Origin of the sequence: Micromonospora sp. NPDC005173, from assembly GCF_040608515.1 — a bacterium.
Taxonomy (GTDB): domain Bacteria; phylum Actinomycetota; class Actinomycetes; order Mycobacteriales; family Micromonosporaceae; genus Micromonospora.
Genome location: NZ_JBEXIK010000031.1, coordinates 1 through 54,585 on the forward strand (window position 1 = coordinate 1; position 54,585 = coordinate 54,585).

Consider the following 54,585-nt stretch of genomic DNA (forward strand, 5'->3'; position numbering starts at 1 on the left):
GCCCCTCTGGAGGCCAGCAGCGGGCAACGCACCCGCCACCGGCTCAGCCGCGGCGGGGACCGTGACCTCAACCGCGCCCTCCATACGATCGCGATAACGCGCCTACGCTGCCACCAAGAGTCACGCGACTACGAAGCCAGCCGCACCGTGCAGGGCAAAACCCACCGCGACGTCCGTCGCAGCCTCAAACGCATCCTTGCCCGCCGGCTCTACCGCCGCATCCAAGCCGCGACCCGCCAGCCGACACCCTCCATCAACCTCCCGCACGGAGCTTGACAAACATAGGAGCGTCCAACGGTCTCCTGCGCCAGTACTTCCCAAGGTCAAGCACCGACTTCCGCACCTGGAGCCAGGACGATCTCGACGCCGTCGCCCGGGAACTCAACGGACGACCACGCCAAACCCTCAACTGGCAAAATCCAGCCGAAGCACTCAACAAACACCTCGTTGCAACAGGCACCTGAAACCGCCGCGCCGGGAGGCCACTACATCCTGGATCGAGCGTGATCATGCCGCCGCTGGCGGCCGGGAACAGCGGGCACGGTGCGCGGCGGGGCGCGGTGTGCGGCGGGCGCGGCGGGCGCGGTGTGCGCCCGGCGGGCGCGGTGTGCGCCGGAGACGGGTCGGGCCCCGGAGCCGATGCTCCGGGGCCCGATCGTCACGGGGTCGTCCGTCAGGCGGCGGGGACCTCGGCGGTGGTGCGAATCCGGTTCAGCGTCGGCGCGGAGACCGGCGACTGCGCGGTCAGGTACGCCACGAACGCGTCCAGGTCGATCTGCCCGGTGACCAGGTTCGTCCCGCCGGTGAGGGCACTGAACCCGTCACCGCCGCCGGCCAGGAAGTTGTTCACCGTCACCCGGTAGGTGGCGGCGGTGTCGACCGCGGTGCCGCCGAGGGTGAGGCTGCCCCGGACCACCCGGGTGCCCGCGCACGGGTCAGCCACGGTGCCGGTGGTGCCGTTCGGGTCGACCACGTAACCGACGGTCGAGGACGGGTACAGCGTCCGGCCGGTGACGAACTGCTGCTCCAGGACGCAGTAGAGCTGCGCACCGGTCAGGTCCAGCGTCACCAGGTTGTTGGCGAACGGCTGCACCGTGAACGCCTCCTCGTAGGTGACCAGGCCGGCGTCGAGGTCGGCCCGTACCCCGCCCGGGTTCATGAAGGCGGCGACGGCGCCCTGCTCGTCGTCGGTGGCGGCGAACTGCGCGTCGGCGATCAGGTTGCCCAGCGGGGACTCGCCCAGACTCGTACCGAAGAGGGTTTCCTGGCTCCGGGTGATCGCCTGGGTGGTCTCGCCGACCTGGCGGCCGGCGACCGGGCCGAGCACGGTCTTGTACCGGTTGATCAGGGCGGTCTGCTTCGGGTCCTTGGCCACGTCCCGGCTGACCACGACGTTCTCCGCGGCGGCGGAGAGCACGTCCCCGGTCCGACGGTCGATCTTGAGGTCGATGTCGGTGACCAGGCGACCGAACGAGCTGGCGCTGGTGACCAGCTTGCCGTTGATGTCGCAGTTGTACGCCTGGTGGGTGTGCCCGCTGACCACCACGTCGATCGACGGGTCCATCCGGTTGGTGATGTCCACGATGGGCCCGGTCATGCCGACGCAGTCGTTGATGCCGCCGGTCGCGGCCTGGGTGCCGCCCTCGTGCAGCAGCACGACGATCGCCTCCACACCCTGGCGGCGCAGCTCGCGGGCGTACCGGTTGGCGGTGACCGCCTCGTCGGCGAAGGTTAGGCCGGCGACGCCCTGCTGGCTGACGATCTCCGGGGTGCCCTCCAGGGTCATCCCGATGAAGCCGACCTTGACGCCCTGCACCTTGTGGATCGCGTACGGCGCCATCAGCGGCTTGCCGGTCGCGGTCTTGAAGGCGTTCGCGGACAGGTACTGGAACCCGGCGCCCTGGTACGGGGTGCCGTCGGCGCAGCCGTCCACCGGGTGGCAGCCGCCGTTCTGGATCCGCAGCAGCTCGGCGGCGCCCTCGTCGAACTCGTGGTTGCCGACGCTGGCGTAGTCCAGCCCGGCCATGCTCAGCGCCTCGATGGTCGGCTCGTCGTGGAACGCGGCGGAGAGCAGCGGCGACGCGCCGATCAGGTCACCAGCGGCGACCGTGATGGTGTTCTTCTTCTTGGCGGCGGCGCGCAGCTCGGCCAGGTGGGTCGACAGGAACTCGACACCGCCCGCGGCCTGCCCGGCGATGGTGCCGCTGGACCCGCTCGGGGGTTCGAGGTTGCCGTGGAAGTCGTTGAGGGCCAGCAGGGTGACGTCGACCGGCTTCGGCCTCGCGTCGGCCTGCTCGGGGCTGGTGGCGACCGCGCCGAGCGCGGCCACCGCGAGCGCGGTCAGGCCGACGGCGGCCCGACGCATCCCGGGGATGGACATGAAACTCCTCATGAGAATCGGCGCGTGCGGTGCCCGGACTGTGGGTCGACCGGGCCGCCGACCGACGCCGTCGGAAGGATCGATCGCGGATGCCGGCGGTTGGGATCGCCGCCCGCCCGGACAGCCTCTCATCCGGACGCCGACCGGTCGAGCCGGCAGCACGTCAGTGCTGCGAATATGCCCGGACGGTCGGATGACGCCGACGTGACCGACGGTTGACCGCACGTCGCGGGACGTCGCTGTCGCCCGGGTCCAGACAGGACGGGGACAGCCGGCGTGACCCGGGGTGTCAGTCGACGGCGAGCGCCTCGGTGACCAGCGTCGTGACGGCGTCGGGCGGCCAGCCGTCCGCGACTCCGGGGCGCTGCGCCAGGTAGCTGGCGATCCGGCCGGCCGGCCATCCGTGCGACTCGCGCAACCCTCGGGCGATCATGCTGAGGTAGACCGGCGCCGGCGGCCGGCACCGCTTGGCGGGTGCGGGTTCCGGGGCGGTGAAGGTGAGCATCGGCAGCCCGGTGTGCTGGCCCGGGCAGACCAGCGTCTCGTAGCGTCCGGGGCCGAGCGTGGCCCGTCCCTCGGCGACGGCCGCATCGATCGCCGCGCCGGTCGCCGGGACCAGGTCGGCCGTGTCACCCGTTGGCCGGTACATCTCCTGCGCCGCGATGTCGGTGAACTGCTCGACGGTGACCAGGTAGGCGCGGGCCGCGGCCACGCCCGGTAGCTGCGGGTCGTAGAAGGCCATGCCGCCGGTCCAGGCACCGGACTCGCCGGCGAAGTAGATCCCGCCGGGCAGCGACACCGGCACCGAACGGCTCGGTGGGCGGGGGTCCCGGCAGCCCGGGTACGTCCGTCGCCCGCCGGGCGGGCAGCCGCCGCGGATGTACCACGCCAACCGGTCGGCGTGCATGTTCGAGCCGTACGCGACGTACCAGACCAGCCGCTCCTCGGTGTCGACCACGACGGGCGCCCTCAGAAGCCGCAGGTCTGGCCTGCGGAGTGGCTGACCTGGACCGTGTGCGTCACGCAACCGCCCGACTCGACCAGGTGCAGCAGGAAGGCGGTCGGTTCGGCGACCCAGCCGATCTGCTCATCGGCGCTCATGGTGAGCGTGCTCTGCCGCCAGGTGCTGGGTGCCACGGTGAGCACCGTGCCGGCGTACCCCGTGGTGACCGGGCGGTGCAGGTGCCCGGCGGCGACGCGTACGACGTGCCCGTGCCGGCCGATCACCTCGGCGAGCGCGTCGGAGTCGGCGAGCCGGATGGCGTCGGCCACCGCGATGCCGACCGCGACCGGCGGGTGGTGCAGGCAGACCACGGCGGGCACGTCGGGCCGTCCGGCCAGCACGCCGTCGAGCCAGCCGAGCTGCTCCTCGCCAAGTTGGCCGGCGTCGCTGCCGGGGATGAGCGAGTCGAGCACCACGACGGTCGCCGCCTCGTGGTCCACGTGGTAGTACGCGGAGAACCCGCCGCCGAGCCAGGGTGTGCCGCCGAAGGCGTCGAGCAGCGACTCCCGGTCGTCGTGGTTGCCAGTGACCAGGTGCACCGGCAGCGGGAACCGGCCGATCAGCTCGCGCAGCGCGGCGTACTCGTCGGGCCGGCCGTGGTCGACCAGGTCACCGGTGATCACCACGCAGTCCGGTCGGGGCCGCAGCGCCAGCACGCGGCCGAGCGCGCGGTGCAGCCCCGCGGCCGGTTCGGCGGCGAGCAGGCCGGTGGTCAGATGCGGGTCACTGAGCTGGGCGATGAGCACGTGCCGCCTCCTCGGTGCGGGAAGGTCCACGCTATCGGCGATGGATGCCTCCCGGGGTCCCGCGCCCACAGGCTGCGTCCACAGCCTGTGGATAGCACATGTGTACGAAGCCCGGCCGACGCCCGGATCACCCTGGGTACGCTTGATCTCACGGCTCGGCGCCGGCCGACCCCTCCCCTACCTGGAACGACGTGCGAGTGGATCATCAGCAAGTCATCCGTGACGTCTCCGTCCGCCTGCCGATGGCGTCGAGCACGCCGGAGGCCTGTCGGTGGACGGTCAACGCGCTGGCCCACCACACCCCGGCGACCATCTCCGTGCTGCTGGAGGTCCACGACCGGCTGCGCTGCGTCGCGGCGACCGGCGCCTGGCAGGTCTTCGCCACCGTGCCGACGCGGACCGGGATCGTCGGCCGGGTGTACGCCACCGCCACCACCGCCGTCGTCCCGGATGTCACCGCCGATCCGGACTATCTGCCGGTACGCCCGGACGTGACCGCGGAGCTGTGCGTGCCGGTGCTGGACCCGGCGGGCCGGGCGATCGGCGTCCTCGACCTGCAGTGGAGCGAGCCCGTCGACCTGGAGCCGTGGCGGCAGACCGCCCAGCGACTGGCCGCCCGGCTCGGGGCGAGGATCGTCGCGCTCGGCGGCCCGCCAGCGGAGAGTCCCAGCGAGAAGCTGCTCCGGCACGCCGCCGCACTCTCCTCGGCGCCAACCGAGGGGGCCGTGCTCGGTGCGGCGACCTGCGCCGCCCGCGAGGTCTCGACGCTCTCCACGGCGGTGCTGCTGATCGCCGGCCCGGAGGGCGCCGAGATCGGGCCGCCGCCGCTGGTCCCCGGCGAGCTGGAGACCCGGATCCGGGCCGAGCTGACCGAGGCGACTCCGGCCGCGCTCGACCGGATGGTCGACCGGGCGCACCGGTACGGCGCCGGATACACGCTGGGCGAGGCGGAGCACCCACCGACCGCGGACTACCGGCCGCTGACCAGGGCCGGGGTGCGCACACTGATCGCCGTACCGGTCGGACCGTCGGACGCTGGCGGGGTGTTGCTGGTCGCCGACGAGCGGTTGCTGCGCCCGGACCCGACCACGGTCAGCCTGATGGAACTGCTTGCCGGGCAGGCCTGGACCAACCTGGACCGGCTGCGCACGCTGGCGCGGCTGCGTGAGCAGGCCAGCTCCGACCCGCTGACCGGGCTGCGGCACACCGGCCCGTTCGGGCAGCGGATCGCGGCGGCGACCCCGGGGCGTACGGCCCTGCTGGCGATCGACGTGGACGGCTTCAAGATCGTCAACGACACGTACGGCCACCAGGCCGGCGACCGGGTGCTGGTCGGGCTGGCGCGGGCGTTGGAGGGGGCGCTGCGGCACGGTGACGAGCTGTACCGGATCGGCGGCGACGAGTTCGTCGCGGTGATCGAGGTGAGCCGCCCGGACGAGGCGGTCCGGATCGCCGAGCGGCTGACCGAGGCGGCCCGGCGCACCGGCCGCACGATCAGCGTGGGCGTCGCGCTGCCCCACCCCGGCGAGTCACCAGACCGCACCCTCCGCCGCGCCGACCAGGCCCTCTACGCCGTGAAACGCCAGGGCCGAGACGGCGTCCACCTATCCGCCGCCTAACCCCCACCCCCACCCCCACCAGCGTCGATCATGGAGTTGTGGTGCGTCCCAAAAGGGGCGTGATTGGATCTAACGCCCACCACGACTCCATGATCGACGCTGGGAGGTGGTGGGGTAGGGAGGGCGAGGGAGGTTACTGGGTCAGGTCCTTGGCCAGGAGTTCGCCGATCTGGGCCGTGTTGAGGGCGGCGCCCTTGCGGAGGTTGTCGCCGGTGATGAAGAGGTCCAGGGCGCGCGGATCGTCGAGGGCGCGGCGGATCCGGCCGACCCAGGACGGGTCCGTGCCGACCGCGTCGATCGGCATCGGGAACTCTCCCGCGGCCGGATCGTCGACCAGGATCACTCCGGGGGCGTTGCGCAGCGCCTCGCGGGCGCCCTCGGCGTCCACCTCGGTGGCGAAGACCGCGTGTACGGCCACCGAGTGGCCGGTCACCACCGGCACCCGCACGCAGGTCGCGGAGACCTTGAGGTCGGGCAGGCCGAGGATCTTCCGCGACTCGTTGCGGACCTTCATCTCCTCCGACGACCAGCCGCCGTCGGCCGGCAAGCCGGCCCAGGGCACCACGTTGAGCGCCAGCGGCGCCGGGAACGGGCCCAGGTCGTCGCCGACCGCCTGCCGGACGTCGCCGGTCCGCGAGCCGAGCAACCGGTCCCCGGCGACCTTGGTGAGCTGGTCGTGCAGGATGTCGACGCCGGCCTGGCCGGACCCGGAGACCGCCTGGTAGGAGGCGAGCACCAACTCCCGCAGGCCGTACTCACGGTGCAGCGGGGCGACCGCGATGATCATCGTGAGGGTGGTGCAGTTGGCGTTCGCGATGATGCCCCGGGGCCGGTTACGGACCTGCTCCGGGTTGATCTCCGGGACCACCAGCGGGACGTCCCGGTCCATCCGGAAGGCGCCGGAGTTGTCCACCGCGATCGCGCCGCGGGCGACGGCGATCGGCGCCCACTCGGCGGAGACCTCGTCGGGTACGTCGAACATCGCCACGTCGACGCCGTCGAACGCCTCCGGGGTCAGCGCCTGGACGACGAGATCCTCACCCCTGCAGCGCACCCGCCGCCCGACGGAGCGCTCGGAGGCGAGCAGGCGGATCTCACCCCAGACGTTGCGACGCCCGGTGAGCAGCTCACACATCACGGTGCCGACGGCACCGGTCGCTCCGACCACTGCGAGGGTGGGCAGCGCCGTCATCGGCGCTACCTACCCGTCCCCGCGTAGACCACGGCTTCGGTGTCGCCGCCCAACTCGAACGCGTCGTGGATGGCGCGGACGGCGGCGTCCAGGTCGGTGTCCCGGCAGACCACGGAGACCCGGATCTCGGAGGTGGAGATCATCTCGATGTTGACCCCGGCCGCGCCGAGCGCGGCGAAGAAGCCGGCGGCCACGCCGGGGTGCGAGCGCATGCCGGCACCGATCAGCGAGACCTTGCCGACGTGGTCGTCGTAGAGCAGGCCCTTGAACTTGACCGACTCCTGGATCTTGCTGAGCGCGGCCATCGCGGTCGGGCCGTCGGTCTTGGGCAGGGTGAACGAGATGTCGGTCCGGCCGGTGCCCTCGGTGGAGACGTTCTGCACGATCATGTCGATATTGATCTCGGCGCCGGCGACGGTGTCGAAGATCCGCGCAGCGGCGCCCGGCTCGTCGGGCACGCCGACGATCGTGATCTTGGCCTCGCTGCGGTCGTGCGCAACGCCGGTGATCAGTGCCTGCTCCACGGAAAGGTCCTCCATCGATCCGGTGACCATCGTGCCGGTGTTGGTCGAGTATGACGAACGGACGTGGATCGGCAACCCCGCCCGGCGGGCGTACTCCACGCTACGCAGGTGCAGCACCTTCGCGCCGCACGCGGCCAGCTCCAGCATCTCCTCGTAGGTGATCTGCCGGATGTGCCGGGCGTTGGGGACGATCCGCGGGTCCGCGGTGAAGATGCCGTCGACGTCGGTGTAGATCTCGCATACATCGGCGTGCAGCGCGGCGGCGAGCGCCACAGCCGTGGTGTCCGAACCGCCCCGGCCCAGCGTGGTGACGTCCTTGGTGTCCTGCGAGACGCCCTGGAAGCCGGCCACGATGACCACCGACCCCTCGTCGAGCGCACCCTTGAGCCGCCCGGGGGTGACGTCGATGATCCGCGCCCGGCCGTGCACCGAGGTGGTGATCACGCCGGCCTGCGAGCCGGTGAACGAGCGGGCCTCGTACCCCAGGTTGTGGATGGCCATGGCCAGCAGCGCCATGGAGATCCGCTCCCCGGCGGTGAGCAGCATGTCCAGCTCACGGCCCGGCGGCAGCGGGCTGACCTGGTTGGCCAGGTCGAGCAGCTCGTCGGTGCTGTCCCCCATCGCGGAGACCACCACCACCACGTCGTCGCCGGCCTTGCGGGCGGCGACGATGCGCTCGGCCACCCGCTTGATGCGCTCGGCGTTGGCGACGGAGGACCCGCCGTACTTCTGCACCACGAGTGCCACGACGGTGCACTCCCTCCCAGCGACCCTGAGCGTGCCGACGCCGCCGGAACCGGGGCCGGCGGCGCGTGTCAAACCACTTGAGGGTATCCGGCGGGTCGCGGCGGCGGGTCGGGTGATCCCATCATCCGGCCCGCGCGCGCCACGGGCGGGGCGGGCGCCCCGCCTCACCAGGTCGGGCGGTACGCCGACGCGGTCCCGCCCGACACGCCGGGGCGAGCCGCGTGCGCGCCGGCACCCGCCGCCCGCCCGCACACACCAGAATGGGCCGGTGCCCGTCCTCATCCGCTCGGCCGGCCGTGTGCTCGGGCCGCTCGCGCTCGCCCTGCCGGCGCTCCTGGTCGCCTGCACCAGCGAGCAGCCTCCAACCCCGCCACCGACCGATCCCGGGCCGGTCGAGGTGGCCGCCGCCCGCGACGAGTTGGCGGCACTGGCCGCGGCGGCCCAGGACCGCCATCTGGTGGCGCAGTACGCGTTCAGCCGGGCCGGTCAACCGGACCGCATGATCGTGTTCACCAGCGCGAACGATGGCAGCTGGCGGGTTGACGTGCCGGGTGGCGCGCTGGGCGGCACCGCTGATGTCTCGCTGGCCGCCACCGCCGACGGGCTGTTCCAGTGCGCCCTGCCGTCGGCCGGCCGGCCGAACCCGGCCCGCTGCGTACGCCTCGGCGAGCGCGACGACGCCCTGCCGCGCCGGCTGGATCCCCGGGTCCAGCACCCGCTCACCGACTGGCTGGACGTGCTCACCGACCGACGCGCGCCGCTCGCCGTCGCCCCGGCCGACCCGCCCAAGGGGCTCACCGGCACCTGCTACTCGGTGGACTCCACCTCCGCCTCGCTCAACGCCCCGCTGGACGTCGGCATCTACTGCTACGACCGGGACGGCACACCGACCGGCGTCCGGACGGAGACCGGCACGCTGAAGCTGGCCGCCCCGCCCGGCCCGGCACCGGCCACCGTGCAGCTGGCCGGCCCGGTGGTGGTGGACGAGGAACCGCTGGACACCGCGGCTCCGCCGACACCCGACCCGACCGGTAGCTCGGGCGCGGGAACGCCCTGATCTTCGTCCCGTTACGGGTGCTCTTGCCCACATTTGGCGAACCCTTCCTGAGGGGCGAATCACCCATAAAGGACGATGCTCGTATGGCCGACCTCACCCCGCTACTCGCCTACCGCTGGAGCCCGCTGGCGTTCGACCCGACCGAGGTACTGGGTCGGGCGGAGGCGGCCTCACTGCTGGAGGCGGCCCGCTGGGCACCCTCGCTGGGCAACCGTCAGCCCTGGCGGTTCACTCTCGGTCACCGCGATGACGAGACCTGGAAGCGGATCCTGGTCAACCTCCCCGAGCGCGACCAGCGCTGGGCCCACCGGGCCGCCGCGCTGCTCCTCGCCGCGCACGTCGACACCGACGCCGCACCGGCGGACGGGGTCGCCTACGACCTGGGACAGGCGGTCGCCCACCTCAGCGTGCAGGCCACCGCGCTCGGGCTGCACGTACGCCAGGTCCTCACCATCGATCGCGCCGGGCTCGCCGCCGACCTGCACCTGCCCGCCGACGTGCGGCCGTACGCGGTGGTCGCCGTCGGGCAACTCGGCGACCCGCTCAGCCTCCCGGCCGACCTAGTCGCCGAGGAGACCGGCCTGCGGCACCGCCGACCGCTGGCCGACCTGCTGCTCCGCTGATCGACCGCCGGAGCTACCCGCCCCGGCTGGCGCGCAGCAGGACCGTCGCGGCCTCGGTGTTGCGGTAGAGAACGTGCCGGCCCTGTCGAGACCGGTGGACCAGGCCGGCGGCGTGCAGCGCGGCCAGGTGCTGGGAGACGTTTCCGGCCGACATCCCGGTGAGTCGGGCCAGGTCGGTGGTGGTGGTGGTCGCCGCGTCGAGCAGGTGCAGCAGTGCGGCCCGGCCGGGGCCGATCACCCGTGCGAGCGGGTCGCCGGGAGGCGGCGCGGTCGCCTCCCAGAGCGTCCCGACCGCCCGGACCGGGTACGCCCCGGCCGGCAACGAATCCTCCAACAGGTTCCACAGCACCCGCCGGTTGGTGAACACGCCCGGACTCAGCGCCAACCCACGACCGCGCAGGTCGAAGTCCCGCTCGAACGGGTCGTCGCTGACCACCCGGTCTCCAAGCCAGCGCAGGCTCGGGTGGAGCTGCTCGAACAACCGCCCGGCACCGCCCTCGGCGAGTTGCGCGGCCCGGTACGCCACGTCGGCGTCGAGCAGCGCGCGCATCCGCGGCCAGGCCGGGGCGATCGCCTCGTCGTACCAGACCCGCACCGCGTCGACGAGCTCCGGCAGCAGCCCACGAGGGTCGGTGAGCAGCGCCCGCCCGAACGGACTCAGCGGCCGGCGCGGAGTGGTCGCCAGCAGATCCTGAACCACCACGTCCGGCGGCGTCGCCGCGATCTGATCGAGCTGCTCGGTCATCTCCACGTTCGGTCGGGCCGCCGGGGTGAGGAAGTCGGGCAGCCAGCAACCCCGCTGGGTCAGCTCCAGCAGCGGTCGGACCCGGGAGGCAACCTCGGGAGAACGCAGAGTCACCCGGGCCCGGTCGATCCACGGCAGGTGCACCGCGTAGCGGACCGGGTCGGCCAGTGCCCACATGCTCATGACCGTCTCGTTGGCCGGCGACACGGCAAGCCGCACTCCCGCCACGTCGGCCAGGCTGAACCGCAACTCGGACACACGCACCCCCAGAGCAGGATTCGGTTGAGCCTAAAAGACTCGACCGCCGTCATGGGGGCACGCTTCACTCACCTGCCATGGGGGCCAGAGACACCATTCGCACCGTTGTCCGAAACGTCGTACCGCCAGCCGGGCTGACTCGCGCCCTGGCCGTGCAGGCCATGGTCAACGCCGTCGGCAGCGGCCTGTTCCACGCCGGCAGCGCCGTCTTCTTCACCCGGGCGCTCGGGCTCAGCGCCGCCCAGGTCGGGCTGGGCCTGTCCATCGCGGCGGGGGTGTCGCTGCTGGGCACGGTGCCGCTGGGCGGGCTCACCGACCGGTACGGGCCGCAGCGGGTCTGGGTGGTCGGGCTGGTGCTGGACGCGGTGCTCTTCGCGACCTACCCGTTCGTGGGCGGCTTCGCCGGCTTCCTGGCCGTGGTGGTGGCGCTGGCCGCCGTGGAGGCCACCACCGGGGTCGCCCGTCAGGTCTACTCGATCAACGCGCTCCCCCCGGCCGAGCGGGTCACGGCGATGGCGTACCAGCGTTCGTCGCTGAACGTCGGGTTCGGGCTCGGCGCGGTGATCAGTGGCCTGGTGCTGGCCGTGGACACGACCGCGGCGTACCGGGGGATGGTCTGGTTCATCGCGGCGGTCTTCCTGGTGACGGCCCTCTTCGTGCGTCGACTGCCCCGGCTGGCCCAGGCGGCCCGGCCGGCGGAGCCGATGAGTCGGCTCGCCGTGCTGCGGGACCGCCCGTTCGTGGCGGTGTCCCTGCTGTCCGGTCTGCTCACCGCCCACCAGACGCTCTACCTGACGGTGCTGCCGCTCTGGATCCTCACCCACACCGACGCCCCGAAGACGGTGATCGCCGGGCTGGTGCTGCTCAACACAATCCTGATCGTGCTGCTCCAGGTACGCGCCAGCCAGGGCGCCGACACCGCTGCGGGCGCGGCACGGGCCTCCCGCCGGGGCGCCCTGCTGATCGCCCTGTTCTGCCTGGTCCTGCCGATCTCCGGGGTCACCCGGGGCCCGCTCACGGTGGTGGTGCTGGTGGCCGCCGCAACGCTGCTGATCGTGGCCGAGCTGATCGAGTCGGCGGGCGCCTGGGGGCTCACCGCTGCTCTGCCACCGGCCGAACAACGCGGCGCGTACGTGGGGGCGTTCCGGCTTGGCTCCCAGGTGCAGTACCTGATCGCCCCCGCCGGGCTGACCGCGCTGGGGGTGACCACCGGTGGCTGGGGCTGGTTCCCGGCGGCGGCCATCTTCGTGCTGGTGGGGCTGGCGATCGTACCCGTGGTGGCGTGGGCTGGGCGGACGCCGCGGCTCGGTGCCGCGGCCGCGGAACGGGTCGTGACACCGGTCCCATAGTTCGGACCTACCTTCCCACCCCCCGTCTCATCACGTAGGGTCACCCTGTCATGTGGCAGGCGCACCTCCTCCTTGGTCGCCGCGACGAGGCCTGACGGCCGGCACCTCGTCGCGGAGTCGGACCGCGCCGCCCATCAGCACCGCAGCACACCTCGGCCCGCCGGGCAGCGACGCACCGGCAGTGACGCCGACTCCGTCCGATTGCTGAACGCCACGTGACCACGGGAGCACTCCGCCATGGCTCAACCAGCCAGCACCACCGACGCTGAGACCGATCCGATCGCCCGGCAGCGCCCGAGCCGGATGCCGTACCACCGCTACCAGCCCTACCGGGAGCAGTTCCGGGTCGACCTGCCCGACCGCGCCTGGCCGACCCGACACGTCGACACCGCACCGCGCTGGTGCGCCGTGGACCTGCGGGACGGCAACCAGGCCCTGATCGACCCGATGTCGCCCGAGCGCAAGCGTCGGATGTTCCAGCTGCTGGTCCAGATGGGCTACAAGGAGATCGAGGTCGGCTTCCCCTCGGCCAGCCAGACCGACTTCGACTTCGTCCGGCAGCTCATCGAGCAGGACATGATCCCGGACGACGTCACCATCCAGGTGCTCACCCAGTGCCGGGAGCACCTGATCGACCGGACGTTCGAGTCGCTGCGCGGGGCGAAGCGGGCCATCGTGCACTTCTACAACTCGACCTCCACCCTTCAGCGGCGGGTGGTCTTCGGGCTGGACCGGGACGGCATCGCCGACATCGCCACCTCCGGCGCGCGGCTCTGCCAGAAGTACGCCGAGATCCACACCCCGGACACCGAGATCCACTACGAGTACTCGCCGGAGTCGTACACCGGCACCGAGCTGGAGTACGCGCTGGAGGTCTGCTCCCGGGTGATCGACGTGATCGACCCGACGCCGGACCGGAAGCTGATCATCAACCTGCCGGCCACCGTCGAGATGGCGACCCCGAACGTGTACGCCGACTCGATCGAGTGGATGCACCGGCACCTGCCGCGGCGGGACAGCCTGGTGCTGAGCCTGCACCCGCACAATGACCGGGGCACCGGCGTCGCCGCCGCCGAGCTGGGCCTGCTCGCCGGCGCGGACCGGATCGAGGGCTGCCTGTTCGGCAACGGCGAGCGCACCGGCAACGTGGACCTGGTGACGCTGGGGCTCAACCTCTTCTCCCAGGGCATCGACCCGATGATCGACTTCTCGAACATCGACGAGGTCCGGCGGGCCGTCGAGTACTGCAACCAACTGCCCGTGCACGAGCGCCACCCGTACGCCGGCGACCTGGTCTACACCGCCTTCTCCGGCTCCCACCAGGACGCCATCAAGAAGGGGTTCGACGCCCTCGCCGTCGACGCGGCGGCTGCCGGCGTACCGGTGGACGAGCAGACCTGGGCGGTGCCCTACCTGCCGATCGACCCGAAGGACCTGGGCCGCACCTACGAGGCGGTCATCCGGGTCAACTCGCAGTCCGGCAAGGGCGGCGTCGCGTACATCATGAAGAGCGAGCACCAACTGGACCTGCCCCGCCGGCTCCAGATCGAGTTCTCCGGAGTGGTGCAGCAGGTCACCGACCACGACGGCGGCGAGGTCGACCCGAGCGCCATGTGGGAGATCTTCGCGACCCACTACCTGCTCGACCACCAGCCCGACCCGGCGGTCCGGCTGGCCGGCTACACGATCGGCACCACCGACGGCAAGGTCGAGATCGAGGCCCAGGTCGGTGTGGGCACCGAACAGCGGACGCTCGCCGCGGTCGGCAACGGCCCGATCGACGCGTACGTCAACGCGCTGCAGTCGGTCGGGGTGGGCGTGCGGGTGCTCGACTACCACGAGCACGCGCTCTCCTCCGGTGGTGACGCGCAGGCCGCCGCGTACGTGGAGTGCGAGGTCGACGGCCGGACGGTCTGGGGCGTCGGCACCGACGCCAACATCGTCACCGCGTCGATCAAGGCGGTCACCAGCGCCGTCAACCGCGCCCACCGCTGACCGCACGCACCACACCCCCGAAGTACGGAAGCGCCCCTTCCCTACTTCGGGGGCGTGGCGGCAGGCAACGAGTGGCACGGCTGCGACGGCGGAGCGTCCCGGGGCGGTCGGTGCACCAGCACGAGGGCCAGCACCGCACCGGCCAGCAGCAGCCCGGCACACCAGGTCATCGCACCCCGGAACGCGTTCGTCAGCTCGGCCTTCTGCTCGTACCCGCCGCCGGAGAGGCCGACCAGCAGCGGCAGCGCGGCCACCGCCAGCAGGCCACCGGCCCGGGACGCGGCGTTGTTGAAGCCGCTGGCCACCCCGGAGAACCGGTCCTCCACGGCAGCCAGCACGGACGCGGTGAGCGGGGCCACCACCAGGGTCAGCCCGAGGCCGAAGAGCAGCACCCCGGGCAGCACGTCAAGCCAGTACGACGCGTCCGGCCCGACACCGCGCAGCAGCAGCAAGCCGGCGGCCGACACCACCGGCCCGATGCTCAGCGGCAGCCGGGGGCCGATCCGCGCCGACAGCGCGCCCGCCCGGGCCGACCCGATCAGCAGCAGCACCGTCATCGGCAACAGCGCGATCCCGGTGCGGAAGGCCGACCACTCGACCACGTTCTGCAGGTAGACGGCGAAGAAGAAGGTGAACCCGCCGAGCGCCGCGTACACCACCACGGTGAAGATGTTCAGCACCGAGAAGAGCCGGCTGCTGAACAGGCCGGTGGGCAGCATCGCGGCGTCGCCGCGCCGCCGTTCCAGCAGCACGAAGGCCACCGCGGCCAGCACCCCGACCAGCGCCGCGATCAGCACCGGGGCCGAGTCGTAGCCGCGCGCCGGCGCGTCGATCAGGGCGTACGTGACGCCGGCGAGCGCGAGGGCGCCGAGCAGCGCTCCGAGCACGTCGAACCGGCGTCGGGTTCGGCCCGGCCCCGCGGTCCGGGAGGCGCTCTCGTCCCGGCTCTCCGGCACCCAGCGCAGGGTGGCCAGCACCACCAGCACGGCCAGCGGCAGGTTGAGGAAGAAGATCCACCGCCAGGACAGCGCGTCGATCAACCAGCCGCCGATGAACGGACCCAGCGCGGTGGACACCCCGGACAGCCCGGCCCAGGCGCCGATCGCCCGGCCCCGGTCGTCCGGGTGAAAACTGGACTGGAGCACCGACAGCGACCCGGGGGTGAGCAGCGCGCCGCCGGCGCCCTGGAGGAACCGGGCCGCGATCAGCCAGCCGGTGCCCTGGGACAGCCCGCACAGCACCGAGGCGGTGGTGAACCACACCACCCCGATCAGGAAGACCCGCCGCCGGCCGAAGCGGTCGCCGAGTGCGCCGCCGAGCAGCACGAACGCCGCCAGCATCAGCAGGTAGCCGTTGACGGTCCACTGCAGATCGGCCACGTTCGCGCCGAGGTCCTGGCCGAGCTTGGGCAGCGCGACATTGACTACCGTGGTGTCCAGGAAGACCATGCCGGAGGCGAGCACCGCGGCGAGCAGCGTGCCCCGGCCGGCGGCGGTGCCCATCCGCAGTGCGGGTGCCGGTGCGGGTCTGGTCATCCCACCAATCTGCCTTGCACGATGTGGGAGACGCCACGAAACGCCGAAACCATCCCCGGGTACTGTGCGCAATCGCCGGGAGCACGCAAGCTGGAGAGGTGTCGTCTGTGCGTACCAGATCAGGACCGCGCGCGGTGGTGGCCGCGCTCGTCGCGGCGCTGGCGCTCGGCGTGGCCGGTTGCGTCCCCCAGGATGAGCCGGAAACGCCGCCACCGAGTGGCGGCGGCAACACCGTGCAGCAGTTGGGCCAGCTCACCGTCGCCACCGCAGGCTCGATGAAGGGCTACAGCCGCGACCACTTCCCGCACTGGCGGGACACCGGCAAGAACTGCGACGTGCGGGACAGCATCCTGCAGCGCGACGGCAAGGACGTGAAACTCTCCGGCTGCAACGTGGTCGGCGGTCGCTGGGAAAGCGTGTACGACGGTCGCAGCGCCACCGATCCCTCCGACGTGGACATCGATCACATGGTGCCGCTGGCCAACGCGTGGCGCTCGGGTGCCGACGAGTGGGACGACGCGAAGCGCGGCGACTTCGCCAACGACACCACCCGGCCGCAGCTCATCGCGGTTTCCGCGTCCTCCAATCGGGCAAAGGGTGACCAGGACCCGTCGCAGTGGAAGCCGGCGAACCGGTCGTACTGGTGCCAGTACGCCGAGAGCTGGGTGACGGTGAAGCACCACTGGCGGCTGACGGTGACCACCGCCGAGAAGGCCGCCCTGACCGACATGTTGGAGGGCTGCAGGTGAGCGAACAAGTCGCGAAAGGCGCCGGGGCGACCGATGACACCGGCCCGGCCACTGCCGGCATGACCGCGGACGGCACGGCCGAGACCCCGGCCGCCGTTCCGGGGGCCGGCATGGTCGCCGACTCGGACGGGGCCGGCGGCCCGCAGAGCCGCACCGCCGACATCGTGCCCGGCCCAGGCGGGGTGATGACCGACGAGGTCGGGGTGGTCACCGGCGAGTTGACCCTGCGCACCGAGTACGCGGACGGCCGGGTCACCCTGCGCGTGCAGTACAAGGACGCGGACGAGTGGTACGCGGTGACCGGCGGGGCAGTCGGGCTGAACGACCCGGCGGGGCTGGACGCGGTGCACGGCGTCGCGGTGGCCCTGCTGCACCGCCCTGAGGGCTGACCCGCTCTGGCGCGGCCCGGCGGTCGCCCGGTCGAGCGTGATACCTCTCAGGAATATTGATGCCTCAGAGGTATCACGCTCACCAGGACGTTGAGCCCCGCCTCAGACGTACGAGCCGGGCTCGCTGGGGGCGGAGACCACGCCCGGCGAGTCGCCCTCGCCGTCGGGGCGGACGATCTGCACGCTGACCTTGTGCGGGCGCAACTCCCCGCTGGCGATCTGCTCGGCCCAGTGGCAGGCAACCCGGCTGGCGCCGATCTCGCGCAGCACCGGCCGCTCGTCCACGCAGCGCGTGGGCTGCGCCCACGGGCAGCGGGTGTGGAAGCGGCAGCCGGACGGCGGGTTGGCTGGCGAGGGCAGGTCGCCCGCGAGCAGGATCCGCTCCCGCCGGTCCTCCACGTCCGGGTCCGGCACCGGCACCGCGGACATCAGCGCCCGGGTGTACGGGTGCAGCGGCTCGGTGTAGAGCCGGTCGCTCGGCGCCTCCTCGACCAGCGCGCCCAGGTACATCACGCCGACCGTGTCGGAGATGTGCCGGACGACCGCGAGGTCGTGCGCGATCACCAGGTAGGTCAGCCCCAGGCTGTCCTGCAGCTCGTCCAGCAGGTTCACCACCTGGGCCTGGATCGAGACGTCGAGCGCCGAGACCGGCTCGTCGGCGACGATCAGCTCCGGCCCGAGCACCAGCGCGCGGGCGATGCCGATGCGCTGGCGCTGCCCGCCGGAGAACTCGTGCGGGTAGCGGGACAGTGCCCAGCGGGGCAACCCCACCGCGTCCAGCGTCTCGCCGATGATCCGCCGACGGTCGGTGCGGTCGGTGCCGATCCCGTGGGTCTGCAACCCCTCGGTCAGGATGGACTCGACGTTCTGCCGCGGATCGAGGCTGGACATCGGGTCCTGGAAGATCATCTGCATCCGGCGCCGCATGGTGCGCAGCTTGCCGGGCGGCAGCGTCGTCAGCTCGACGCCGTCGAAGCTGACCTCGCCCGAGGTCGGCGGGTTGAGCTGGAGCAGTGCCCGCCCGAGCGTGGACTTTCCGCAGCCGGACTCGCCGACCAGGCCGTACGTCTTGCCGCGCGGGATGCTCAGGTCGACCCCGTCGACCGCCTTCACCTGCCCGACGACCCGGTCGAAGAGCACTCCCCGCTTGATCGGGAAGTGCACCTTCAGGTCACGTACCTCGACGAGGATGTCGTTGTCGCTCACGCTGATTCCTCCTCGCGTGGGGCGGGCACCGTGCCGGGCACCGGCTCCGGGTTGACGCACCGGTAGCTCCGCCCGTCGTAGGTGTGCATCAGCTCCGGCGGCTGACCCACGCACTCGTCGGTCCGGCGGGCGCAACGCGGGGCGAAGGCGCAGCCGTCCGGCCAGGGCAGCAGGTCACGGACCGAACCGGGGATCGGGTTGAGCTTTTCGCCCCGCCCGGCGTCCAGGCGTGGCACCGACCCGAGCAGACCCACGGTGTACGGGTGACGCGGCTCGCGGAACAGCGGACGACGGCGTGCCGTCTCCACCACCCGGCCGCCGTAGAGCACGTTGACCGTGTCGACCATGCCGGCCACCACACCGAGATCGTGCGTGATCATCAGCAACGCGGTGCCGGAGTCCCGAACCAGCTCCTTGAGCAGCTCCAGGATCTGGGCCTGAATGGTGACGTCCAGTGCGGTGGTCGGCTCGTCGGCGATCAGCAGCCGAGGCTGGCAGGCCACCGCCATCGCGATCAGCGCCCGCTGCCGCATCCCGCCGGAGAGCTGGTGCGGGTACTCCTTCAGCCGGCGCTTCGGGTCCGGGATGCCGACCCGGTCCAGCAGCGCCGCCGCCTCCTTGGTGGCGGCGTCGCCCTTCATCCCCCGGTGCCGGGTGAGCACCTCGGTCACCTGCAACCCGATCGGGATCACCGGGTTCAATGAGGAGAGTGGGTCCTGGAAGATCATCGCGATGTCCCGGCCCCGGATGTCCCGCCGCGACCGGTCATCGAGCTGGAGCAGGTCGGTGCCGTCGAAGACGGCCTTGCCACCGACTCGCAACCCGGGCTGCTTCGGCAGCAGACCCATGATCGCCAGCGAGGTGACGCTCTTGCCGCAGCCGGACTCGCCGACCAGGCCGACCACCTCACCGGCGTCGACGGAGAAGGACACTCCGTCGACCGCGTGCACGGCGCGCTGGCCGCGCCGGGCGAACGTGACGGAGAGGTCGTCCACTTCGAGCAGTGCCATTGTCGGGCCTACTTCCGCAGCTTCGGGTCGAGGGCCTCGCGCATCGCCTCACCGAGCAGGGTGAAGCCGAGCGCGGTGATGATGATCGCGACCGCCGGGTAGATCGCCAGCGACGGCCGGATGCCGAGGTACTGCTGCGCGTCGGCGAGCATGACCCCCCACTCCGGTACGGCGGTGTCGGGGTTGCCCAGGCCCAGGAAGGAGAGCGCCGCGGCCTCGATGATCGCGGTGGCCAGGGTCAGGGTGGCCTGCACGATCACCGGGGCGAGTGAGTTCGGCACCACGTGGGTCAGCGCGATCTTGGACTTCTTCACGCCGAGCGAGGTGGCCGCCAGCACATAGTCGCTGTTGGCCTGGGAGATCATCGAGCCACGCAGCAGCCGGGCGAAGACCGGCACCGAGACCACACCGACCGCGATCATCACCGTGGTCAGGCTGGCCCCGAGCAGGGCCGCGATGCTGACCGCCAGCAGCAGGCTCGGCATCGCCAGCAACATGTCGACGAACCGCATCAGCGTGGTGTCGATCCACCGCCCCCACCGGCCACCGAGGCCGGCAGCGGCACCGGAGATGCCGCCGATCAGCGCACCGATCGCCAGACCGATCAGGGTGGAGACCACGCCGACCAGCAGGGTCTGCCGGGCACCCACGATCATCCGGCTGAACTCGTCCCGGCCCTGGTGGTCGTAACCAAACCAGTGCTCGCCGGTGGGGCCGGGGATGAGGCCCGGCTTGATCAGCCCCTCGCGGATGCCGATCGTGTCGGTCGGCGCGTACGGCACGAGGAACGGACCGATCACCGCGACCAGCACGAAGATCGCCAGGATGATCGCGCCGACGATCGCCGCCGGGTTGCCGCGCAGCCGGCGGAACGCCTCCTGCCAGAGGCTGACCCCACGCTCGTCGTCGCGGGCAGCCAACTCCGAGAGCCGGTCGATCTTTTCGCGCTTCTTTCCCGGGCTGAGCGTCATCGCACCCTCACCCTCGGGTCGATGAAGCTGTAGGAGAGGTCGACCAGGAGGTTCACCAGCACGTACACCACCGCGATGATCAGAATGAAGCCCATCAGCACCGGATAGTCGCGCTGGCCGATGGCCTCGGCGACGAAGGCTCCGATGCCACTGAAGGCGAAGACGGTCTCGGTCAGCACGGCGCCGGAGAGCAGACCGCCGGCGAGCAGGCCGATCGAGGTGGCCACCGGCAGCATCGCGTTGCGCAGCACGTGCCGGCTACGGACCGTCTGCTCGGTCAGGCCCTTGGCCTCGGCGGTCCGGACAAAGTCCTCGTTCAGCACCTCCAGCACGCTCGCCCGGGTTATCCGGACGATGATCGCCAGCGGGATGCTGGCCAGCGCGATGGCGGGCAGCACCAGATGCCAGAGGGCGTCGGCGGCGGCGTCCCACTCGCGGGTCATCAGCCCGTCGAGGACGAAGAAGTTGGTGACCCGGGTCGCCCCGAGCGTCGGGTCCTGCCGGCCGCTGGACGGGAACCAGTGCAGGTTCTCCGAGAAGATCGCCTTGAGCACGTAGCCGAGGAAGAAGACCGGGATGCAGATGCCGATCAGCGAGCCGCCCACGGAGGCGTGGTCCAGGAACCGGCCCCGACGGCGAGCAGCCAGATAGCCCAGCGGGATGCCGATGCCGATCGCGATCACCATCGCGGTGATGGTCAGCTCGACGGTGCCGGGGAAGCGCTCGATGAACTCCGTGGTGACCGCCCGCTTGGTGGAGGTCGAGGTGCCCAGGTCGAGCTTGACCATCCGCCGAACGAACCGTCCGTACTGCACCAGGATGGGCTCGTCGAGGCCCATGTTGTGACGGATGGCGGCACGCATCTCAGGCGTGCCGCGCTCGCCGAGAATGGCGGTCTCGGGGCCGCCGGGGAGCCGGCGGAGCCAGATGAAGAGCAGAAGGGAGAGCCCGAACAGCGTGGGTATCAGCTGAAGCAGGCGTCTGACGATGAACCGGAACACGGCGGCCTCGAAGGGGTGCGGAGGGTTGCGGGCGGGCGCTGTGCGACAGCGCCCGCCCGCGTTCCTTGCGTCAGATCAGGACTTACTTGAACTCGGCGGAGGCGTACCGCTCGTCGGTGAGCGGGCTCGCCTTGACGCCGGTCACGTCCTTGCCGAACACGATCGCCGGCGGGGAGTGCGAGATCGGCACACCGGGCAGGAAGTCCATCACGGCCTTGTTGAGGGCCTTGTACTTCTCGGTCCGGGCCGCCGCGTCCGCGGTGGTGTCCGCGTCCTTGAACTGGTCGAACAGGGCCTTGTTGTTGAAGCCCCACTCGTCCTTCGGCCGGTCGAAGAAGGTACCGATGAAGTTGTAGGCGTCGCCGTAGTCACCGGTCCAGCCGAGGAAGTGGATGTCGTGCTTGTTGCCGGAGGTGGTGGCGTTGAGGTAGTCCGGGCTCCACTTGAGCGGGATCGCCTGGACCGTGATGCCGACCGCCTTCAGGTCTGCCGAGAGCAGCTCGAAGATGTCCTTCGGGTTCGGCATGTACGGCCGGGTGACCTCGGTCGGGTAGTGGAACTTCAGCGTCAGGTTCGACGCACCGGCCTCGGCCAGCAGCGCCTTCGCCTTGGCCGGGTCGTACGTGTACTTGGTGACGTCGCCGTTCCAGCCCTCAACGGTGTCCGGCATGAAGTTGTCCGCGACCTTGGCGCCCGGGGGCAGCTTCGAGTCGACCAGCTGCTGACGGTTCAGCGCGTACGCGATCGCCTGCCGGACCTTCGGGTCGGCGAGCTTCGGGTTGCCCTTCTGGTTGATCGCCAGGTAGAGCACGTTGAACGCCGGGCGGGTGAGGACGTTGAAGCCCTCGCCCTTCAGCGGCTCGACGTCGGCCGGGCCGACCAGGTCGTAGCCCTGGATGTCACCGGAGCGCAGCGCCTGCTTGCGGGCGTTCTCGTCCGAGATCGTCTTGAAGATCAGGGTCTTCAGCTTGGCCTTGGTGCCCGAGTAGTCCTCGTTGCGCTCCAGGGTCAGCGTCTTGTTCGCGACGTCCCAGGTCTTGAACTTGAACGGGCCGGTGCCGGTCGGGTGCTCCGTCGCGTACGCCGGGTACTTGATGTCCTCGGCGGTGCCGCCCACGTTGCTGGCGTCGAACTCCTGCAGCGCCTTCGGGCTGTGGATGGAGAACGAGGGGAGCATCAGCGCGGCCGGGATCTTGCTGGAGACCCGGGTGAACGCCAGGTCGACAGTGGTCGCGTCCTTGGCGGCGCAGGACTTGAAGAGGCTCGGCGGCAGGTCCGCGTTCTCGTTCGCGGCGAAGCCACCCATGACGTCCTGCCAGTACGCGGTCACGTCCGGGCTCTGCATGAGGCCCTTGGCGTTGTACCAGCGGTTGAAGTTGACGCAGACGGCCTCGGCGTTGAAGTCGGTGCCATCGTGGAACTTCACGCCCGAGCGGAGCTTGAAGGTCCAGGTGGTGCCGGCGGCGTCCGGGGTCCAGGACTCGGCCAGGCCGGGGGTGACCTTGGTGCCACCCTCCTCCGGTCGGACCAGCGTCTCGAAGACCTGACGCGCCACACGCAGCGACTCACCGTCGCTGGCGAAGCTCGGGTCGAGCACCTTCGGGTCTCCGGCAACGCCGAAGACGAGGGTGTCCTTCTTGCTACCGCTGGAGCTGTCGTCACGGTTGCTCTCGGCGCAGCCTGCTACCGCGAGGGCCGCGACCGCGACGGCCGCTATCGCGACCTTCGGCCTGGGTGCACGCATCGTGCCTCACCTCGTCCTTGGGGGTACGGACAACGTGGTGACAGGGGTCACCGATGGCGGTGACCATAGCTCCCGTTGCGTCCAGCCGGAAACCGTTGGGTGGACGGTTGGTATCGGATCGTGCCTCAATCGTCGCTTGACATTCGAATCGAAGGTGAAAGTCGTCCGAAACCGTGCAATCGCCACCCGCGATGCCAAACTGTTACGTCGAACGGCCGCAGGAGGGAGCAGGTGTCAGATCATTTCCGGGCACGACAGCGACGATGGTCGGCACCCGGACCGGGTGCCGACCATCGGCCGTACGAGGCCGGTTCAGACGGCCCGGCGCCCCTCGAAGGCGCGGCCGAGGGTGATCTCGTCGGCGTACTCCAGGTCGCCGCCCACCGGCAGCCCGCTGGCCAGCCGGGTCACCGCGATCCCCATCGGCTTCACCATCAACGCCAGGTAGGTGGCGGTCGCCTCGCCCTCGGTGTTCGGGTCGGTGGCCAGGATCAGCTCCCGCACCGTGCCCTCGCCAAGCCGGATCATCAGCTCCCGGATGCGCAGATTGTCCGGGCCGATCCCCTCCAGCGGATTGATCGCGCCGCCGAGCACGTGGTACCGGCCGCGGAACTCACCGGTCCGCTCGACAGCCACCACGTCCTTGGGCTCCTCCACCACGCACAGCACCTCGTTCGTGCGGCGGGGGTCGCGGCAGATCCGGCACTGCTCGGACTCGGCCACGTTGTAACAGGTCGTGCAGAACCGCACCAGCTCCTTGACCTTGCGCAGCGCGCCGGCCAGCCGGTTGACGTCAGTCGGATCCGCCGACAGCACGTGGAACGCGATCCGCTGGGCGCTCTTCGGGCCCACGCCCGGCAGCCGCCCCAGCTCGTCGATCAGATCCTGGATGGCACCTTCGTACATCTGCCGGCTCAGAAACCGGGCAGGCCGAGGCCGCCCATGCCGCCGGTGACGGGGCCCATCTTGCGCTCGGTCAGCTCCCGTGCCGCCTCGGCGGCGTTGTGCACGGCCGCGACGACCAGGTCCTCCAGAGTCTCCACGTCGTCCGGGTCGACGGCCTTCGGGTCGATCTTGATCGCCTTGAGCTCACCGGCGCCGGAGACGGTCGCGGTGACCAGCCCACCGCCGGCGGTGCCGGTCAGCTCGGCCTCGGCCAACTCGGCCTGGGCGGTGGCGATCTGCTGCTGCATCTTCTGCGCCTGCTTCAGCATCTGCTGCATGTTCGGCTGTCCACCTGGGCGCACGGATGGCTCCTTCTCGCACTCGTCTGCTCGGCCGCCGCCCAGCCTATCCGCTGTGACCGACCCCGCCCCGCCAGGTACGTCGACCCACGCCGGAGCCGAAAGGACGGCGTCCGGGTACGGCTAGCACTACCCGGAACCGGCCGGCTACGGGTAGTGCGGTGGGACCTGCCGAACTGGTCTGCTCGACGGTATGCACCTCAACCGCACCGGCCGGATCGGCGCCCTGTGCTGGATGACGGCCGTACCGATCTTCCTCACCGCCAGCCTGGTCACCGGCCTGCGCTGGCGCCAGCCCACCTACAGCTGGGCCACCAACAACATCAGCGACCTCGGCAACGTCCACTGCGGGAGCTGGGACACCAGCAGGCCCCGCTCCGTCTGCTCGCCCTGGCACCCGCTGATGAACGCCGCACTGCTGGCCACCGCCGTGCTGCTCGCCGCCGGGCTACTGCTGACCTGGCGGCTCCTCGGTCGCGGTGCCGTGGTCCGGTCGGCCCAGACGCTGCTGCTGCTGGCCACCGGCGGGTACGCCCTGGCGGCCGTCTACCCGGCGGATGTCGACGAGAACCGACACGTCCTGGGCGCATCTCTGATCATGGGAGGCAACCTCGGCCTGCTCCTCGCCGGGCGCGCGCCGCGCGGCACCGTGCTCGGCGAGTGGCGACGCCTCACCCTCACCGCCGGGTTGATCGCCCTGGCCGGGACGGTGCTGTTCTTCGCCCAGCAGGGCATCGGGATCGGGGTGGGCGGCATGGAACGGGTCGCCGTGCTGCCCTTCCCGCTCTGGGCCTGCTGCCTCGGCGTCCTGCTCGCCGAGACAGCCGGTGGTCGGGTGCCGCAGAGCCGGTCGACCGTGCCGTCCGCAACCGCTGCCGCGCCCCGGTGGTGATCGCCGGGAAGCGCAGCTAGCGCGCGTCGACCTCGTCGATCTTCTCGGCCCCGAACGTCTCGCGGAGCAGCCGTACCGCTTGCTCCTCGCTGGACTCCCGGGCGGTCTTCTCGTCGATGACCTCGTCCAGCGGCTCGTCGCCCGGGTCGAACCCCTCGTAGGTCGGGGTGGCCGCCGGTGCCGCGCCACCCGGCTTGGCGCGCAACGGACCGTCGAAGTCCGGGTCGTAGGGCGGTTCACCGGCCCACTCGGCGTCCGCGGTGGGCCGGGCCGCTGCTCCGGTACGCGGACCGCGCCCTGCCGCCGCCGCGCGGGCGGCGGCGATGGCGCTGCTCACCGGGGCGCCTCCGGTGGCCGGCTGGCGAGCAGCCGGCGTCGGGTTGGCCCGTCCGCCCGGCTTGCCGCCGCCGGTCGCCGTGCCCGTGCCGCCGCCGTTCGCGCCGGTGCCGCTTCCACCGGTACGGCCCTGGTCAGTGTTGTTCGCACCGGTGCCCGTTCCGTCGGTGCGGCCCGGGTCAGTGCTGTTCACGTCGGTGCGACCACGGTCCGTGCCGTTCGCGCTGGCCGGTGCGGGTGCCGATCCGGAGCCGCCGGACCCGGCGTCGTCCACGGCGGTGGCGCCGCCCGGTCGGGCGGCCTCCGGCCAGTCCTCGTCATCCGTCGCCTCGACGGCGGGGGCACTGCCACCGGGGCGGGCCGCCTCCGGCCAGTCGTCCTCGGCGTCGGCCGGCGCGGACGGCTGTTCGCCGGGCTGCCGACTCGTACCGCGACCGCTGGACGCGTTCGCGCCGGCACCCGCGCCGGAGGAGACACCGGGACCGCCCCGTGCACCGGACGGGCCGCCGGGCAGGTCCTCGCGGGCACCCGAGCCGGTCGGGCCGGCAGCGGCGGTCGCGTTCGTCGGGGCGGGCGGAGCGTCCACGGGGACGGATCGGGCCGCCGCGGCGGGCTGCGAGCGCGGCGGACCGGACAGCGACACGCCGCCCCGCTCGCCGGCCACCTCACAGCGGATCTGCCAGCGCCCGCCCAACTCCTCGTAGAGCGCGTCGGTGAGCACCGCCGCGTGATCGGCCATCATCTTGGCCAGCACGGTGGACTTGACCGTCAGCACCAGCATGTCGCCGTCGAGTTCGCGCACCACCGCGTCACGCATCAGGGCGGCGATCCGCTTGTTGGTCCGGTTGACCTTGCCAATCACATCGGGCCACGCCCGGCGGACCGCGACCGCGTCCAGCGCCGCAGCCGGCGCACCAGGTCGGGGCGGCTCCGGCGTCGCCGGGTCGGGCAGCACCGCCGACGGCGGCACCGCACGACGTGGGGCCGGTGAGCCGGGGCCGGCCGCGACGGATGCGGCCCGGTCGGCGGGTGCGGTGGCGGTAGCCGCCGCACCGGGTGAGCCCGGGATCGGCGAGTCAGCGGCCGAAGCGCCAGGGACCGGAGCAGTCGAGGCCGGGGTGTTCGGGGCGGCCGTGCTCGGGGTCGGGGACGCCACCGGGTCGACCGTCCACGGGGGCGCTGAGGTCGGGGCGTTGGCGGGTGCCGGGGTGGCGGCAGCCAGGACCGGAGAGGCCGGCTGTGGGCGTACCCCCGGGTTGGCGGCCGGTGCGGAGCCGGCGGCGGCCGACGGCGCGTCGGCGCCGCTCAGGGTGAGCCGGCGTTCCATCCGTTCCAGGCGCTGGAGCAGGCCACCGTTGGAGTCGTCCCCGCCGGGCAGCAGCATCCGGGCGCAGATCAGCTCCAGCAGCAGCCGGGGCGCCGTGGTGCCGCGCATCTCCACCAGGCCGTCGTGCACGATGTCGGCGCAGCGGGAGAGCGTGCCCGGGCCGAGCTGCGAGGCCTGGGCGGCCATCCGCTCGATCTGGTCGGCGGGGCCGTCGATCAGGCCCTTCGCGGCGGCGTCCGGCACCTGCTGGATCACGATCAGGTCGCGCAGCCGCTCCAGCAGATCGGAGGCGAACCGGCGCATGTCGTGCCCGGCCTCGGCGACCCGGTCGACGGTGGCGTACGCGGCGGCGCCGTCACCGGCGGCCAGCGCGTCGCACATCTCGTCGATCAGCGCGGAGTCGGTGACCCCGAGCAGCGCGACGGCCCGCGCGTAGCTGACCCCCTCCGGGCCGGCCCCGGCGATGAGCTGGTCGAGCACGGAGAGGCTGTCCCGCATGCTGCCGCCACCGGCGCGCACCACCAGCGGAAAGACCGCCGGCTCGACGGCGACGCCCTCGGCCTGGGTGAGCTGCTCCAGGTACGGGCGGACCACCTTCGGCGGAAACAGCCGGAACGGGTAGTGGTGGGTCCGCGACCGGATCGTGCCGAGGACCTTCTCCGGCTCGGTGGTGGCGAAGATGAACTTGACGAACTCCGGAGGCTCCTCGACCAGCTTGAGCAGGGCGTTGAAGCCCTGGGTCGAGACCATGTGCGCCTCGTCGATGATGTAGATCTTGAAGCGACTGCTGGCCGGCGCGAAGAAGGCACGCTCGCGCAGCTCGCGGGCGTCGTCGACACCGCCGTGGCTGGCCGCGTCGATCTCGATCACGTCGATCGAGCCGGCACCGTCGGTGGCCAGCGAGCGGCAGGACTGACACTTGCCGCACGGCTCGGGGGTGGGGCCCTGCTCACAGTTGAGCGAGCGGGCCATGATCCGGGCGCTGGTGGTCTTGCCGCAGCCACGGGGGCCGGAGAAGAGGTAGGCGTGGTTGAGCCGCCCGCTGCGCAGCGCCTGCGACAGCGGCTCGGTGACATGCTCCTGCCCAATGACCTCGGCGAAGGTACGCGGCCGGTACTTGCGGTAGAGCGCCAGCGTCACTCGTCCCGCCTCCTCTCGACCGAGCCATTCTGCGCCGGTCGGGCGCGGGTGACCACCCACCCCGCCGGGCGCCTGGGTTTGCCGCGCCTGGGTTGCCGCGCTTGATCGACGTTGCCGCGCTTGATCGACTCCATGTCGGCTACATGGCGGTGTCCGCGGCCCGGGACAGCCCCACATCGGCGACCTGGAGTGGATCGAGGGCCCGGAGACAAAAAGGCCTCCCGTGCACCCGGCAGAGCTCGCTTATCCTTGCTGCCTTCCGGCCCTGGGGAGGTTCACGAGATACCGCCGCACGGGAGGTGACGCCAAGCCTACCCGACCGCCGGTCGATCTTCAGGGGGTGGTGGGGTGACCCTGCCCATGGGGGCCTGTATCCTGGCTCGCGGAGGATTCGCCTAGAGGCCTAGGGCGCACGCTTGGAAAGCGTGTTGGGTTTACACCCTCACGAGTTCGAATCTCGTATCCTCCGCCAGCTGATCAGCAGAAACGCCCGGCAGACCGCGACAGGTCCGCCGGGCGTTGATCTTGTGGTCTCATCGACGTCGTGGCTGACACGGCGTGGGAGTGGGACGAGACGTTGTACGCGGGCAGCGCCAGCCACTACAGCGTCGGGCGCATGCCCTACCCGCCCAGCCTCGCCGAGGCCGTCGGCAAGGAACTCGGACTCGACGGCACCGGCCGACTCCTGGACGTCGGCTGCGGGCCCGGCTCGGTGACGCTCCTGCTCGCGCCCCTGGTCGAGGCAGCAGTGGGAGTCGACGCCGACCAGGGCATGATCAACGAGGCGCGGCGCAGGGCCAGCGAGGTCGGGGTCACCAACGTCGAGTGGCGGCACCTACGCGCCGAGGCTCTGCCGGCCGACCTGGGCACGTTCCGGGTGGCCACGTTCGCCCAGTCGTTCCACTGGATGGATCGGCCCCTCGTGACCCGTCGCGTCCGCGACATGCTCGCGCCGGGCGGGGCCTGGGTCCACGTCGGCGCCAACACACACCAGGGCGTGACCGGGGACGACCTGCTGCCGTACCCCCGGCCGCCGTGGCAGCAGATCGACGACCTGGTCGCCAGCTACCTGGGACCGGTCCGCCGGGCCGGACAGGGGTGGCTGCCCTCCGGCACCGCCGGCGGGGAGGAGGAGATCATGCGGCAGGCCGGCTTCACCGGTCCCACCCGCATCACGGTCGACCAGGGGATGGTCGTGGAACGCGGTGTCGACGAGATCGCCTCCGCGGTGTTCTCGCTGTCCAGCTCGGCACCACACCTGTTCGCCGATCGACTCCCCGCCTTCGAGGCGGACCTGCGTCACCTCCTGTCCGAAGCGGCGCAAGATGGTCGCTTCGCGGAGCGGAGGCGAGGGATCGACGTCGTCATCTGGCGCCCCTGACCACCCGTCACCCGCGAGCCCGAGCCCAGGAGATGAAGCGGTCGGTCAGCCGGGCCGGGTCCAGGCCGGCGAGCTGTTCGCCGGCCTCCGCCTGGAGCGTCGCCAGGTAGACCAGCAACGCCACCCGGTCGCGCCGGTACTCGGCTAGCAGCCGCAGCTTGGCCGCCGAGCAGGGCCAGGCGATGCCGCACGACTGGCAACGCCAGGCCGGGCGGCTGGGTAGGTGGGGAAGCGAACGGCGGCCCCTCATCCGACCGCGACAGAGCCACGCCGGGCGGGCCGGCGGGTGGTAGCCGGGGGCGTCGGGACGGCCATCCAGTGCACCCCCTCGACCAGGACATACAGCGACCGCCGCGCTACCGCGTCGCCCTTCGAGTTCAGCTCGTACGCGTCGATCCAAAGCCATCCGTGGTAGGTCGGCCAGTCGAGGACCCGAATCACGCGGACCACGATCGGCCGGACGTACTGAGGGCTCGCGGCCCGGGTCAAGCGCAGTAGATCGCCCGACCTCACCTGCGGCTCCGGCTTCTTGAGCACGTCTCCCCCTGTCGTTGGGAGGGGCCGCCCCTGAGTGCTCGCCCACGGGGCGGCCCCGGCACGAACGCGTCCGTCGGGTTCGATCCCTGCCGGTCGCGCCGTCTACAAGCACCCTCCGGAGCGCGACGAGACACCAACAGCCCGTAGAAGATATGGTCGATAGACATTCCGAACATCCGACGGGAGACGCCGTGAACGACGCCTTGCGCGCCGCCCTTGGCGACACCGGGCACACGATCGAGTCACTCGCGGAGCAGGTCGGGGTAGATCCGAAGACTGTCGCGCGATGGCTGAACGAGGACCGCATACCTCACCCCCGACACCGGGAGGTTGCGGCAGGCGCTCTCCAGCGGCCCATCGGGGACATATGGCCGGACACCGCGAGACGTCGGGACCTCATTTGGTTCCGGCCTTGGCAGGAGATCGAGCGCGAAGCTGTCGCGCTGCGGTCGTATCAGTCGGTCGTGCTGCCAGGTCTACTTCAGACGGAGGCCTATGCCCGAGCCGTGCTCGCCGGCTCCGACGTCATCGCCCGGGGGGACGTCGAGCGACACCTGGCCTCTCGGCTCGCCCGGCAAAGCATCCTGTCGCGCGACGATCCGCCGCGCTTCACTGCCGTGGTTGACGAAGCCGTGTTGCGGCGACCGGTCGGCGGGCGGGCGACGATGCGTGAGCAGCTTCAGGCACTCCTCGTCGCGTGCGAGGCCCCACACGTCCGCATGCACATCGTGCCGTCGTCGGTCGGTGCGTACGCTGGGCTGAACGGTCCGTTCGTGATCGCAGTGGGGCCGGAGCACCGGACCGCGGGCTACCTCGACAATCAGCTTCAGGGGCAAGTCGTCACCGACACCGAAGACGTCGCGGCAATACTGACGGCGTGGGAGAACGTGCGCGGCGAGGCGCTGTCCCACTGGCAATCGGTCGACCTACTGACGGAGGTGGCAAAGACATGGAACTGACCGGCGCGCGGTGGCACAAGAGCAGCCGCAGCAGCGGCAACGGCGGCGACTGTGTAGAGGTCGCGGACAACCTGCCCGGCATCGTCGCGGTCCGCGACTCGAAGAACCCTTCCGGGCCGGCGCTGACCTTCAGCCCGGCTGCCTGGCGCGTGTTCGTCGCCCAAGTGGTCGAACGGGCCTGACCGACAACAGAAGCGCGAGAGCATCAATCTCACACCCGAGACGTGCGCTTCGCATCAGCAGCCAGGCTCACGCAAGGCACACCGCAGTCAGTCGATCTCGTCGCGGAGGTGGCGGAGACATGGAGCTGAACGGCGCCCGGTGGCGCAAGAGCAGTCGCAGCAGCGGCAACGGCGGCAACTGTGTCGAGGTCGCCGACAACCTGCCTGGCGTGGTCGGCGTGCGGGACTCGAAGGACCCGACCGGGCCGGCGCTGACCTTCACCCCAGCGGCCTGGCGCGCGTTCGTCACCCAGCTCGCTCCGCGGGCCTGACCGAGACCGGCTCGTCTGGTCGACTCGGCAGGACCGGCGGGGCGCGGAGTGCCCAGAGGGCCAGGGGGACGGCGGCGACCGCGGCGGCCAGCAGGATCAGGCGGTGGTCGAGGAGTTCAAGCAGGCTCGCGCCGGCCAGCAGGGCCACGGTGGACGGACCGAAGGTCAGCGTGTTGACCGTGGACGCCACCCGTCCGACCAGCTCGCTCGGCGTCTCCCGCTGGACCGCCGTCCAGACGGTGACCAGCACCAGCGGCACGCCGAGCCCGACCGCCAGCCCGCCGGCGACCACCGGCCCGACCGAGGTCGTGGCGCGCAGGGCCAGCCCGACGGCGAAGACGGCGACCGCCCCGGCCACCACCCGCCGGTCACTGAAGCGGCGCAGCAGCGATCCGGCGGCCAGGCCGCCAATGAGCGACCCGACGCCCTGCACGGTGGCGAGCACGCCGTTGAACTCCGGCGGCCGGCCCAGGCCGGCGTCCACCACGGCATACGCGACGGCGCCGTTGAGCCCCATCAGCACCATGGTGAGCGCGGCGCAGCCGACGATGTGCCGCAGCGCGCGATGCCGGCGCAGGTGCCCCCACCCGTCGGCGAGCTGTCTCGTCCAGCGCTCGGGACGCCCGGGCGGCTGCTCCCGGACCCGCAGCGACCAGAAGACGATGCCGGCCAGCACGAAGGTGGCCGCGTCCAGCAGCACCACGGGGTGCGCGCCGTACGCGGCGAACAACCCCGCCCCGGCCAGCGGGGCGAGCAGCTTCATCCCCTCGTTGATCGTGGTCCGGAGCCCGTTGAAGTCGCCGAGCAGCGGCCCGGGCACCACCGCCGGCACCAGCGCGGCCTCGGCCGCGTCGGTCAGCACGAAGGTGATCCCGTACGCGGTCATCACCGCGAAGATCAACCAGACCCGGGTGGCCGAGTCGACCAGCAGCAGCACCGGCAGCAACCCCGCCATCACCGCGTGCAGGACGATCAGCAGCGGCCGGCGGCGGAACCGGTCGGCGAGCAGCCCGAGCAGCGGCCCGAGCAGGGTCGGCGCCCACACCCCCAGGGTCACCAGGGCAGCGAGGCTGCTCGACCCGCTCAGCTCCTTCACCCAGATGCCGGCCACCAGCAACATCGCCGCAGTGCCGAAGCCGGACACCAGCACCCCGCCGAGATAGCGGCCGGCGTCGCGATCGGTCAGCACCCTTGCCGTACCCCAGCTCATCGCACCTCCCCACCAGCGGCAGATTCTGCCCCAGCGGTGGCTGCGGCGGGTGCCCTCGCCGCCCGGGCGGGGTCCTGCGGATCGACGTCGGCCGGTTCGGAATCCGTCGTACACATGTTCTATCCACAGGCTGTGGACAGCGGCGGGTGTGTCAGGAGCCGTCGCGGAGATCGGCGAGACGTTCGGGCCGGAAGTGGATCTCGTCGAAGGTCGCGCTGCACCCGTCGCCGGTCGGTGACTGGCCCGCGAAGCCGATCCGGTCGCGGGACGTCTCGCCATCGAAACCGAACAGGCGGATCAACTGCCAGGTCCTGCCGTCGAGTGAGGCGTGGTACGCGTAGACCCGGCCGATTCGCGAGACCCGCAGCCACACCGACCGGTCGGCCACGACGAAGGCGTTCGCGTCGTCGGCGACGCCCCGGCAGATGACGGACACGATCATGGGCTCACCCTCGGGTGAGAACTCGAAGCACAACTTGCCCCAGCACCGCTCGTCGCGCCAGAGCATGAGCACCCCGGCGTCGAAGGTCGAGGCGAAGGCCACGGTGACCCGGGCGCTGAACTGGAAGTCGCCCTCCGGCGGCAGGTCGCCGAGCAGCGTCGCCGCGTTGAGGACGGGCTCCGGGCTCGGCGCGGTGCTCTCGCCCGCGTTGACGAGGCCGCCACTCGGGTCGATGAAGAGGTCCGTGTGGGGCTGCGCCGACACCGTCACGGCGCCGGTCGCCTCATCGACCCGCCAGAGCCCTGCGGACGAGGGCGCGAGCGGAGACGGCATACCGGGGACGGTCAGTCGATCAGCCATGGCACAGGACCGTATAACGGGTACGGTCCGGGGATCGACGCCGGGCCGGCCGGAATCCGTCGTACACATGTTCTATCCACAGGCTGTGGACGGCGGAGGGTTCGATGGGTTACCAGCTCAGCGCGGTGGTCGCGGACGCGGAACTGCTCCGCGAGCAGACCGCCGAGCTGGATCACGCGGTCCTCGGCGAGCTGCGCCAGGACTTCGCGCTGCTACCGGTCACCCCGCAGTTGGTGGTGGAGCTGACCGGGTCGCTGCCGGATTTCGCGGTGGACGACCGGAGTGCCGAGCGTCCGTTCGACCTGGTCCTGTCGCCGGCACTGGCAGAGCTGCTGGCCCGCTGGTCGCAGCCGGGGCCGGTCGCGTACCTGGAGGCGGAGTTCGGCGGCGGCGCCGGCTACCAGTCGGCGGCGGTGTGGCTGGGTGGCGCGCTGTCCTGGGGTCCATGGTTCGACGACGTGCTCGACGCGCCGCGCGAGAATTGGCCGATCAACATGGCGCTCACCCGGCTCGGCGTCGAGCCGGGCACGTGGATCGACCCGTTCGCCGAGTTGGGGTTGCACCTGGAGCGGAACACCGACGGTTGGCTGGCGCACGGGCGCCGCCGGCTCAGCGCCGACTACTGGGATGAGCTGGTCGAGCAGTGGGAAAACCAGTAATCCGTCGACTGGCAGCAACCTGAACGCCTCGGTCCCGTTGGGGACTGGGGGATTCCATGAAATCGCGACAATTTGCGTTTATTGCCATGCTGCTGACGGCTGCCTCGATCGCCGGCAGCGGCGTGCCGCCAACCGGGCCGATCCCGGACGGCCGGCCCGCCGGCAGCGTGGAGATCATCGACCTGAACGGCCTGCGCAACATCGAGTTCGGTGACACCGAGGACGAGCTGACCCGCCGGGGCATCCTGCGTACCGACATGGAAGCCTGCGGGCCGATGCTCGCCGGCCACGACACGGTCAGCCCGGTTTTCGCCGAGGACAAACTGGTGCTGCTCTGGGTCGGCGACCCGATGCGGACACCAGAGGGCATTACCGTGGGCTCACCGGTCGACCAGGTGTGGTCCCGCTATCCGTCGGTCACCCGGCTGCACGCTCCACAGGGGACGCACCGGTTCGACGGGCTGCTCGCCCGCAGCGGGGACCGCGCGTACCTCTTCCTGCACGACGGGCGCACCGTCCGAAAGACCATCGCCGGGTACGCCGACTGGGCCCGCCGCCTCTTCGACGAGGGAGCGGGCCCGTGCTGAACCGGATCCGAGGTGCGGGCTTACGTGTGTCCGCTGTCGACGGTGGGAACGACGCACGCATCGGATGAGCGGACCGGTCCGGGTGGGACCGGTCCGCTCAACCCGCCAGGCCAGCGACGGCGTCAGCCGCGCAACGACCGCCAGAAGTCGTACGAGTGGTCCGCTGCGAATTCTGTCGTACCGGAGCCACCGCTCCCGGCCAGCACCCGCACGTACGGCGATCCGCTGCGCAGTCGGGGCCAGTCCACCCGGCCCACCCGGGCGAAGTCACTCCAGGCCCGGACCATCTCGTCGGAGAGCCGCCGCTGAGTCGGTGTGAGCGCCTCGGCGTAGTCGACGGTGAACAGGTACGGCAGCTCCGCGCAGTGGTACGCGCCGGTGGGGAAGGTCGACTCGGGCCCGTCGGTGAAGAACGGCGCATCCTCGTCGGCGAACTCGTAGACGTACGTCGGCACTCGACGGGCGAACTGCAGCGCGGCGGAGTAGACCGGCTCAGCGTAGTCGTGATCGGTGAGCACGGCAGCCAACGTCTCGCTGGCGACGTGCGCGTCGTCGCGGGGATAGCGGGCCAGCACGTCTCCCGCCCGGTCGCCGAAGGCCGCCCCCACCTGCTCGCGGTACTGCTCGTCGGTCAGCGGGCACGACTCGGGCTGCTGCCCCGGCTCAGGCGGCGCCGGGCAGTTCATCCCACTGCGTTCCATCCCCCACACCAGGAGCGTGGACTCGTTCCGGTTCATCCCGGTCAACACCGGCACCGGGTGCAGTCGCCCGGTGGCCAGCGCGTCGGCCGGGTCCACCGGCAGTGTGCGGCCGTCGACGACCGGGCCGAGGTCGACACCCGCGCCCGGGTAACCGGCCGCCTCGATCAGCCGGGCGGGGTCACGTCCGCGCAGGCAGGCGGCGACCGTACCCGGATCGGCGCAGCCGACCCCACGCGCGAACTCCTCGGCCGCCGCGGCGGCCTCGGCCCGGGTCCGCACCGGGTTGGCGCACGAGTTGCTCTGCATGATCGCCCGGTGGAACAGGTCGGCGGTGGCCGGCGACGCAAGCTGTGCGCAGACGCTGCTCGCCCCGGCGGACTGGCCGAACAGGGTGACGTTGTCGGGGTCGCCGCCGAAGGCCGCCGCGTTGCGCCGCACCCACCGCAGCGCCGCCTGCTGGTCCTGGAGGCCGTAGTTGCCGACGGACCGGCCCGCGTCGGCCAACGCCGGATGCGCCAGGAAGCCGAGCGCACCGAGCCGGTAGTTCACCGTGACGACGATGACGTCACCGCCGGTCGCCAGGCGTTGCCCGCCGTACACGTCCCCCCTGCCGAACCGGAAGTCGCCGCCGTGCAGCCACACCAGCACCGGTCGGGGCGTCCGAGCGGAGGTGCGCGGCGTGGTGACGTTGAGGTAGAGGCAGTCCTCGGACTCCGAGGGCTCGTCCATCGGCAGCCCCTTGAGTTGGGCGCAGGCGTCACCCGGGCGGCTCGCGTCCCGGACGCCGGTCCACACCGGACCCGGTTGCGGCGGGGCCCAGCGCAGCGCGCCCAGCGGCGGGCGGGCGTACGGGATGCCCTGGAAAGAGCGGTGGTCCGCCGCGACGGTCCCGCGGACCGCGCCCTGGTCGGTCCGCACGACGGCCGCACTCCGGCCAGTGGCCGCCGAGGCGCCCGGGCCGGCGGCCACCGTCGGAGCGAGCAGCGCGACGGCACCCAGCGCGGCGACCCACCGAGCCACCCGGGACCGGACCCGGCGGGTCGGCCGCCGCCGCACAGAACCCGATCCGGGGTACGGGATGCTGGTCATGGTCTCCCCCATCGTCGAAGCCGGTACGGCGTACGCACCGTGCTGCGGCGAGCATGCCGACCCGGCAACCAGTCGGCCAGGGAGCTCTAGTACGCCGAGCCACCACGATGGACGACCACCGACGTGGCGACGTGGCGACCATCGGGGGCGGTGACCGGCGCTCTAGTGCGCTACGGTCACACCTCGACCGGCGGGAGGGCGACCGTGACGGAGATCGACGAGTCGACACCCCCGTATCTGCGCATCGTCGGGGAGCTGCGGCGGCGCATCGCGGCGGGCGAGCTCGGCCCCGGCGACCGGCTGCCGTCCACCCGACAGATCGTCCGCGAGTGGAGGGTCGCCATGGCGACCGCCAGCCGGGCCCTCACCGCGCTCCGACAGGAGAACCTGGTTCGGGCGCTGCCCGGCGTGGGCATGGTGGTGACCGGCCCGGAGCCGCCGCCGGCCGTTCGGGGCGCCCGCGCCGACGCCCGGCGGGGTACCGCCCGAGGGGTGACCCGCGACCAGGTGGTGCGGACCGCCACCGAGATCGCCGACGCCGAGGGGTTGCCGGCGCTGAGCATGCGGCGCATCGCGACCGAGTTGGACGTGCCGACCATGTCGCTGTACCGGCAGGTCCGCGGCAAGGAGCAGCTTCTGCTGCTGATGGCGGACGCGGCCTTCGCCACCCACCGGCTGCCCCGCACGTTCCCTCCGGGCTGGCGGGACCAGTTGGAGCTGCTCTGCCGACTCCAGTGGTCGATGTACCGGCGGCATTCCTGGCTGGCCCAGGTCGTCTCGCTGACCCGCCCGCTGATGGCGCCGCACGCCGTCGCGCACACCGAATGGGCCCTGCGCGCCCTCGCCGGGCACGGCCTGGACCAGCACACCCAGCTCCACCTGGCAGCCGCCCTGGCCAACCACGTCCGCGGCACCGCAGTGAACCTGGAGCGGGAGGCTGAGGCGGAGCAGGACACCGGCCTCACCGACGACGAGTGGATGGTGGCCCAGGCCGACGTGTTGACCGGGCTGCTCGCGGCGGGTGAGTTCCCGCACCTGGCCCGGCTCGCCCGGTCGCCGGTCGACCTCAATGTCGACAGCCTGTTCGAGTTCGGCCTCCAACGGCTGCTCGACGGGGTGGCGGAGCTGCTCAGCCGGTGAACGCCCGGCCAGGTGCGCGCGTTGTCACAACCTCGGGCGGGCGGTGACCTGCACGGTCACGGACCGGCTCGAGCCCAGGTGCGGGGCGTCGCCGGGGAAGGTGACGGTGTAGGTGTTCGCCCCGGTCGCCCGCGGTATGTCGGAGACGAAGAACGCCCCGGTTTCGGTGGTGCTGACGTTGGGCAGGAGGTGGGTGCCGTTCTGGTCCTGCCGCACCACTTGCAGCTGCCACGGCGCCGACACGGGGGCATCGGTGAACGCCAGACTGCCGGTGACCAGGACCTTCGCCCCGCGTCCCACCGTCGACGGCGCGGAGAGCGTGAGCGAGGATCGCGGCAGGAGAAGGTCCGTCATCAGACGCAGGGTCAGGTACTGCCCGCCCGGTTCACGGGTGACGGCGTAGAGAGTCCTGCTGTCAGCACTGACCGCGAGGCCCTGCCGCACGAGGTAGGTGTCCTGGGGGAAGTCGTACCGCTGCAGCAAGGTCCCGTCGGGCCGCTCGACGTGGATGCTCGACGTCCTCTCCCAATCTGATCCGTTGCTGGAACCAACGACGACGAGGGCACCATTCGGGGACGTCGTCACGGCGTTGGGGTACGACGCGGACGGGAACACGCCGGCTGGCGAGAAGTCCGTCGTCGAGAAGGCAACGTGATGCGTCGCGATCACCGACCGGTTCTCCAGGAGACCACAGGCCAGGATCGCCGTGCTCGCGTCGACCGTCAGCGCGGCGTCCCCGAGGCCCCCGCAGGTGTCCCACGGCAGAGCCGCCGTGATCGACGGCGTTCCGGAGGAGACGTCGAACAGGGTCGCTCTGCTCGAGTAGGAGTTCGCGATGCCGGATTGGTTCACCGCGAGCAGGAGATTCGGTTTGGCCGGGCTGCTCCGGAGCAACGGAGGGTAGGCGAAGACGTCGCCGAGCGGCAGATCCAAGGCCAGGACAGGCGTCTCGCCGCGCACGTCGAGCGAGCCCAGCTTGCCCTTTGAGAACGTGCATCCGTAGCCGAAGTAGAGCTTCCCCCCGGCCGGTGCCACCCAGGTGGGACAGGTGCTGGCTCCGATGTTGTAGCGACGGGTCTCGGTCCGCGTCGTGGTGTCGATCGCGGCGATGGCGCCCGCCTCGATGAGGGCTACGTGCAGCGTCGAGCCGTCCGGGCTCAGCGCCATGCCGCTGGCGTCCGGCAGGTCCGGGATCGTCGCCTGCGACCCGCCCGACAGGTCCGTCACCCGCACGCCCGACCCCCCGCGCCCGGGGCTGAAGAACAGCTGGCTGCGCGCCGAGTCGACGACCATCTGCGCGTACGTCTCGATGCCGAGCCCGACCGCGCTGTCCGCGTGCGCCACGCCGGGACTCAGCGACGGTACGACGACGAATGTGGCGCCGATCGCCGCGACCATGAGACGTGCGATCTGCTTGACGCGCACGTTTCCACCTCCCCAACCCGATGACCAAGATCCATGTGTCGGGCAAGCTTAGGGGTAGCTGGCACGGTCCGTGCGCTCAGTTCGCGAGTACGGCGACGGTAGCGCGCGGCGGATGTCCTGCGGCCCAGCTCACGCCACGTCGGTGGCGTGCTCAGGCAGCCGCGCCCCGTCGGTGGCGTGCTCAGGCAGCCGCGCCCCGGACGCGGCGGCAAAACCGGCGAGCGCGATCTGCGCCGCCTGTTGCAGGTCGCCTCGGGTGACCCCGGCGGCGGCGTGGACCGACTGACCTTCGGTGACGATCATGACGAAGCGGGCGAGTGCGGCCGGGTCGGCGTGGGCGGGTAGGTCGCCGTCGGCGACGGCCCGGGTGAACCGGTCGGCGAGCGCGCGTTCACCGGCCAGGCGGCTGGCGGCGAGGAACCCGGCGACCGGTGTGTTCTCGGTGGAGCAGGCGGTGCCGCCCTGGATCGACAGGCAACCGGCCGGACGGTCGGGGCGGGTCACGGCGAGCACGTTGTCGCGCAGCAGGGCGGCGACGACCTGGTATGCGCTGGGTTGGGCGAGGGCGGTACGCGCGTACTCCATGTCCTGTTCGGCGTAGCAGGCCACGGCCTTGCGGAACAGCTCCTCCTTGCTGCCGTAGGCGGCATAGAGGCTGGGCTTGTTGATGCCCATGGCGGCGGTGAGGTCGCTCACCGAGGCGCCCTCGTACCCCTGTCGCCAGAACACCTCCGTCGCCCGCTCCAGCGCCTCATCGGGGTCGAAACCCCGTGGTCGTCCTCGCTGCGGCACACCCACCACCTCCGCATCCATGCTACCCGCGACCCAACCGATCGGTACAGAAATTTGCGGGCCAGGTCAGCGGTTGCTACCGTCAGATGCGTACCGATCGGTACAGAATTATTGGAGGTTGGTGTGGCGACTCGACTCAACACCCCGCTGCCTGCAGTCGGGCTCTGGAGCATGGAGCTGCGTGGCGCCGCCGATCCGGCCGTCCGGGACGCGGCGACCGAGCTCGACGAGCGGGGCTTCCGGGCCCTGTGGGTGCCCGGCCTCGACGGCGGCGGGGCCGTCGACGACGTCGAGCACCTGCTGAGGGCCGCGCCGCACACCACGGTCGCGCTGGGTGTGCTGGCGATCTGGGGCCAGGACCCGGTGGTTCTGGGTGACCGGTTGGCCGCGCTGGACGCCAGGCACGGGCCTCGGACGGTTCTCGGCTTCGGGGTGAGCAACGCCCACTCCGCCGCCCGGGCGGGGCAGGACTACGGCCGGCCGGTGGAGTCGATGGGCCGCTGGCTGGACGCCCTCGACGCCGCGCCCCGGCCGGTTCCCGCCGACCGGCGCATCCTCGGCGCGCTCGGGCCGAGGATGGCGGACCTGGCAGCCGACCGAACGGCCGGTTGGCACCCATTTCTCGTGACCCCGAGCTACACCGCGGCGCAGCGCGAACGCGTCGGGGCGCAGCCGCTGGTCGCGCCGCACCTCGCTGTCGTCCTCGACGAGGACCCGGCCCGGGCCCGCGCCGCCGCTCGGGCGGGGATCGGGATGTTCATCGGCTTTCCGGCGTACCGGGCCAACCTGGCACGCCTGGGGTTCACCGACGACGACCTGGTCCCCGGTGGCAGTGACCGCCTGATCGACGCCCTCGTCGCCTGGGGCGACCTGGACGCGGTGGGCACGCGCATCCGGGAGCACCTGGACGCGGGCGCGGACCACGTCGCCCTCCACGTGCTGCGGCCCAACGCTCCGGATCGGCCGGCGCTGCCCCTGCCGCAGTGGCGCGACCTGGCCACGCTCCTGCCGACCTTCGCCTCCACCCCCGCAACCCACTGACCACCCGCCGGCACAACAGCCGGCAGGACAACCGCACCGCAAACAGTAGGAGACCAATCGTGGGACAGCTTGACGGCAAGACCGCCCTCGTCACCGGGGGCACCACCGGCATCGGCCTGGCCGCCGCCCGCCGCTTCGCCGCCGAAGGCGCGTACGTCTTCGTCACCGGACGGCGCCAGGGCCTGCTGGACGAGGCCGTGGCGAGCATCGGCGCCAACGCCGCCGGTGTCGCCAGCGACGTGAGCAACCTCGACGACCTGGACCGGGTGATGCAGGCGATCCAGGCCCGGGGCGCAGGGCTGGACGTGGTGTTCGCGAACGCCGGCGGCGGGGAGTTCCTCCCGCTGGGCTCGATCACGGTCGAGCACTTCGCAAGCACCTTCGACAGCAACGTCCGCGGCACCCTGTTCACCGTGCAGAAAGCCCTGCCCCTGCTCAACGAGGGCGCCTCGGTCGTGCTGTCCGGCTCGACGTCCGCGGTCAACGGCACCCCGGCATTCAGCGTCTACGCCGCCTCCAAGGCCGCGATCCGGTCGTTCGGCCGCACCTGGGCCGCTGAGTTGGTCGGCCGGAACATCCGGGTCAACACCCTGATCCCCGGCCCGACCGAGACCCCGGGCGTCGCGGGCCTCGCGCCCAGCCGGAAGAGGCCCCCGGGTTGCTGGAGGCCATCGCCTCGGGCGTGCCCATGCGCCGGATGGCCCAACCGGACGAGATCGCCAACGCCGCGCTCTTCCTCGCCTCCGACCAGAGCAGCTACATGACCGGCGGTGAGATCTTCGTCGACGGCGGCCAGCAGCAGCTCTGACGCAGAACGCCCGTCATTCAGGCTGGGCTGACCTACCCATCCCGATCGCCCTCCCCAGGATGCTGCCACCGAACACGGCGAGCAGGCTGCCGATGGCGATCGCGAACGGCGCAACGAAGACAGCTGTGATGGTCACGGCCACTCCGGCGGCGACAAGTCCACCACCAAGCGCGATCCCCGCCCGACGCTTTGTCATGCGGCGAGTCAAGCAACCCGTCAACACACAAGCAAGGGCACAGCCGCGCAACGCTTCAGCGGGCTGCTTTGGGGACGGCCGTCAAATGCGGAACGCCCGGTTGATCCTCGCGGATCGACCGGGCGTTCTCGCATTTCAGGAGCGGTGGCGGAGGGATTTGAACCCTCGGAGGGCGTTAACCCTCACACGCTTTCGAGTTTGCGACCCGGCGTTCAGCATCCTCCGGCTGGGGCCATCAGCAGGGCGGAAACCTCGGTCCGGCCTCCGACGGACGGCCTCGTACGTTGATGAAAGAGACCACAGCTGAGACCAGCAGAGCCAAGGCTTGGCGCGGCTCTTGCGTCTAACTGCATCATGCCTCGATCAGCATCCTGGCGCGCTCCGTGACCATCACCGTCGTCCTCGCCTTCTAGATTTCACGGGTAAGGGCGGCGGACTAGACAGCCGGCAGCCGGCTGGCTCGTACGCGTATTCGAATTGGGTCCTGGTGGTGGCGATACGTGGTCGTTGGTGGAACGGGAGCAGGGGCCGCATGGCTCGGCGCGACATCTGGCTGCTGTCGGACGGCCGGCTCTGGCGGGTCCGTGGCCGCCTCGGCGGTGATGGAGGGCAGGAAGTGTCGTACGACTTCACCGACGAGGCATCTGCCCGGCCAATGGTGACCGGATGATGAAGACCTCGGCCGGCACCTGGCGGGATCTTACGGAGGGGGTTCGCCAGGAGTCCGACCGTCGCCAGATCCACTAGCCAGGTCGATCGGGCGCACCATCGACGTGTCGTTACCTGACTACGCGTCGAACGCGAGGGCACAGTTCCCAGCCGACCAGGCATGCCCATCCGTCAGACGGACGGGACGCCGGGAATACACTGCCCTCTCATGTCATCCGAGCAGGTCACCGTCGGTCCCGTTGAACTCAGCTACACCCTCACCGAGGACGACTGGCTCGACGGCTTCATCGCCCACCGGCGCCGCGTCCGGCGTCCCTGGCTGGTCCCGGTACTGATCGTCGCCGCGCTCGTCGGGCTCCTAATCGGGCGCGTCATTTCTGACGGCTCTCGGGCCATGTCGGCGGCTGACGTCGCAGCCCTCGCCATGGTGGCGCTAGTCGGCGTCGGGCTCGGCCTGCTGCTGTTCCGGTTCCTCGTCGCCGCCCGCTGGATGTATCGCTGGCAGGTGCGCCTGATCATGCGCGGGAATCCCTGGCTGTCCGAGCCGATCCGAGCCACCGTGGATGACACCGGGTTACGTCTCACCAGCGCAAGCCGGAGCGAAACAGCCGCCTGGTCCCAATACCTGCGGTATGTCGAGACGGACCGGTCGTTCGTTCTGCGCGCGTCTGAGCGGCTTGGTGCGGCGGTACTCGTGCTGCCCAAGCGCGGGCTGGTAACGGGCGATCCCGCGCCGCTGCGGGCGTTGCTCGAAACCCACTGCCACCGGCCCGTTTGACTAACGGCCCAGCCTCTTTCAGGAACGCCCCACGCACCTCCGCGGCTCCACCCGAGCGAACCGGCCCGCGAAGCACCCGAGCACGCCGCCCAGGACCCGCGTCCCACGGGACAACGGTCGCCGACGGTAGCGCTCAATGGCAGGCGTCTGCCCGGACATGCACACCGCACCACGGCGGCAGGTCGGCTGCCCACACCCGCCAGCCGCCGGCGTCTCGGCGAGTCTCGAACCGCCACGGGTGGGCTGCGCCGCTGAGGTTGACCTGTTCGTTCCACCAGATCGGGTGCACCTGGGCGGTTACCGTCGCGCGGTCGTCGCCCTGGTCCTCGACGTCGATCGGTCCGACTGTCTCGAGCTTCGACGGAACATTGCCGCGTTCCATCTCGCCGCGGTACTGACGCCACTGCCGCAGCAGCTCGTCGTGACGCCTGTCCGCCAACACCCGCGACAGGCCGATCTCCTCGCCGCTGCTCATCTGGTGCACGTAGGCCGTCACTGCCGCGTCCGGCGTCGCCTCACCTCGACCTGCCGAAGAACAGCCCACGACACCGGCACGGCCACGACCCCGGTACACAGCAAGGCCGCGAGCGAGAGCGCAATCCACGGCCAATGGCGCTGCGAGCGAACCAACGGCTTGCCTGCCGTTGCCCGGTGACCCGGCAGCGCTGGCACCTCCCCTGGTCCCATAGACGCAACATATGCCCCTGGCGGATTTCCCACCTAGCGCGGGGAGCCGGGGTCACCTGCTGCTGCTCGCCTGCTGGCGGGATGGTGGGGAGCGGGAGCGCTCCGTAGGCTGACACGTATGGCCACCCTCGTCGATGTCGCCCGGGAGATCGCGCGCCACAAGCTGGAAGCTCCGTTGCCCCGCCGTTGGAGCCACGTCCGGGCGGTCGCGGCGAAGGCCCAAGCAGTCAGCGAGGCGGTCGCGCCGGAGGATCGTGACGTGTTGGTGGCCTCCGCGTGGCTGCACGACATGGGTTACAGCGCTGACCTCGTCGACACCGGCTTTCACTCCCTCGACGGGGGAGGCTGCGGCGGCGGGAACGGTTCGACGACCGGATCGCCGGCCTGGTCGCCCAGCACTCGTGTGCCTGGCTGGAAGCGGAAGAGCGCGGATTGGGTGACGTCCTGGTCGCCGACTTCCCTCGGGAAGGGTCGGCGGTCGCTGGTGCCCGGTGCTTCTCGGATATGACGACCGGCCCCGATGGCCAGGACTTTGAGGTGTTGGAGCGGCTGGCGGAGATCCGGTCACGCTATGGCCCGGATTATCTCGTGAAACGTCGCCTTGAACCCAACTGAGACCAGAACTGAGACCAGAAGCGAAACGCCCGAGCGATCCCTGAGGATCGACCGGGCGTTCTCGCATTTCAGGAGCGGTGGCGGAGGGATTTGAACCCTCGGAGGGCGTTAACCCTCACACGCTTTCGAGGCGTGCTCCTTAGGCCGCTCGGACACGCCACCGCCGACGAGGGTACAGGACCGTAGGTTCCGACGCCGAACCGGTATCGCCCGAGTCGGCCTGGCAGGATCTTTGCCATGAGTACGCACATCGGCGCGAAGCCGGGCGAGATCGCCGAGCGGGTCCTGATGCCGGGTGACCCGCTGCGGGCCAAGTGGATCGCGGAGACCTACCTCGAGGGCGCGACCTGCTACTCGACGGTCCGGGGCATGTTGGGCTTCACCGGCCGCTGGAACGGCGTCGAGGTCTCCGTCCAGGGCTCCGGCATGGGCATGCCGTCGGCCTCCATCTACGCCCACGAACTGATCAACGAGTACGGCGTGAAGACGCTGATCCGGGTCGGCTCCTGCGGTGCCCTCAGCACCGACCTCCAGCTGCGCGACGTGGTCGCCGCGATCGGGTCGTCCACCGACTCGAACATGAACCGGATGCGCTTCGACGGGTTGATCGACTACGCGCCGGTGGCCGACTTCGGGCTGCTGCGTACCTCGGTCGAGGTGGCCGAGCGGCGCGGCATCACCATGCACGTCGGGCCGATCCTGGCTGCGGACGCCTTCTACACCGACCGGCCGGACCTCTACGACACCCTCGCCGACTACGGCGTGCTGGCGGTGGAGATGGAGTCCGCGGCGCTCTACACGATCGCTGCCCGGTTCAAGGCCCGCGCGCTGACCGTGCTGACCGTCAGCGACCACATCAAGACCGGCGAGAAGACCACCTCCGAGGAGCGTGAGCAGACCTTCAGCCAGATGGTCGAGATCGCCCTGGACACCATCATCGCCTGACCTTCGTCGTACGCCGCCGCCCCGCCGTCCATCCAGACGGCGGGGCGGCGTGGTGTTGGGGCGGGGTCGGGTGACGATGGTCACCCGAAAAACAATACGACCGGTCGTGCTGGTTCGTTACGGTGTCCGCATGACCATCGACGGACGCCTCGCCCGGGGCGAACGCACCCGGAACGCCGCGCTGGACGCGGCCGTGGCGCTCGCCACTCAGGCCGGCCTGGACGGGCTCAGCCTCGCCCAGCTCGCCGACACGCTCGGGGTGAGCAAGTCGGGCCTCTTCGCGCACTGGCGGTCGAAGGAGGCGCTACAGCTCGCGGCGATCGACCGCGCCGTGACGCTCTGGCAGGAGCGGGTCGTCGCGCCGGCGCACCTCGCCCCGCGGGGCGTACGGCGGCTCCGCGCCCTGCACGACGCGCGGCTCGACTTCTACGCCACCCGGGTGCTGCCCGGTGGCTGCTTCTTCGCCAACACCCAGTTCGAGTTCAACGCCCGCCCCGGCCCGGTCCGAGACCGGCTCGCCGAGACGCACAGCCAGTGGACCGCGTACCTCGAACGCCTCGTCCAGCAGGCGGTCGACGCCGGCGAACTCCCCGCCGACCTGGACGTCCCGCAGCTGGCGTACGAAATCGACGCGCTCGGGATGGCAGCCGCGATGAACTACCGGCTGCTCGACCCGGACGTCACCTACCGGCACGCCCGCGCCGGCCTGCTGGACCGTCTGCGGGCGCTCTGCCCCCGACCGACCCTGTTAACGGAAGGCCCCTCATGACCAACGCCGTCGCCGACCAGCCCACCGTCCAGTTCGGGCACGTCGAGCACGTCACGGTGCACTTCGACGACCTCGACGCGATGGGCATCCTGCACAACGCGCGGTACGCGGTGCTGCTGGAACGGGCCCTGACTCCATACTGGACCGAACGAGGGCTGGCCTACCGGGGCAGCGCCACCCCGCCTGACTTGTTCCACGCGGTCCGCGAGTTCTCGATCACCTATCGGACGCCGATCGCCGCCACCGGCCCGGTGGCGGTGCACTTCTGGCTCGAACACTTCGGCACCAGCAGCGCCGAGTACGCCTTCCAGTTCCGCTCCGTCGACGGCGACACGGTGCACGCCGAGGGACGGCGGGCGATCGTCCGCCTCGACCCGGCGACGCTGCGGCCCACGCCGTGGACCGAGGCTGCCCGGGCGGTGGCCACCACCCTGCTCCGCCCCACCGCCTGACGCGCTCCGGCAACGCCTTCGGGTGCGTCTGCCGTCGTGGCAACAACAGACGCACCCGAAGGAACCGCCGGCCCGGGCCGGCGAGACTCAGCCCAGCGTCTCGGTGGGGGCGAGCCGGGCGGCGCGGACGGCCGGTACAGGCCGGCCAAACCGCCGATTAGCAGGGTCGCCCCGACGCCGCCGGCCATCGCCCAGACCGGCACCACGGTCGGCCAGTGCCGCCAGAGGGCGTAGCCAGCGGTGACCAGGATGCCGAGCAGCACCCCGGCCTGAGTCTGCCCGGCGGGTCAGCGGAAGAAGGCGCGCAGGACGGCCGCGGTCTCGGCCTCCAGTACACCGCCGTAGACCTCCGGGCGGTGGTTGAGGCGACGGTCGCGCAGCACGTCCCAGAGCGAACCGGCCGCGCCGGTCTTCGGCTCCCAGGCGCCGAAGACGACGGTGGAGACCCGGGCCAGCACCAGCGCCCCCGCGCACATGGTGCACGGCTCCAGGGTGACCACCAGGGTGCAGTCGTCCAGCCGCCATCGGCCGGCCCGCTCGGCACCCCGGCGCAGCGCCAGCACCTCGGCGTGCGCGGTGGGGTCGCCGGTCAGCTCCCGCTCGTTGCGCCCGATGGCCAACTCGGTCCCGTCCGGGCCGTAGAGCACCGCGCCCACCGGCACATCGTCCACGTCGACGGCACCCGCGTCGTCGACGGCCGGACCGGTGACAGCGACCTCCAGGGCACGGCGCATCCACAGCTCGTGCCGTTGGCGCCGGCCGACCTCGCCCGGGTCGGCCAGACCCTCGTGGGCTCCCGGTCCGGCGCGACCTACCGCGCCCGGGGTCGGCTGCCCGGGACGGATCGTCTCGAGCAGAGGATCGGTGGCGTCGGCCGGCTCCGCGCCGCCCACCGGCACCGTCCCGCCCGACCCGGATCCGGCGGGATCAGACCTCACGCAACTCCTCGACCTGGTCGACACAGCCGAGCACCAGGCAGATCTCGGCGGTGACGTCGGCCGGCATCATCCCCTCGTGCGAGCACAGGGTCAGCAGCCTCTGCGCGGAGATGCCCAGGTTGGCCAGCAGGTCGGCGTCGCCCACCGGGTCGGCCTCCGGGTCGACGACGGGCTGCTCACTCTCCTCGTCGCCACTGGCCGCCGGGCGTGGCTCGTCGACGTCGTCGAGCCCGGTGACGGAGGTCTTCAGGTCGCCGACCAGCAGCGCACCCAGCTGAGACTCCTCGGCGTACGCGGAATCCGACCCGAACACCCGCAGGTCCTCGCCCTCGTCGAGGCGCAGGATCACCAGGTACGCGTCATCCGCCTCGACGAAGAGCAGCGACACGTCGGCCTCCTGGTCGACATCGCGCAGCCGGTCGGCGACCTCGTCGATGTCGGTGGCGCCACGCAGGCTGACCTCGGCGGCGGTCCAGCCACTGTCGTCGCGCACAACGGCCGCAGCGAAGTACGACACGGTCCCCCCAATAGCCCTCGGCACAGCGCCGACTCGTTACGCGTGCACGTTAGCCGGTCAGGTCGGCAGGCGACCGGTCAACGCCCCGAAGGGCCGGTCATTCCTGACAAAGTCGGATCAGCCGGCTACCCGACGGCGGGTGGCGATGAGTTGGCGCAGACGCTCGGTACGCAGCCGATTTGGCCGGGTGCGCTGGCGTACCGCCCGGGCCCCCGCCAACTCGGCGAGCAACTGCAGGCGGCGGCGGCTTCGATCGGGGTCCTGCCGCGAGGTGGTCCAGGCCATAGTGCCGAGCGTGCCGAGTCTCGGCGGCCACGTCAAGACGGCGTTCGCTACGCAGCCAACCGGGCACACGCCGCAGTCACCGGCACCCGATCTGGGGCAGGCCCGGACCGGTTCACCAGAGCGGCCAGTCGCCGCCGGTCGCCCAGCGGACCGCCACCACGGCGGCGGCGATGCTCCAGCCACCGGCGGTGACGATGGCCACTCCGGTGGCCACTCCGCGGTCGCCGAAGCGGACCAGCACCAGGGCGGTCAGCCACGCCAGCAGGCCGGCCACCACCGTCCACCACGCGTAGCTGGCCACGTCGGTGCCGAGCAGGCCGAACAGCAGCAGCCAGCCGGCCGCCGCGCCGCCGCCAGCGGCGACACCGCCGCCGGTGACCGGGTGCGGTTCGCGGTAGGTGGGGCGGGTCGGCGGCCCGGACGGAAAGAGCCCCGAGGGGGTACGCGACACCGGGCGTGCGGCGAAGCCGGGACCCGGGTCGGGGTCGGGCCGGGCGATGGTCACCGTCGCTGCCCTCCCCTCATGTGCGTCATTCGTGCCCACGGTACCGGTCTGCCAGGATGACCGGATGCCCTCGCCGACGATCCGCCGCGCGCGTCCGGCGTACCCGATCCTGCTGCTGCTCGCCCCGGTGCTGGCCGCCGGCTGCGCGACCACCCGGCCGGGGGTGCCACCGGACGGCGGCGCGCCGACGACGCCGGCGGTCTGGGCCACCGGCGACCAGCCGGGGGCGACGCCAACGGCGACCGGCCCGGCCGCCCCGGCGCCGTCCCCGGCCGGGCCGTCGGCGACGGCACCCCGCGTCGGGCTGCGGCACGTCTTCCCGGTACGCGCCGACGACGTCGCCTATCACCCGACGCACGGGGCATACCCGGCGACGGACCTCTTCGCCGACTGTGGTGAGCCGTTCGTGGCGGTGACCGACGGGACGGTGCTGGAGGCGAGTCGCACCGACCAGTACGACAAGCGCGGGCCGCAGGGTCCGGACAACGGGGGTCTGTCGGTCGCCCTGCTCGGCGACGACGGGGTGCGCTACTACGGCTCGCACCTGAGCGTCGTGGCCACCGGCATCGACGCCGGGGTCCGGGTCCGTGCCGGGCAGCAGCTCGGCAAGGTGGGCCGCACCGGCAACGCGAACAACGTCTGCCACGTGCACTTCGGCATCTCGCCGCCGTGTACCGGCAAGGACGGCTGGTGGATCCGGCGTGGGGTCTTGTGGCCGGCGCGCTACCTGGACTCCTGGCGGCGCGGTGGCAATCGCGAGCCGGCCGCCGAGGTGACCGCGTGGCAGCGCAAACACGGCTGTCCGAAGGCTCCCTGACGGACCCCGTACCGACTAGGTTCGGTGGGATGAAGGCCCGGGACCCCATCGCCGACCTGCGCCGGATCGCTTTCCTGCTGGAGCGGGCGAACGAGGCCACCTACCGGGTGCGGGCCTTCCGGTCGGCGGCGAAGGCGCTGGCCGGCCTGCCGGCGGCCGAGGTGGCCGAGCGGGCCGGCAACGGCACGCTCACCGAACTGGCCGGGGTCGGTGACGTCACGGCCCGCTGCGTGGCGGAGTCGCTGGCCGGCGAGGAGCCGGTCTACCTACGCCGGCTGGTGGCGACCGAGGGCAGTGACCTGGACGCCGAGGCGACGGCGCTGCGCACCGCCCTGCGCGGCGACTGTCACACCCACTCGGACTGGTCCGACGGCGGCTCGCCGATCGAGGAGATGGCGCTGGCCGCGGTCGAGATGGGCCACGAGTACCTGGTGCTGACCGACCACTCGCCCCGGCTGAAGGTGGCCCGCGGGCTGACTGCCGACCGGCTGCCCAGCCAGCTCGACCATGTGGCGAAGGTCAACGCGGCGCTGCCGGAGGGTTTTCGGATCCTGACCGGGATCGAGGTGGACATCCTCGCCGACGGCTCGCTGGACCAGGACGAGGAGCTGCTGGCCCGGCTGGACGTGGTGGTCGGCTCGGTGCACAGCGGCCTGAACGACGAGCGGGCGAAGATGACCCGGCGGATGCTGACCGCGGTCGCCAACCCGCACCTGGACATCCTCGGGCACTGCACCGGCCGGATGGTGTCGTCCCGCCCCGCCGGGGTGACCGGTCCCGGCGACCGGGCGCACCGGGTTCGGACCAGGGCGGAGAGCGACTTCGACGCGGACGCGGTCTTCGCCGCCTGCGCGGAGCACGACACCGCCGTCGAGATCAACTCCCGACCGGAGCGGCAGGACCCACCGAAGCGGCTGATCCGCCGTGCCCTGGAGGCCGGCTGCCGGTTCGCGATCAACACGGACGCGCACGCGCCTGGCCAGCTCGACTGGCAGCGGTTCGGCTGCGAGCGGGCCGCCCGCTGCGGCGTCCCCGCCGACCGGGTGGTCAACACCTGGTCGGCGGAACAGTTGGTGGCCTGGACCGGCGAGCGGTCCTGAGCCACACCCGGCGGAACCTCAGCGGCTGGCCGGCTCCGCAGCGGGCGCGGCGGGAGCGCCGACGCCGACCACCGGCCGGGGTCGACGCCGACCGAACACGCCCTGCGAGACCGCGACCCCCAACAGCACGATGAGGGCGCCGACCGGCTGGTGCCAGTTGAGCCGCTCGTCGAGTGCCACGGCCCCGATCAGCACCGCGAAGATCGGGATCAGGTAGGTGACGGTGGAGGCGGTGCTCGCACCGGCCACCCGGATGTTGCGCATGTTGATGACGAAGGCGAGCCCGGTGCCGAGCGCACCGAGAGTCAGCACGCTGGCCACCACCTTCGGCGAAAGGTCGGTAGGCAGGGGCGGCGCGCCCGCCACGAACGGGGTGACGATGGCCAGTTGCAAGGCGGCGATCAGCAACTGTGCCGCGGAGAGCGACAGGCCGGAGTGCGCGCTGGCCGCGACGAACCGCTTCTGGTACGGGATGGCGACGCCGTAGCAGGCGGCCGCGCCGAAGCACATCAACTGCCCGACGAAGTGCGCCCCGCCGATCCCCTCCCAGACCCCGAGCACCACGAGCACGCCGAGGAAACCCAGCCCGAGCCCGACCGCGCGGCGCACGGTCAGCCGCTCGGTGCGGAAGACCAGCACCGCCAGCGGCAGCACGATCAGCGGCGTGGTGGCGTTCCAGATGCCGGCCAGCATCGACTCGACGCGCTGCTCGCCGTAGCCGAAGAGGGTGAACGGCACGGCCACGCCGAACGCGGCGACGACGCTCAGGTGTGCCCAGACCCGGGGCTCGCGGGGCAGCCGGTCGCGCAACACGGCGAGGACCACCAGCAGGGTCAGCGCGCCGGCGACGACCCGGTAGAGGGTGAGCTGGACGGGGTGCAGCTCCGCCACGCCGACCTTGATGAACAGGAAGCTGGAACCCCAGATCGCGGCGAGGGCGACGAATCCCGGCAGCCAGGTGCGCAGCGGCGCCTTGTCAGGAGTGATATCGGCGGTCACCCCTGACACTCTGCCGGAGTCGTACGACAAAGTCCCGCGACTTTCGGACACCGTGGCGGCCACCACTGTGCTGCCGCGCCTGCTGGCTGAACACGACAAACGTCATCGACACCAGGGCGGGTCGGTCACGTAGGGTCGCAGCGTGGGACGAATTGATGAACTCGCCAACCGTTACGTGGCCGAGTGGGCGCCGTTGAGCCCAACCGGCGCGACCTATGTCGGCATCGCCGGCCACGACGACCAACTCGACGACCTGTCACCCGAGGGCTACCAGGCGCGCGCGGACCTGACCCGCCGGACGCTCACCGAGCTCGACGTGACCGAGCCGGCCACCGAGGCGGAGCGCACCGCCAAGGAGGCCATGCAGGAACGGCTCGGCCTGGACCTGGCCCGGTACGACGCCGGCGAGGCGACCAGCGAGGTCAACGTGATCGCCAGCGGGCTGCACGACATCCGCATGGTGTTCGACCTGATGCCGACCGCGACGGCCGACGAGCAGGCCAACATCGCGGCCCGACTCAACGGCTTCCCCAGTGCGTTGGAGGGCTACAAGACCACGCTGCGCGAGGCGGTCGCCGCCGGCCAGGTCAGCTCGAAGGTGCAGCTGATCGAGGTGGCAAAGCAGTGCGACATCTGGGTCGACCCAACCGGGGACAACTTCTTCCACGGGCTGATCGAGCGGCTGGGCGTGGACGGCACGCTCGGCGCGGAGCTACGCCGGGGCGCGGCGGCGGCCACCGCGGCGACCGCGGAGTTCGGCCAGTTCCTCCGTAGCGAGTTGGCCCCGCACGGGCGGGACAAGCAGGCCGCCGGCCGGGAGCGCTACGAACTCGCCTCGCAGTACTTCCTCGGCGCGAAGATCGACCTGGACGAGACGTACGCCTGGGGCTTCGCGGAGCTGGCCCGCCTGGAGGCGGAGATGCGCGTCGTCGCCGGGCGCATCGCGGGTTCCGGTGCCAGCGTCGACGACGCCGTACGCGCCCTGGACGCCGACCCGGCGCGGACCATCCAGGGCAAGGAGGCATTCCGGGACTGGATGCAGGCGCTCGCCGACAAGGCGATCAGCGAGCTGCACGGCACCCACTTCGACATCCCGGAGCAGGTCCGCCGGATCGAGTGCTGCCTCGCCCCGACCAGCGACGGCGCCATCTACTACACCGGGCCGAGCGAGGACTTCTCCCGCCCGGGCCGGATGTGGTGGGCGGTGCCCCAGGGCATCACCGACTTCTCCACCTGGCGGGAGGTGACCACGGTCTACCACGAGGGCGTGCCGGGTCACCACCTTCAGGTGGCGCAGACCGCGGTCCGGGCCGACCTGCTCAACCGCTGGCAGCGGCTGCTCTGCTGGGTCTCCGGGCACGGCGAGGGCTGGGCGCTCTACTCGGAGCGGCTGATGGACGAGCTGGGCTACCTGGAGGACCCGGGCGACAAGCTGGGCATGCTCGACGGCCAGGCGATGCGCGCGGCGCGGGTGATCGTCGACATCGGCATGCACCTGGAGCTGGAGATCCCGAAGGACAACCCGTTCGGCTTCCACCCCGGCGAGCGGTGGACGCCCGAGCTGGGCTGGGAGTTCATGCGGGCGCACTGCCGGGTGCCGGACGAGAACCTGCGGTTCGAGCTGAACCGCTACCTGGGTTGGCCGGGGCAGGCCCCGTCGTACAAGGTCGGTGAGCGGATCTGGCTCCAGGCCCGCGAGGACGCCAAGGCCCGCAAGGGCGCCGACTTCGACCTGCGGGAGTTCCACCGGCAGGCGTTGGATCTGGGTGCGCTGGGCCTCGACCCGCTGCGCCAGGCGCTGGCCCGGCTCTGAGCCGCTGACGGCTCCGGGTGCCGGCGGTACGACAAGCCCGCTGGCACCCGGAGCCGTGATGACGGGTGCGCCGCTCAGCCGAGGGTCAGTGCCAACGACGGCCGGGCGGTCAGGGTGTCGCTGGTGACGTACGCCAGGTCCATGACGGGGTCGGTGAACGTGATCGAGATCGGCAGGGTGACCGGGATGCCGTCCGGCAAGGGCAGATCCGGGGTCAGAGTGATCTTGATGCCGAGCAGCTTCCCGACGAACCGGGTGGAGTAGAAGGCCACGTCACCACGGACGGTCAGCCGGTCGGTCTTGTACAGCTGGTTGCGCCCGTCGGGGCCGTCCGCGCGGAGCAGGAAGTCGTCGGTCACCGCCTCCCGCATGCTGAACTTCAGCACCTTGAGGTGGCCCTTCTCGGTCTGCAGCTCGGTGGTCCCGTCGAACCGCAGCCCGGTCATGGTGACCTTGGAGCCGGTGAGCTTGGACGGCATCTGGGCCACCTTCGGCAGGGTCGGGTCGGCGGCGATGCGCGGCAACGGCTTGCCCGGCTCCGCCTTGCCCGGTGCCACCGTGCCCGGACTGCCCGGCCGCGTCGGGGACGGGCAGGCGGCGGATCCGGGGCGGGGCGTCGGAGTGCTGGTCGGCTGCGCCGAGGGCGTGGCGGTCGGGCTCGCCGACGGCGTCGCGGTCTCCTTGCGGCGGCCACCGGTGAGCAGGTCACCGATCCCGTCCAAAATGTCGGTGATCACGTTGCCGCTCCGCGTCGGGCTCGGGCTCGCCGTCGGCGTCGAGGTGGGCGCACTGGGACTGGGAGTCGGAGTGACGACCCGGGGCGGGGTCGGACAGGCGGTCACGGTGGGCCGGTTCGGGGCGGCCTGCACCGCCCGGGGCTGGGTGGCCAGTCCGGCCGCGGCGAGGCCGAGCACCACCAGGGCGACTCCGAACGCCCGCGGATCAGCGGAACGTCCCGGCCACTCGGGCGGTGCGCCCGCGTCGGTCGCGCCGCCCGCCGGGTGACCCACCCGTTCGTCGACCGCGCCGGCCGGCTCCGATTCGATCCGCTCCGTGTCGACCCGTTCCGTGTCGACCCGCTCGACGCCGGCCTG

The 54,585-nt window shown here is 71.5% G+C and carries 56 protein-coding genes, 2 tRNA genes, 1 other RNA gene and 4 pseudogenes (1 of these 63 only partly in view); 30 read left to right on the forward strand and 33 right to left on the reverse strand.

The features are described 5' to 3' along the window. Both ABZV00_RS26705 and ABZV00_RS26710 read left to right on the forward strand, forming a co-directional pair. Positions 1-276, forward strand: a 276-nt coding sequence (locus ABZV00_RS26705) for a transposase (RefSeq protein WP_355610750.1), incomplete at its 5' end; no start/stop codon positions are given. Between the two features lie 14 nt (positions 277-290). Beyond that, positions 291-464, forward strand: a pseudogene (locus ABZV00_RS26710) (IS30 family transposase); the annotation flags it as partial. 209 nt (positions 465-673) lie between these two features. Here the strand turns inward: ABZV00_RS26710 and ABZV00_RS26715 are convergent. The 3 genes from ABZV00_RS26715 to ABZV00_RS26725 all read right to left on the reverse strand — a co-directional run bounded on the left by ABZV00_RS26715 (position 674) and on the right by ABZV00_RS26725 (position 4,129). Continuing rightward, entirely contained in the window at positions 674-2,380 is a 1,707-nt protein-coding gene (locus ABZV00_RS26715; RefSeq protein ID WP_355610753.1) for a bifunctional metallophosphatase/5'-nucleotidase, read from the reverse strand. 289 nt (positions 2,381-2,669) lie between these two features. Beyond that, positions 2,670-3,338, reverse strand: coding sequence for a histone deacetylase (locus tag ABZV00_RS26720; protein WP_355610756.1), 669 nt, complete (start codon positions 3,336-3,338; stop codon positions 2,670-2,672). A gap of 11 nt (positions 3,339-3,349) precedes the next feature. Then, positions 3,350-4,129 carry a phosphodiesterase gene (locus ABZV00_RS26725; protein WP_355610759.1) on the reverse strand — a complete coding sequence of 260 codons (780 nt, stop codon included), beginning with the start codon at positions 4,127-4,129 and terminating at the stop codon, positions 3,350-3,352. Positions 4,130-4,326: 197 nt separating this feature from the next. Here ABZV00_RS26725 and ABZV00_RS26730 point away from each other — a divergent pair, with 197 nt between their 5' ends. Beyond that, positions 4,327-5,748, forward strand: coding sequence for a sensor domain-containing diguanylate cyclase (locus tag ABZV00_RS26730; RefSeq protein ID WP_355610762.1), 1,422 nt, complete (start codon positions 4,327-4,329; stop codon positions 5,746-5,748). A 133-nt stretch (positions 5,749-5,881) separates the two neighbouring features. On the opposite strand, the gene ABZV00_RS26735 is transcribed toward ABZV00_RS26730, so the two are convergent. Beyond that, the gene (locus ABZV00_RS26735) at positions 5,882-6,940 is read right to left on the reverse strand and encodes an aspartate-semialdehyde dehydrogenase (protein ID WP_355610765.1); all 1,059 of its coding nucleotides are present in this window, start codon (positions 6,938-6,940) and stop codon (positions 5,882-5,884) included. Positions 6,941-6,945: 5 nt separating this feature from the next. Then, positions 6,946-8,211 (reverse strand): aspartate kinase, encoded by a 1,266-nt coding sequence (locus ABZV00_RS26740; RefSeq protein WP_252417410.1) that lies wholly within the window; start codon positions 8,209-8,211, stop codon positions 6,946-6,948. A 268-nt stretch (positions 8,212-8,479) separates the two neighbouring features. On the opposite strand from ABZV00_RS26740, the gene ABZV00_RS26745 reads away from it, so the two are divergent. Both ABZV00_RS26745 and ABZV00_RS26750 read left to right on the forward strand, forming a co-directional pair. Continuing rightward, entirely contained in the window at positions 8,480-9,268 is a 789-nt protein-coding gene (locus ABZV00_RS26745) for a hypothetical protein (protein WP_355610768.1), read from the forward strand. An 83-nt stretch (positions 9,269-9,351) separates the two neighbouring features. Further along, positions 9,352-9,891 carry a nitroreductase family protein gene (locus ABZV00_RS26750; RefSeq protein WP_355610771.1) on the forward strand — a complete coding sequence of 180 codons (540 nt, stop codon included), beginning with the start codon at positions 9,352-9,354 and terminating at the stop codon, positions 9,889-9,891. A gap of 13 nt (positions 9,892-9,904) precedes the next feature. Here the strand turns inward: ABZV00_RS26750 and ABZV00_RS26755 are convergent, their stop codons facing one another. After that, positions 9,905-10,894, reverse strand: a complete 990-nt coding sequence (locus ABZV00_RS26755) for an ArsR family transcriptional regulator (RefSeq protein WP_355610774.1) — start codon at positions 10,892-10,894, stop codon at positions 9,905-9,907. A gap of 77 nt (positions 10,895-10,971) precedes the next feature. Between ABZV00_RS26755 and ABZV00_RS26760 the strand changes: the two genes are divergently transcribed. Further along, the gene (locus tag ABZV00_RS26760; protein WP_355610777.1) at positions 10,972-12,243 is read left to right on the forward strand and encodes an MFS transporter; all 1,272 of its coding nucleotides are present in this window, start codon (positions 10,972-10,974) and stop codon (positions 12,241-12,243) included. 237 nt (positions 12,244-12,480) lie between these two features. After that, on the forward strand, positions 12,481-14,238 hold the full coding sequence (gene leuA / locus ABZV00_RS26765) for a 2-isopropylmalate synthase (protein ID WP_355610780.1): 1,758 nt from the start codon (positions 12,481-12,483) through the stop codon (positions 14,236-14,238). Between the two features lie 41 nt (positions 14,239-14,279). Here leuA and ABZV00_RS26770 read toward each other — a convergent pair whose 3' ends face one another. Then, complete coding sequence (locus ABZV00_RS26770; RefSeq protein ID WP_355610783.1) at positions 14,280-15,773, reverse strand: MFS transporter; 1,494 nt, start codon at positions 15,771-15,773, stop codon at positions 14,280-14,282. Between the two features lie 107 nt (positions 15,774-15,880). Here ABZV00_RS26770 and ABZV00_RS26775 point away from each other — a divergent pair, with 107 nt between their 5' ends. Both ABZV00_RS26775 and ABZV00_RS26780 read left to right on the forward strand, forming a co-directional pair. Next, positions 15,881-16,522 (forward strand): HNH endonuclease family protein, encoded by a 642-nt coding sequence (locus ABZV00_RS26775; RefSeq protein ID WP_328421365.1) that lies wholly within the window; start codon positions 15,881-15,883, stop codon positions 16,520-16,522. Then, positions 16,519-16,911, forward strand: coding sequence for a hypothetical protein (locus ABZV00_RS26780; RefSeq protein ID WP_355610786.1), 393 nt, complete (start codon positions 16,519-16,521; stop codon positions 16,909-16,911). Before ABZV00_RS26775 ends, ABZV00_RS26780 begins: the two co-directional genes overlap by 4 nt. Before the next feature lie 102 nt (positions 16,912-17,013). Here ABZV00_RS26780 and ABZV00_RS26785 read toward each other — a convergent pair whose 3' ends face one another. From ABZV00_RS26785 to ABZV00_RS26815, 7 genes are all read right to left on the reverse strand, one after another. Beyond that, a complete protein-coding gene (locus ABZV00_RS26785; RefSeq protein WP_355610789.1) occupies positions 17,014-18,117 on the reverse strand; it encodes an oligopeptide/dipeptide ABC transporter ATP-binding protein in 1,104 nt (367 codons plus the stop codon). Further along, the gene (locus tag ABZV00_RS26790; RefSeq protein ID WP_328421371.1) at positions 18,114-19,127 is read right to left on the reverse strand and encodes an ABC transporter ATP-binding protein; all 1,014 of its coding nucleotides are present in this window, start codon (positions 19,125-19,127) and stop codon (positions 18,114-18,116) included. The genes ABZV00_RS26785 and ABZV00_RS26790 overlap by 4 nt, the downstream gene beginning before the upstream one ends. An 8-nt stretch (positions 19,128-19,135) precedes the next feature. Further along, on the reverse strand, positions 19,136-20,098 hold the full coding sequence (locus ABZV00_RS26795; RefSeq protein ID WP_328421373.1) for an ABC transporter permease: 963 nt from the start codon (positions 20,096-20,098) through the stop codon (positions 19,136-19,138). Beyond that, positions 20,095-21,099, reverse strand: a complete 1,005-nt coding sequence (locus ABZV00_RS26800; RefSeq protein ID WP_328421375.1) for an ABC transporter permease — start codon at positions 21,097-21,099, stop codon at positions 20,095-20,097. The genes ABZV00_RS26795 and ABZV00_RS26800 overlap by 4 nt, the downstream gene beginning before the upstream one ends. Positions 21,100-21,181: 82 nt before the next feature. Then, positions 21,182-22,843, reverse strand: coding sequence for an ABC transporter substrate-binding protein (locus ABZV00_RS26805; RefSeq protein WP_355610794.1), 1,662 nt, complete (start codon positions 22,841-22,843; stop codon positions 21,182-21,184). Positions 22,844-23,155: 312 nt separating this feature from the next. Further along, positions 23,156-23,749 carry a recombination mediator RecR gene (recR, locus tag ABZV00_RS26810; RefSeq protein ID WP_355610797.1) on the reverse strand — a complete coding sequence of 198 codons (594 nt, stop codon included), beginning with the start codon at positions 23,747-23,749 and terminating at the stop codon, positions 23,156-23,158. 8 nt (positions 23,750-23,757) lie between these two features. After that, positions 23,758-24,066, reverse strand: coding sequence for a YbaB/EbfC family nucleoid-associated protein (locus ABZV00_RS26815; RefSeq protein ID WP_252417486.1), 309 nt, complete (start codon positions 24,064-24,066; stop codon positions 23,758-23,760). A gap of 214 nt (positions 24,067-24,280) precedes the next feature. Here ABZV00_RS26815 and ABZV00_RS26820 point away from each other — a divergent pair, with 214 nt between their 5' ends. Further along, entirely contained in the window at positions 24,281-24,979 is a 699-nt protein-coding gene (locus ABZV00_RS26820) for a DUF998 domain-containing protein (RefSeq protein ID WP_355610800.1), read from the forward strand. A 16-nt stretch (positions 24,980-24,995) separates the two neighbouring features. Here ABZV00_RS26820 and ABZV00_RS26825 read toward each other — a convergent pair whose 3' ends face one another. Then, positions 24,996-27,782, reverse strand: coding sequence for a DNA polymerase III subunit gamma and tau (locus ABZV00_RS26825; protein ID WP_355610802.1), 2,787 nt, complete (start codon positions 27,780-27,782; stop codon positions 24,996-24,998). 212 nt (positions 27,783-27,994) lie between these two features. Next, positions 27,995-28,084, reverse strand: an RNA gene (ffs, locus tag ABZV00_RS26830) — signal recognition particle sRNA small type. Between the two features lie 82 nt (positions 28,085-28,166). Between ffs and ABZV00_RS26835 the strand changes: the two genes are divergently transcribed. Next, positions 28,167-28,254 (forward strand) — tRNA-Ser (locus ABZV00_RS26835). A gap of 72 nt (positions 28,255-28,326) precedes the next feature. Then, complete coding sequence (locus tag ABZV00_RS26840; RefSeq protein WP_355610805.1) at positions 28,327-29,163, forward strand: class I SAM-dependent methyltransferase; 837 nt, start codon at positions 28,327-28,329, stop codon at positions 29,161-29,163. Positions 29,164-29,170: 7 nt separating this feature from the next. Here the strand turns inward: ABZV00_RS26840 and ABZV00_RS26845 are convergent, their stop codons facing one another. Then, positions 29,171-29,413 carry a flavin reductase gene (locus ABZV00_RS26845; protein ID WP_355610808.1) on the reverse strand — a complete coding sequence of 81 codons (243 nt, stop codon included), beginning with the start codon at positions 29,411-29,413 and terminating at the stop codon, positions 29,171-29,173. Continuing rightward, positions 29,410-29,676 carry a hypothetical protein gene (locus tag ABZV00_RS26850; protein WP_355610919.1) on the reverse strand — a complete coding sequence of 89 codons (267 nt, stop codon included), beginning with the start codon at positions 29,674-29,676 and terminating at the stop codon, positions 29,410-29,412. The genes ABZV00_RS26845 and ABZV00_RS26850 overlap by 4 nt, the downstream gene beginning before the upstream one ends. Positions 29,677-29,891: 215 nt before the next feature. Between ABZV00_RS26850 and ABZV00_RS26855 the strand changes: the two genes are divergently transcribed. From ABZV00_RS26855 to ABZV00_RS26865, 3 genes are all read left to right on the forward strand, one after another. Then, positions 29,892-30,659: a helix-turn-helix transcriptional regulator gene (locus tag ABZV00_RS26855; protein ID WP_355610811.1), complete on the forward strand. Its 768-nt coding sequence runs from the start codon at positions 29,892-29,894 to the stop codon at positions 30,657-30,659. Then, complete coding sequence (locus ABZV00_RS26860) at positions 30,650-30,841, forward strand: DUF397 domain-containing protein (protein WP_355610814.1); 192 nt, start codon at positions 30,650-30,652, stop codon at positions 30,839-30,841. The genes ABZV00_RS26855 and ABZV00_RS26860 overlap by 10 nt, the downstream gene beginning before the upstream one ends. A 119-nt stretch (positions 30,842-30,960) precedes the next feature. After that, complete coding sequence (locus tag ABZV00_RS26865; protein ID WP_355610817.1) at positions 30,961-31,152, forward strand: DUF397 domain-containing protein; 192 nt, start codon at positions 30,961-30,963, stop codon at positions 31,150-31,152. Here the strand turns inward: ABZV00_RS26865 and ABZV00_RS26870 are convergent. Both ABZV00_RS26870 and ABZV00_RS26875 read right to left on the reverse strand, forming a co-directional pair. Then, a complete protein-coding gene (locus tag ABZV00_RS26870) occupies positions 31,127-32,362 on the reverse strand; it encodes an MFS transporter (protein ID WP_355610819.1) in 1,236 nt (411 codons plus the stop codon). The genes ABZV00_RS26865 and ABZV00_RS26870 overlap by 26 nt on opposite strands. Before the next feature lie 151 nt (positions 32,363-32,513). Next, positions 32,514-33,164, reverse strand: a complete 651-nt coding sequence (locus ABZV00_RS26875) for a DUF1349 domain-containing protein (RefSeq protein WP_355610822.1) — start codon at positions 33,162-33,164, stop codon at positions 32,514-32,516. A 104-nt stretch (positions 33,165-33,268) separates the two neighbouring features. Here ABZV00_RS26875 and ABZV00_RS26880 point away from each other — a divergent pair, with 104 nt between their 5' ends. Both ABZV00_RS26880 and ABZV00_RS26885 read left to right on the forward strand, forming a co-directional pair. Beyond that, positions 33,269-33,823, forward strand: a complete 555-nt coding sequence (locus ABZV00_RS26880) for a hypothetical protein (RefSeq protein WP_355610825.1) — start codon at positions 33,269-33,271, stop codon at positions 33,821-33,823. Between the two features lie 56 nt (positions 33,824-33,879). Then, positions 33,880-34,410 carry a hypothetical protein gene (locus tag ABZV00_RS26885; RefSeq protein WP_355610828.1) on the forward strand — a complete coding sequence of 177 codons (531 nt, stop codon included), beginning with the start codon at positions 33,880-33,882 and terminating at the stop codon, positions 34,408-34,410. A gap of 122 nt (positions 34,411-34,532) precedes the next feature. Here ABZV00_RS26885 and ABZV00_RS26890 read toward each other — a convergent pair whose 3' ends face one another. After that, positions 34,533-36,200: a carboxylesterase family protein gene (locus tag ABZV00_RS26890; RefSeq protein WP_355610831.1), complete on the reverse strand. Its 1,668-nt coding sequence runs from the start codon at positions 36,198-36,200 to the stop codon at positions 34,533-34,535. A gap of 204 nt (positions 36,201-36,404) precedes the next feature. Between ABZV00_RS26890 and ABZV00_RS26895 the strand changes: the two genes are divergently transcribed. Beyond that, positions 36,405-37,340 (forward strand): TetR/AcrR family transcriptional regulator C-terminal domain-containing protein, encoded by a 936-nt coding sequence (locus ABZV00_RS26895; RefSeq protein ID WP_355610834.1) that lies wholly within the window; start codon positions 36,405-36,407, stop codon positions 37,338-37,340. A gap of 24 nt (positions 37,341-37,364) precedes the next feature. Here ABZV00_RS26895 and ABZV00_RS26900 read toward each other — a convergent pair whose 3' ends face one another. Together ABZV00_RS26900 and ABZV00_RS26905 are read right to left on the reverse strand one after the other, a co-directional pair. Then, a complete protein-coding gene (locus ABZV00_RS26900) occupies positions 37,365-38,765 on the reverse strand; it encodes a hypothetical protein (protein ID WP_355610837.1) in 1,401 nt (466 codons plus the stop codon). Between the two features lie 129 nt (positions 38,766-38,894). Then, positions 38,895-39,557, reverse strand: coding sequence for a TetR/AcrR family transcriptional regulator (locus ABZV00_RS26905; protein ID WP_355610840.1), 663 nt, complete (start codon positions 39,555-39,557; stop codon positions 38,895-38,897). A gap of 123 nt (positions 39,558-39,680) precedes the next feature. Here ABZV00_RS26905 and ABZV00_RS26910 point away from each other — a divergent pair, with 123 nt between their 5' ends. The 3 genes and pseudogenes from ABZV00_RS26910 (at position 39,681) to ABZV00_RS26920 (ending at position 41,406) form a co-directional block, all read left to right on the forward strand. Next, positions 39,681-40,598 carry a TIGR03620 family F420-dependent LLM class oxidoreductase gene (locus tag ABZV00_RS26910; protein WP_355610843.1) on the forward strand — a complete coding sequence of 306 codons (918 nt, stop codon included), beginning with the start codon at positions 39,681-39,683 and terminating at the stop codon, positions 40,596-40,598. Between the two features lie 59 nt (positions 40,599-40,657). Continuing rightward, a pseudogene (locus ABZV00_RS26915) lies at positions 40,658-41,173 on the forward strand (SDR family NAD(P)-dependent oxidoreductase); the annotation flags it as partial. A gap of 122 nt (positions 41,174-41,295) precedes the next feature. Further along, complete coding sequence (locus ABZV00_RS26920; protein ID WP_355610846.1) at positions 41,296-41,406, forward strand: SDR family oxidoreductase; 111 nt, start codon at positions 41,296-41,298, stop codon at positions 41,404-41,406. Between the two features lie 13 nt (positions 41,407-41,419). Here the strand turns inward: ABZV00_RS26920 and ABZV00_RS26925 are convergent, their stop codons facing one another. Beyond that, the gene (locus ABZV00_RS26925; protein ID WP_328421416.1) at positions 41,420-41,542 is read right to left on the reverse strand and encodes a hypothetical protein; all 123 of its coding nucleotides are present in this window, start codon (positions 41,540-41,542) and stop codon (positions 41,420-41,422) included. A gap of 592 nt (positions 41,543-42,134) precedes the next feature. On the opposite strand from ABZV00_RS26925, the gene ABZV00_RS26930 reads away from it, so the two are divergent. After that, on the forward strand, positions 42,135-42,272 hold the full coding sequence (locus ABZV00_RS26930) for a hypothetical protein (protein ID WP_355610849.1): 138 nt from the start codon (positions 42,135-42,137) through the stop codon (positions 42,270-42,272). Positions 42,273-42,479: 207 nt separating this feature from the next. Then, a complete protein-coding gene (locus tag ABZV00_RS26935; RefSeq protein ID WP_355610852.1) occupies positions 42,480-43,049 on the forward strand; it encodes a YcxB family protein in 570 nt (189 codons plus the stop codon). A 133-nt stretch (positions 43,050-43,182) separates the two neighbouring features. Here ABZV00_RS26935 and ABZV00_RS26940 read toward each other — a convergent pair whose 3' ends face one another. Then, complete coding sequence (locus ABZV00_RS26940; protein ID WP_355610854.1) at positions 43,183-43,524, reverse strand: hypothetical protein; 342 nt, start codon at positions 43,522-43,524, stop codon at positions 43,183-43,185. Between the two features lie 330 nt (positions 43,525-43,854). Between ABZV00_RS26940 and ABZV00_RS26945 the strand changes: the two genes are divergently transcribed. Next, complete coding sequence (locus ABZV00_RS26945) at positions 43,855-44,244, forward strand: hypothetical protein (protein WP_355610856.1); 390 nt, start codon at positions 43,855-43,857, stop codon at positions 44,242-44,244. A 182-nt stretch (positions 44,245-44,426) separates the two neighbouring features. Here the strand turns inward: ABZV00_RS26945 and ABZV00_RS26950 are convergent. Next, positions 44,427-44,513: transfer RNA gene (locus tag ABZV00_RS26950), tRNA-Ser, on the reverse strand. Between the two features lie 75 nt (positions 44,514-44,588). On the opposite strand from ABZV00_RS26950, the gene deoD reads away from it, so the two are divergent. From deoD to ABZV00_RS26965, 3 genes are all read left to right on the forward strand, one after another. Next, positions 44,589-45,296, forward strand: coding sequence for a purine-nucleoside phosphorylase (gene deoD, locus ABZV00_RS26955; protein WP_074315244.1), 708 nt, complete (start codon positions 44,589-44,591; stop codon positions 45,294-45,296). A 130-nt stretch (positions 45,297-45,426) separates the two neighbouring features. After that, entirely contained in the window at positions 45,427-46,065 is a 639-nt protein-coding gene (locus tag ABZV00_RS26960) for a TetR/AcrR family transcriptional regulator (protein WP_355610858.1), read from the forward strand. Further along, positions 46,062-46,517 carry a thioesterase family protein gene (locus ABZV00_RS26965; RefSeq protein ID WP_355610861.1) on the forward strand — a complete coding sequence of 152 codons (456 nt, stop codon included), beginning with the start codon at positions 46,062-46,064 and terminating at the stop codon, positions 46,515-46,517. The genes ABZV00_RS26960 and ABZV00_RS26965 overlap by 4 nt, the downstream gene beginning before the upstream one ends. An 87-nt stretch (positions 46,518-46,604) precedes the next feature. On the opposite strand, the pseudogene ABZV00_RS26970 reads toward ABZV00_RS26965, so the two are convergent. The 5 genes and pseudogenes from ABZV00_RS26970 to ABZV00_RS26990 form a co-directional block, all read right to left on the reverse strand. Continuing rightward, positions 46,605-46,783 (reverse strand): annotated as a pseudogene (locus tag ABZV00_RS26970) (ABC transporter permease); the annotation flags it as partial. Between the two features lie 21 nt (positions 46,784-46,804). Then, positions 46,805-47,251 carry a nucleoside deaminase gene (locus ABZV00_RS26975; RefSeq protein WP_328426144.1) on the reverse strand — a complete coding sequence of 149 codons (447 nt, stop codon included), beginning with the start codon at positions 47,249-47,251 and terminating at the stop codon, positions 46,805-46,807. 193 nt (positions 47,252-47,444) lie between these two features. Next, positions 47,445-47,972, reverse strand: a complete 528-nt coding sequence (locus ABZV00_RS26980) for a tRNA adenosine deaminase-associated protein (RefSeq protein ID WP_328421422.1) — start codon at positions 47,970-47,972, stop codon at positions 47,445-47,447. A 117-nt stretch (positions 47,973-48,089) separates the two neighbouring features. After that, the gene (locus ABZV00_RS26985) at positions 48,090-48,257 is read right to left on the reverse strand and encodes a hypothetical protein (RefSeq protein ID WP_328421424.1); all 168 of its coding nucleotides are present in this window, start codon (positions 48,255-48,257) and stop codon (positions 48,090-48,092) included. A gap of 112 nt (positions 48,258-48,369) precedes the next feature. Next, on the reverse strand, positions 48,370-48,756 hold the full coding sequence (locus ABZV00_RS26990; RefSeq protein ID WP_328426146.1) for a hypothetical protein: 387 nt from the start codon (positions 48,754-48,756) through the stop codon (positions 48,370-48,372). 70 nt (positions 48,757-48,826) lie between these two features. Between ABZV00_RS26990 and ABZV00_RS26995 the strand changes: the two genes are divergently transcribed. Beyond that, positions 48,827-49,579: a M23 family metallopeptidase gene (locus ABZV00_RS26995; protein ID WP_355610864.1), complete on the forward strand. Its 753-nt coding sequence runs from the start codon at positions 48,827-48,829 to the stop codon at positions 49,577-49,579. A gap of 29 nt (positions 49,580-49,608) precedes the next feature. Continuing rightward, the gene (locus tag ABZV00_RS27000) at positions 49,609-50,679 is read left to right on the forward strand and encodes a PHP domain-containing protein (protein ID WP_355610867.1); all 1,071 of its coding nucleotides are present in this window, start codon (positions 49,609-49,611) and stop codon (positions 50,677-50,679) included. Here the strand turns inward: ABZV00_RS27000 and ABZV00_RS27005 are convergent. After that, positions 50,562-51,678, reverse strand: a pseudogene (locus ABZV00_RS27005) (DMT family transporter); the annotation flags it as partial. The gene ABZV00_RS27000 and the pseudogene ABZV00_RS27005 sit on opposite strands and share 118 nt — an antisense overlap. A gap of 142 nt (positions 51,679-51,820) precedes the next feature. Here ABZV00_RS27005 and ABZV00_RS27010 point away from each other — a divergent pair. Then, entirely contained in the window at positions 51,821-53,491 is a 1,671-nt protein-coding gene (locus ABZV00_RS27010) for a DUF885 domain-containing protein (RefSeq protein WP_355610870.1), read from the forward strand. Between the two features lie 74 nt (positions 53,492-53,565). Here the strand turns inward: ABZV00_RS27010 and ABZV00_RS27015 are convergent, their stop codons facing one another. Continuing rightward, on the reverse strand, positions 53,566-54,585 hold the 3' portion of the coding sequence (locus ABZV00_RS27015) for a DUF6114 domain-containing protein (protein ID WP_355610873.1). 549 nt of this gene lie beyond the right edge of the window; only the last 1,020 of its 1,569 coding nucleotides appear in the window; the start codon falls outside the window, past its right edge — the gene reads right to left on this strand; the stop codon is at positions 53,566-53,568.

Excerpts from the sequence above, each read along its gene's own strand:
- ABZV00_RS26750 (WP_355610771.1), top strand. The coding sequence starts at position 9,352 with ATGGCCGACCTCACCCCGCTACTCGCCTACCGCTGGAGCCCGCTGGCG.
- ABZV00_RS26715 (WP_355610753.1), bottom strand. The coding sequence starts at position 2,380 with ATGTCCATCCCCGGGATGCGTCGGGCCGCCGTCGGCCTGACCGCGCTC.
- ABZV00_RS26820 (WP_355610800.1), top strand. The coding sequence starts at position 24,281 with ATGCACCTCAACCGCACCGGCCGGATCGGCGCCCTGTGCTGGATGACG.
- ABZV00_RS26735 (WP_355610765.1), bottom strand. The coding sequence starts at position 6,940 with ATGACGGCGCTGCCCACCCTCGCAGTGGTCGGAGCGACCGGTGCCGTC.
- ABZV00_RS26995 (WP_355610864.1), top strand. The coding sequence starts at position 48,827 with ATGCCCTCGCCGACGATCCGCCGCGCGCGTCCGGCGTACCCGATCCTG.
- ABZV00_RS26880 (WP_355610825.1), top strand. The coding sequence starts at position 33,269 with ATGGGTTACCAGCTCAGCGCGGTGGTCGCGGACGCGGAACTGCTCCGC.
- deoD (WP_074315244.1), top strand. The coding sequence starts at position 44,589 with ATGAGTACGCACATCGGCGCGAAGCCGGGCGAGATCGCCGAGCGGGTC.
- ABZV00_RS26935 (WP_355610852.1), top strand. The coding sequence starts at position 42,480 with ATGTCATCCGAGCAGGTCACCGTCGGTCCCGTTGAACTCAGCTACACC.
- ABZV00_RS26945 (WP_355610856.1), top strand. The coding sequence starts at position 43,855 with ATGGCCACCCTCGTCGATGTCGCCCGGGAGATCGCGCGCCACAAGCTG.
- ABZV00_RS26770 (WP_355610783.1), bottom strand. The coding sequence starts at position 15,773 with ATGACCAGACCCGCACCGGCACCCGCACTGCGGATGGGCACCGCCGCC.
- ABZV00_RS26760 (WP_355610777.1), top strand. The coding sequence starts at position 10,972 with ATGGGGGCCAGAGACACCATTCGCACCGTTGTCCGAAACGTCGTACCG.
- leuA (WP_355610780.1), top strand. The coding sequence starts at position 12,481 with ATGGCTCAACCAGCCAGCACCACCGACGCTGAGACCGATCCGATCGCC.
- ABZV00_RS26985 (WP_328421424.1), bottom strand. The coding sequence starts at position 48,257 with ATGGCCTGGACCACCTCGCGGCAGGACCCCGATCGAAGCCGCCGCCGC.
- ABZV00_RS26805 (WP_355610794.1), bottom strand. The coding sequence starts at position 22,843 with ATGCGTGCACCCAGGCCGAAGGTCGCGATAGCGGCCGTCGCGGTCGCG.
- ABZV00_RS26890 (WP_355610831.1), bottom strand. The coding sequence starts at position 36,200 with ATGACCAGCATCCCGTACCCCGGATCGGGTTCTGTGCGGCGGCGGCCG.
- ABZV00_RS26845 (WP_355610808.1), bottom strand. The coding sequence starts at position 29,413 with ATGAGGGGCCGCCGTTCGCTTCCCCACCTACCCAGCCGCCCGGCCTGG.
- ABZV00_RS26960 (WP_355610858.1), top strand. The coding sequence starts at position 45,427 with ATGACCATCGACGGACGCCTCGCCCGGGGCGAACGCACCCGGAACGCC.
- ABZV00_RS26930 (WP_355610849.1), top strand. The coding sequence starts at position 42,135 with ATGGCTCGGCGCGACATCTGGCTGCTGTCGGACGGCCGGCTCTGGCGG.
- ABZV00_RS26865 (WP_355610817.1), top strand. The coding sequence starts at position 30,961 with ATGGAGCTGAACGGCGCCCGGTGGCGCAAGAGCAGTCGCAGCAGCGGC.
- ABZV00_RS26870 (WP_355610819.1), bottom strand. The coding sequence starts at position 32,362 with ATGAGCTGGGGTACGGCAAGGGTGCTGACCGATCGCGACGCCGGCCGC.
- ABZV00_RS26885 (WP_355610828.1), top strand. The coding sequence starts at position 33,880 with ATGAAATCGCGACAATTTGCGTTTATTGCCATGCTGCTGACGGCTGCC.
- ABZV00_RS26795 (WP_328421373.1), bottom strand. The coding sequence starts at position 20,098 with ATGACGCTCAGCCCGGGAAAGAAGCGCGAAAAGATCGACCGGCTCTCG.
- ABZV00_RS26815 (WP_252417486.1), bottom strand. The coding sequence starts at position 24,066 with ATGCAGCAGATGCTGAAGCAGGCGCAGAAGATGCAGCAGCAGATCGCC.
- ABZV00_RS26965 (WP_355610861.1), top strand. The coding sequence starts at position 46,062 with ATGACCAACGCCGTCGCCGACCAGCCCACCGTCCAGTTCGGGCACGTC.
- recR (WP_355610797.1), bottom strand. The coding sequence starts at position 23,749 with ATGTACGAAGGTGCCATCCAGGATCTGATCGACGAGCTGGGGCGGCTG.
- ABZV00_RS26875 (WP_355610822.1), bottom strand. The coding sequence starts at position 33,164 with ATGGCTGATCGACTGACCGTCCCCGGTATGCCGTCTCCGCTCGCGCCC.
- ABZV00_RS26940 (WP_355610854.1), bottom strand. The coding sequence starts at position 43,524 with ATGAGCAGCGGCGAGGAGATCGGCCTGTCGCGGGTGTTGGCGGACAGG.
- ABZV00_RS26975 (WP_328426144.1), bottom strand. The coding sequence starts at position 47,251 with ATGCGCCGTGCCCTGGAGGTCGCTGTCACCGGTCCGGCCGTCGACGAC.
- ABZV00_RS26860 (WP_355610814.1), top strand. The coding sequence starts at position 30,650 with ATGGAACTGACCGGCGCGCGGTGGCACAAGAGCAGCCGCAGCAGCGGC.
- ABZV00_RS26790 (WP_328421371.1), bottom strand. The coding sequence starts at position 19,127 with ATGGCACTGCTCGAAGTGGACGACCTCTCCGTCACGTTCGCCCGGCGC.
- ABZV00_RS26920 (WP_355610846.1), top strand. The coding sequence starts at position 41,296 with ATGGCCCAACCGGACGAGATCGCCAACGCCGCGCTCTTCCTCGCCTCC.
- ABZV00_RS27000 (WP_355610867.1), top strand. The coding sequence starts at position 49,609 with ATGAAGGCCCGGGACCCCATCGCCGACCTGCGCCGGATCGCTTTCCTG.